The sequence below is a fragment of the Stenotrophomonas rhizophila genome (assembly GCF_003651185.1).
GTDB lineage: Bacteria > Pseudomonadota > Gammaproteobacteria > Xanthomonadales > Xanthomonadaceae > Stenotrophomonas > Stenotrophomonas maltophilia_Z.
Window position 1 is genome coordinate 1,368,999 of record NZ_RCDC01000004.1, and the last position, 57,135, is coordinate 1,426,133.

The 57,135-nt window shown below is 67.2% G+C and carries 51 protein-coding genes and 1 riboswitch (2 of these 52 running past the window's edge); of the genes, 19 read left to right on the plus strand and 32 right to left on the minus strand.

Features of this window, described 5'->3' with window-relative positions; translation table 11 throughout:
• From BCL79_RS06190 to BCL79_RS06210, 5 genes are all read right to left on the minus strand, one after another.
• Positions 1-263, minus strand: partial view of an S-methyl-5'-thioinosine phosphorylase gene (locus BCL79_RS06190; RefSeq protein WP_121038727.1) — the beginning only. Its footprint begins 484 nt before the window's first position; 263 of the gene's 747 nt are visible here — the first part of the coding sequence; the start codon lies at positions 261-263; its stop codon lies off the left edge, out of view.
• Positions 263-817: a hypoxanthine-guanine phosphoribosyltransferase gene (locus tag BCL79_RS06195; RefSeq protein WP_019183441.1), complete on the minus strand. Its 555-nt coding sequence runs from the start codon at positions 815-817 to the stop codon at positions 263-265. The genes BCL79_RS06190 and BCL79_RS06195 overlap by 1 nt, the downstream gene beginning before the upstream one ends.
• Positions 817-1,824: a beta-N-acetylhexosaminidase gene (nagZ, locus tag BCL79_RS06200; RefSeq protein WP_121038730.1), complete on the minus strand. Its 1,008-nt coding sequence runs from the start codon at positions 1,822-1,824 to the stop codon at positions 817-819. The genes BCL79_RS06195 and nagZ overlap by 1 nt, the downstream gene beginning before the upstream one ends.
• Positions 1,825-1,891: 67 nt before the next feature.
• A complete protein-coding gene (locus BCL79_RS06205) occupies positions 1,892-2,584 on the minus strand; it encodes a DsbA family oxidoreductase (RefSeq protein WP_121038733.1) in 693 nt (230 codons plus the stop codon).
• A 45-nt stretch (positions 2,585-2,629) separates the two neighbouring features.
• The gene (locus tag BCL79_RS06210; RefSeq protein WP_121038736.1) at positions 2,630-3,133 is read right to left on the minus strand and encodes a CYTH domain-containing protein; all 504 of its coding nucleotides are present in this window, start codon (positions 3,131-3,133) and stop codon (positions 2,630-2,632) included.
• A 78-nt stretch (positions 3,134-3,211) separates the two neighbouring features.
• Here BCL79_RS06210 and BCL79_RS06215 point away from each other — a divergent pair, with 78 nt between their 5' ends.
• Positions 3,212-3,823 (plus strand): hypothetical protein, encoded by a 612-nt coding sequence (locus BCL79_RS06215; protein WP_121038739.1) that lies wholly within the window; start codon positions 3,212-3,214, stop codon positions 3,821-3,823.
• A gap of 12 nt (positions 3,824-3,835) precedes the next feature.
• Here BCL79_RS06215 and rlmD read toward each other — a convergent pair whose 3' ends face one another.
• The gene (gene rlmD, locus BCL79_RS06220; protein WP_121038742.1) at positions 3,836-5,170 is read right to left on the minus strand and encodes a 23S rRNA (uracil(1939)-C(5))-methyltransferase RlmD; all 1,335 of its coding nucleotides are present in this window, start codon (positions 5,168-5,170) and stop codon (positions 3,836-3,838) included.
• Between the two features lie 137 nt (positions 5,171-5,307).
• Here rlmD and BCL79_RS06225 point away from each other — a divergent pair, with 137 nt between their 5' ends.
• Positions 5,308-6,042, plus strand: a complete 735-nt coding sequence (locus BCL79_RS06225; protein WP_121038745.1) for an Hpt domain-containing response regulator — start codon at positions 5,308-5,310, stop codon at positions 6,040-6,042.
• Between the two features lie 70 nt (positions 6,043-6,112).
• Here the strand turns inward: BCL79_RS06225 and recO are convergent, their stop codons facing one another.
• From recO to rpoE, 9 genes are all read right to left on the minus strand, one after another.
• Positions 6,113-6,838 (minus strand): DNA repair protein RecO, encoded by a 726-nt coding sequence (gene recO, locus BCL79_RS06230; RefSeq protein WP_121038748.1) that lies wholly within the window; start codon positions 6,836-6,838, stop codon positions 6,113-6,115.
• Positions 6,839-6,866: 28 nt separating this feature from the next.
• Positions 6,867-7,763, minus strand: a complete 897-nt coding sequence (gene era / locus BCL79_RS06235) for a GTPase Era (protein WP_121038751.1) — start codon at positions 7,761-7,763, stop codon at positions 6,867-6,869.
• Positions 7,760-8,440, minus strand: coding sequence for a ribonuclease III (gene rnc / locus BCL79_RS06240; RefSeq protein ID WP_121038754.1), 681 nt, complete (start codon positions 8,438-8,440; stop codon positions 7,760-7,762). The genes era and rnc overlap by 4 nt, the downstream gene beginning before the upstream one ends.
• Positions 8,430-8,813: a DUF4845 domain-containing protein gene (locus BCL79_RS06245; protein ID WP_088434521.1), complete on the minus strand. Its 384-nt coding sequence runs from the start codon at positions 8,811-8,813 to the stop codon at positions 8,430-8,432. The genes rnc and BCL79_RS06245 overlap by 11 nt, the downstream gene beginning before the upstream one ends.
• Positions 8,814-8,845: 32 nt before the next feature.
• Positions 8,846-9,640, minus strand: coding sequence for a signal peptidase I (lepB, locus tag BCL79_RS06250; RefSeq protein WP_121038757.1), 795 nt, complete (start codon positions 9,638-9,640; stop codon positions 8,846-8,848).
• Between the two features lie 100 nt (positions 9,641-9,740).
• Complete coding sequence (gene lepA / locus BCL79_RS06255) at positions 9,741-11,531, minus strand: translation elongation factor 4 (protein ID WP_183073750.1); 1,791 nt, start codon at positions 11,529-11,531, stop codon at positions 9,741-9,743.
• 168 nt (positions 11,532-11,699) lie between these two features.
• Positions 11,700-13,232 carry a DegQ family serine endoprotease gene (locus BCL79_RS06260; protein ID WP_121038763.1) on the minus strand — a complete coding sequence of 511 codons (1,533 nt, stop codon included), beginning with the start codon at positions 13,230-13,232 and terminating at the stop codon, positions 11,700-11,702.
• An 81-nt stretch (positions 13,233-13,313) separates the two neighbouring features.
• Complete coding sequence (locus BCL79_RS06265; protein WP_121038766.1) at positions 13,314-14,213, minus strand: sigma-E factor negative regulatory protein; 900 nt, start codon at positions 14,211-14,213, stop codon at positions 13,314-13,316.
• Entirely contained in the window at positions 14,210-14,830 is a 621-nt protein-coding gene (gene rpoE / locus BCL79_RS06270) for an RNA polymerase sigma factor RpoE (RefSeq protein ID WP_121038769.1), read from the minus strand. The genes BCL79_RS06265 and rpoE overlap by 4 nt, the downstream gene beginning before the upstream one ends.
• A gap of 238 nt (positions 14,831-15,068) precedes the next feature.
• Between rpoE and BCL79_RS06275 the strand changes: the two genes are divergently transcribed.
• The 4 genes from BCL79_RS06275 (at position 15,069) to BCL79_RS06290 (ending at position 19,672) form a co-directional block, all read left to right on the plus strand.
• On the plus strand, positions 15,069-17,132 hold the full coding sequence (locus tag BCL79_RS06275) for a 3-hydroxyacyl-CoA dehydrogenase NAD-binding domain-containing protein (protein ID WP_121038773.1): 2,064 nt from the start codon (positions 15,069-15,071) through the stop codon (positions 17,130-17,132).
• Between the two features lie 145 nt (positions 17,133-17,277).
• Positions 17,278-18,141, plus strand: coding sequence for a pirin family protein (locus BCL79_RS06280; RefSeq protein ID WP_121038776.1), 864 nt, complete (start codon positions 17,278-17,280; stop codon positions 18,139-18,141).
• A gap of 114 nt (positions 18,142-18,255) precedes the next feature.
• Complete coding sequence (gene aqpZ / locus BCL79_RS06285) at positions 18,256-18,978, plus strand: aquaporin Z (protein ID WP_121038778.1); 723 nt, start codon at positions 18,256-18,258, stop codon at positions 18,976-18,978.
• Positions 18,979-19,210: 232 nt separating this feature from the next.
• Positions 19,211-19,672: a hypothetical protein gene (locus tag BCL79_RS06290; protein WP_121038781.1), complete on the plus strand. Its 462-nt coding sequence runs from the start codon at positions 19,211-19,213 to the stop codon at positions 19,670-19,672.
• Between the two features lie 124 nt (positions 19,673-19,796).
• Here BCL79_RS06290 and BCL79_RS06295 read toward each other — a convergent pair whose 3' ends face one another.
• Positions 19,797-20,648: a pirin family protein gene (locus BCL79_RS06295; protein ID WP_121038784.1), complete on the minus strand. Its 852-nt coding sequence runs from the start codon at positions 20,646-20,648 to the stop codon at positions 19,797-19,799.
• Positions 20,649-20,875: 227 nt separating this feature from the next.
• Between BCL79_RS06295 and BCL79_RS06300 the strand changes: the two genes are divergently transcribed.
• On the plus strand, positions 20,876-22,957 hold the full coding sequence (locus tag BCL79_RS06300) for a carbon starvation CstA family protein (RefSeq protein WP_121038787.1): 2,082 nt from the start codon (positions 20,876-20,878) through the stop codon (positions 22,955-22,957).
• Entirely contained in the window at positions 22,957-23,181 is a 225-nt protein-coding gene (locus BCL79_RS06305) for a YbdD/YjiX family protein (RefSeq protein WP_019183464.1), read from the plus strand. Before BCL79_RS06300 ends, BCL79_RS06305 begins: the two co-directional genes overlap by 1 nt.
• Before the next feature lie 115 nt (positions 23,182-23,296).
• Here the strand turns inward: BCL79_RS06305 and BCL79_RS06310 are convergent, their stop codons facing one another.
• The 4 genes from BCL79_RS06310 to BCL79_RS06325 form a co-directional block, all read right to left on the minus strand.
• Complete coding sequence (locus tag BCL79_RS06310) at positions 23,297-24,433, minus strand: DUF3103 family protein (RefSeq protein ID WP_121038790.1); 1,137 nt, start codon at positions 24,431-24,433, stop codon at positions 23,297-23,299.
• Positions 24,434-24,697: 264 nt separating this feature from the next.
• On the minus strand, positions 24,698-25,948 hold the full coding sequence (locus tag BCL79_RS06315; protein WP_121038793.1) for a DUF819 domain-containing protein: 1,251 nt from the start codon (positions 25,946-25,948) through the stop codon (positions 24,698-24,700).
• Positions 25,949-26,062: 114 nt separating this feature from the next.
• Complete coding sequence (locus BCL79_RS06320; protein WP_121038796.1) at positions 26,063-27,394, minus strand: sensor histidine kinase; 1,332 nt, start codon at positions 27,392-27,394, stop codon at positions 26,063-26,065.
• Positions 27,381-28,082 (minus strand): response regulator transcription factor, encoded by a 702-nt coding sequence (locus BCL79_RS06325; RefSeq protein WP_121038799.1) that lies wholly within the window; start codon positions 28,080-28,082, stop codon positions 27,381-27,383. The genes BCL79_RS06320 and BCL79_RS06325 overlap by 14 nt, the downstream gene beginning before the upstream one ends.
• Before the next feature lie 125 nt (positions 28,083-28,207).
• Here BCL79_RS06325 and BCL79_RS06330 point away from each other — a divergent pair, with 125 nt between their 5' ends.
• The 4 genes from BCL79_RS06330 (at position 28,208) to BCL79_RS06345 (ending at position 34,725) form a co-directional block, all read left to right on the plus strand.
• Entirely contained in the window at positions 28,208-29,923 is a 1,716-nt protein-coding gene (locus BCL79_RS06330) for a glycosyltransferase family 39 protein (protein WP_428999445.1), read from the plus strand.
• A gap of 101 nt (positions 29,924-30,024) precedes the next feature.
• On the plus strand, positions 30,025-30,795 hold the full coding sequence (locus BCL79_RS06335; protein ID WP_121038802.1) for a phosphatase PAP2 family protein: 771 nt from the start codon (positions 30,025-30,027) through the stop codon (positions 30,793-30,795).
• On the plus strand, positions 30,792-32,444 hold the full coding sequence (locus BCL79_RS06340) for a phosphoethanolamine transferase (protein WP_121038805.1): 1,653 nt from the start codon (positions 30,792-30,794) through the stop codon (positions 32,442-32,444). The genes BCL79_RS06335 and BCL79_RS06340 overlap by 4 nt, the downstream gene beginning before the upstream one ends.
• 286 nt (positions 32,445-32,730) lie before the next feature.
• Positions 32,731-34,725 (plus strand): M2 family metallopeptidase, encoded by a 1,995-nt coding sequence (locus tag BCL79_RS06345; RefSeq protein ID WP_121038808.1) that lies wholly within the window; start codon positions 32,731-32,733, stop codon positions 34,723-34,725.
• A 96-nt stretch (positions 34,726-34,821) separates the two neighbouring features.
• Here the strand turns inward: BCL79_RS06345 and BCL79_RS06350 are convergent, their stop codons facing one another.
• The 3 genes from BCL79_RS06350 to BCL79_RS06360 form a co-directional block, all read right to left on the minus strand.
• Entirely contained in the window at positions 34,822-35,208 is a 387-nt protein-coding gene (locus tag BCL79_RS06350; RefSeq protein WP_121038811.1) for a hypothetical protein, read from the minus strand.
• Positions 35,209-35,288: 80 nt separating this feature from the next.
• Positions 35,289-36,182 carry a siderophore-interacting protein gene (locus tag BCL79_RS06355; protein WP_121038815.1) on the minus strand — a complete coding sequence of 298 codons (894 nt, stop codon included), beginning with the start codon at positions 36,180-36,182 and terminating at the stop codon, positions 35,289-35,291.
• A 157-nt stretch (positions 36,183-36,339) separates the two neighbouring features.
• A complete protein-coding gene (locus BCL79_RS06360) occupies positions 36,340-37,563 on the minus strand; it encodes a multidrug effflux MFS transporter (RefSeq protein WP_121038818.1) in 1,224 nt (407 codons plus the stop codon).
• A gap of 281 nt (positions 37,564-37,844) precedes the next feature.
• Positions 37,845-37,946, plus strand: a riboswitch (glycine riboswitch).
• An 88-nt stretch (positions 37,947-38,034) separates the two neighbouring features.
• Between BCL79_RS06360 and gcvP the strand changes: the two genes are divergently transcribed.
• Positions 38,035-40,914 (plus strand): aminomethyl-transferring glycine dehydrogenase, encoded by a 2,880-nt coding sequence (gcvP, locus tag BCL79_RS06365; protein WP_183073683.1) that lies wholly within the window; start codon positions 38,035-38,037, stop codon positions 40,912-40,914.
• A gap of 723 nt (positions 40,915-41,637) precedes the next feature.
• On the opposite strand, the gene BCL79_RS06370 is transcribed toward gcvP, so the two are convergent.
• On the minus strand, positions 41,638-43,029 hold the full coding sequence (locus tag BCL79_RS06370; RefSeq protein WP_121038824.1) for an amino acid permease: 1,392 nt from the start codon (positions 43,027-43,029) through the stop codon (positions 41,638-41,640).
• Positions 43,030-43,110: 81 nt separating this feature from the next.
• On the minus strand, positions 43,111-43,821 hold the full coding sequence (locus BCL79_RS06375) for an AraC family transcriptional regulator (RefSeq protein WP_121038827.1): 711 nt from the start codon (positions 43,819-43,821) through the stop codon (positions 43,111-43,113).
• 182 nt (positions 43,822-44,003) lie between these two features.
• Here BCL79_RS06375 and BCL79_RS06380 point away from each other — a divergent pair, with 182 nt between their 5' ends.
• Both BCL79_RS06380 and BCL79_RS20285 read left to right on the plus strand, forming a co-directional pair.
• Positions 44,004-46,094: a catalase gene (locus tag BCL79_RS06380; protein WP_121038830.1), complete on the plus strand. Its 2,091-nt coding sequence runs from the start codon at positions 44,004-44,006 to the stop codon at positions 46,092-46,094.
• A gap of 36 nt (positions 46,095-46,130) precedes the next feature.
• Entirely contained in the window at positions 46,131-46,619 is a 489-nt protein-coding gene (locus BCL79_RS20285; RefSeq protein WP_183073684.1) for a HupB, read from the plus strand.
• A gap of 74 nt (positions 46,620-46,693) precedes the next feature.
• Here BCL79_RS20285 and BCL79_RS06395 read toward each other — a convergent pair whose 3' ends face one another.
• The 4 genes from BCL79_RS06395 to BCL79_RS06410 all read right to left on the minus strand — a co-directional run bounded on the left by BCL79_RS06395 (position 46,694) and on the right by BCL79_RS06410 (position 50,670).
• Positions 46,694-47,482 (minus strand): hypothetical protein, encoded by a 789-nt coding sequence (locus BCL79_RS06395; protein ID WP_121038833.1) that lies wholly within the window; start codon positions 47,480-47,482, stop codon positions 46,694-46,696.
• Between the two features lie 104 nt (positions 47,483-47,586).
• On the minus strand, positions 47,587-48,852 hold the full coding sequence (locus tag BCL79_RS06400; protein WP_121038836.1) for a sensor histidine kinase: 1,266 nt from the start codon (positions 48,850-48,852) through the stop codon (positions 47,587-47,589).
• Positions 48,849-49,535, minus strand: coding sequence for a response regulator transcription factor (locus BCL79_RS06405; RefSeq protein WP_121038839.1), 687 nt, complete (start codon positions 49,533-49,535; stop codon positions 48,849-48,851). The genes BCL79_RS06400 and BCL79_RS06405 overlap by 4 nt, the downstream gene beginning before the upstream one ends.
• A gap of 4 nt (positions 49,536-49,539) precedes the next feature.
• On the minus strand, positions 49,540-50,670 hold the full coding sequence (locus BCL79_RS06410) for a type 1 glutamine amidotransferase domain-containing protein (protein WP_121038842.1): 1,131 nt from the start codon (positions 50,668-50,670) through the stop codon (positions 49,540-49,542).
• A 191-nt stretch (positions 50,671-50,861) separates the two neighbouring features.
• Here BCL79_RS06410 and BCL79_RS06415 point away from each other — a divergent pair, with 191 nt between their 5' ends.
• The gene (locus BCL79_RS06415; protein WP_121038845.1) at positions 50,862-51,722 is read left to right on the plus strand and encodes a PA4780 family RIO1-like protein kinase; all 861 of its coding nucleotides are present in this window, start codon (positions 50,862-50,864) and stop codon (positions 51,720-51,722) included.
• A gap of 94 nt (positions 51,723-51,816) precedes the next feature.
• Here BCL79_RS06415 and BCL79_RS06420 read toward each other — a convergent pair whose 3' ends face one another.
• Positions 51,817-53,949: a methyl-accepting chemotaxis protein gene (locus BCL79_RS06420; protein WP_121038848.1), complete on the minus strand. Its 2,133-nt coding sequence runs from the start codon at positions 53,947-53,949 to the stop codon at positions 51,817-51,819.
• Positions 53,950-54,152: 203 nt separating this feature from the next.
• Between BCL79_RS06420 and BCL79_RS06425 the strand changes: the two genes are divergently transcribed.
• Complete coding sequence (locus BCL79_RS06425) at positions 54,153-55,130, plus strand: L,D-transpeptidase family protein (protein ID WP_121038851.1); 978 nt, start codon at positions 54,153-54,155, stop codon at positions 55,128-55,130.
• Positions 55,131-55,133: 3 nt separating this feature from the next.
• Entirely contained in the window at positions 55,134-55,829 is a 696-nt protein-coding gene (locus BCL79_RS06430) for a M23 family metallopeptidase (RefSeq protein ID WP_121038854.1), read from the plus strand.
• Here BCL79_RS06430 and BCL79_RS06435 read toward each other — a convergent pair whose 3' ends face one another.
• Complete coding sequence (locus BCL79_RS06435) at positions 55,830-56,183, minus strand: DUF6966 domain-containing protein (protein ID WP_147433863.1); 354 nt, start codon at positions 56,181-56,183, stop codon at positions 55,830-55,832.
• A 207-nt stretch (positions 56,184-56,390) separates the two neighbouring features.
• On the opposite strand from BCL79_RS06435, the gene BCL79_RS06440 reads away from it, so the two are divergent.
• Positions 56,391-56,804 carry an EF-hand domain-containing protein gene (locus BCL79_RS06440; RefSeq protein WP_121038860.1) on the plus strand — a complete coding sequence of 138 codons (414 nt, stop codon included), beginning with the start codon at positions 56,391-56,393 and terminating at the stop codon, positions 56,802-56,804.
• A gap of 106 nt (positions 56,805-56,910) precedes the next feature.
• Here the strand turns inward: BCL79_RS06440 and BCL79_RS06445 are convergent, their stop codons facing one another.
• Positions 56,911-57,135: the final stretch of an adenylosuccinate synthase gene (locus BCL79_RS06445; RefSeq protein WP_038686937.1), read on the minus strand. Its footprint extends 1,068 nt past the window's final position; 225 of the gene's 1,293 nt are visible here — the last part of the coding sequence; its start codon lies off the right edge, out of view — the gene reads right to left on this strand; it ends in the stop codon at positions 56,911-56,913.

A 57,135-nucleotide genomic window follows, 5' to 3' on the forward strand; every position in this document is an offset into this window, starting at 1 on the left:
GTATTGAGCGCGAGCACGCGCTGCGCACCGATCTGCTGGAGCGCGGCGAGGTTGGCGCGGTAGTTGATCTTGTGCGGCGGCAGCGAGTGGCCTTCACCGTGGCGCGCCAGGAAGGCCACGCGCTGGCCCAGCAGCGTGCCGACGCGGATCGGACCGGACGGCGTGCCGTACCGGGTCTCGATCTGGTGGCTGCTCACGTCATCGAGCTGGGCCAGCGTGTAGACGCCGGTGCCGCCGATGACGGCAAGAGAAATGTGTTCCATCATTCCTTCATCGCGTAGATGGCCGGCACGCAGCGCAGCGTCTCGTTGACGTCCATGCCGAACCCGAACACATAGCGGTCCGGCAGGTCGATGCCGGCGTAGTCGGCCTTGACGTCCGGCAGCGCGCGGTCGTGCAGCTTGACCGTCAGCGCGGCGATGCGCACATCGGTGGCACCCTGCTCCAGGCACCAGGTGCGCACGCCCTGCAGCGTGTAGCCCTCATCGAGGATGTCATCGACCAGCAGCACGCGGCGCCCGAACAGCGCGGTGGCCGGCTTGTGCTTCCATACCAGATCGCCGCCGGTGGTTTCACCGCGGTAGCGGGTGGCGTGCAGATAATCGAACTGCACGTCCTGGCCGCGTGCGCCCAGTTCCAGCGCAAGCTGGCCGGCGAACGGCAGTGCGCCGTGCATGATCGACAGGAACAGCGGGACCTCGCCCTTGTAATCGCGCGCGATGGCGTCGGCGATGCCAGCGATGGCCTTGTCGATGGTGGGACGGTCGACCAGCAGGTCGGCCTGGGCCAGGGCCTGGGAAATGGTGAGGTTGGGCATCAGACGGTTCTTCCAAGGGTGTCAAGCAAACGGGATTGGGTGGTGCCATGGCGGGAATCGGCCAGCAGGCCGTCCCAGCCCAGCGCGCCGCGACCGATCAGGCCGAGCAGCGCAGCGGTGTTGAGGGTGCGGCCTTCGACCGCGCGCAGTGATTCTTCCACCAGTTCGGGGTGGCAGACCAGCACCACGTCGCAGCCGGCATCCAGATGCGCATCCACGCGCGCCTTGACGCCACCGGCCGAGAACGAGGCGGCCATGCCGATATCATCGGAGAAGACCACACCTCGGAAGCCCATCTCCTCGCGCAGGATCTGCTGGATCCAGCGTGGCGAGTAGCCGGCCGGTTCCGGCGCGACCTGCGGGTAGACCACGTGGGCCATCATCACCGCATCGGCGCCGGCAGTGATGCCGGCCGCGAACGGGATCAGGTCCAGTGCGCGTAGTTCATCGAGCGAACGCGGGTCGCTGGCATCGTGGAAATGGGTGTCTTCCAGCACGGTGCCGTGCCCGGGGAAATGCTTGAGCGTGGCCGCCATGCCGACGCTGTGCATGCCGCGCACATAGGCAGCGGTGAACGCAGCCACGACCTGTGGGTCCGCGCTGAACGCGCGATCGCCGATGGCCAGGTTGCCACGGCCCAGATCGACCACCGGGGCGAAGCTGAGATCCACGCCGCTGGCGCGCACTTCGCTGGCCATCAGCCAGGCATGCTGTTCGGCCAATGCCAGCGCAGCCTCGGGATCGGTGGCGTACAGGGCATCGAAACCCTGCAGCGGCGGCAGCGCGCTGTAACCGTCACGGAAGCGCTGCACGCGCCCGCCTTCCTGGTCCACGCAGATCAGCTGCGGGCGCGGCGCAGCGGCGCGGATGGCCGCCGACAACTCGGCCACCTGCTTGCGCGAGGCGAAATTGCGCTTGAACAGGATCACGCCGGCCACGGCGTCGTGCTGCAGCCACTCGCGTTCCTGGGCGGTGAGTTCGGTCCCGGCAACGCCGATCACGAGCATGGGGGGTCTCCAATACGGGGCGCCACCATGGCGCACTGCCGCATTGTCGCAGAACCCGCGCGCAGCGTCAGACCTCGCAGCCGTCCGGGCCGCAGCCAGCGCCCTGCCCGGCAGCCCCTGCCGGTGGGGTTTCCGCCGCGATCTGGCGCAGCGCCTGGGCGAAGGCCTCCGGCGGCTGGGCGCCCTGGATGGCGTACGTATCGTCGATCACAAAGGTGGGCACCGACTGAATGCCAAACCGCTGCGCCTGCGCCAGTTGGGCCTGGATCTCCGCCAGCCCTTCGTCGCCGGCCAGCAGTGTGGTGACCCGTTCGGCGCTGAGGCCACCGGCAGCGCCGGCATCGATCAGGGTCTGCGGCTCGGCCAGGTTGCGGCCCTGCGCAAAATGCGCGCGGAACAGCGCCTCGCCGACCGCCGCCTGGTCTCCTTCACGCTCGGCCAGCCACATCAGGCGATGCGCCGGCAGCGTGGTGACCCGGACCTGGCCCTGGTCGAAATCCATCGGCAGGCCTTCGGCGCGCGCCGCGGTCTGGGTCTGGGTCAGGATCTGCTCGGTGCGCTCGGCACTGCCGAACTTGGCCGCATATGCCTCGCGCAGCGGTACCGGGGTTGTGCCGGCGTCGGGATCCAGCAGGAAGGGGTGCCAGTGCACCTCCACCTCGGGGGCGTCATCACCCAACAGCGCCAGGCCCTGCTGGAACCGGTGCTTGCCGATCCAACACCAGGGGCACACCACATCCGACCAGATATCGATTTTCATCTCGCCAGATTGTGGGTGCTGCGGGGCGTTTACAAGGTCTGGCGGTCAGCCGCGTTCCGCGCTGGACCAGCGTGAAAACGGACGCGCGGCCAGCGCCAGATTGTAATAACGGACCTCGTCGGTGACTTCAGCGCCGGCCCAATCGGGCAGCGTGATCGCCTGATCGGCATGCTCGAGCTCGACTTCGGCCACCACCAGCCCGGCGTTCTCGCCGAGGAACTCGTCCACTTCCCAGAGCAGCCCCTGGTGCTCGACCAGATGCCGACGCTTGTCGATCAGCCCGCCGACACACAGCGCCAGCAGCGCGCGTGCATCGTCCACCGGGATCGGGTAATCGAACTCCTGCCGGGTGTGCCCGATCTCGCGTGACTTCATGTTGAGGAAGGCCTGCTCGCCCTGGATCCGCACGCGCACCGAAGCTTTCTGTGCGCCGCTGTCCAGTGCGGCGGTGTCGTTGAGATAGCCCTGCGCCATCGGGATCACCGCGTGCGCGGCCGTGCGCCAACCCTCACCGGTGACGCGGTATTTACGTTCGATTTCAATGCCCATGCGCACAGTATGCGGCGATCACGATCATGCGGCCACGGCCTGCTCCTATACTGGCTGGCTGCCCTGCAAGGACGCCCGATGAAGCCGCTCTTCCCCACCCTGTTGCTGACCCTGCTGCCACTGCCCGGGTTCGCCGCGACGCCGCCCACGCCTGCGCAGATCGACGCGGCGATCATGGCCATGATCGAGGCCGAGAAGAAGCCGGCCGCCTCCGCGCAGGATCTGCTGCTGCAGTCGATGTTCACCCCGCGCGGGTTCGAGCATGGCCCGTGCTTTGCCAGCACGACGGTCACCGGCGCCTACGAGTGCCTGATCGGCATGGAGATCGGGCTCAAGAACCGCTACCGGATGCTGCGCTTCGTTCCGCAGGGCATGGGCTGGGCGATGCAGCGGGCCGATGTCGATGCGCCGGTCCCCCCGCGCGAGCGGGTCCGCGAACTGCTCATCGAACAGCTCGATCATCGTGCCGCATCCATCGACGATGCCGCCGCCCGCGACGCACTGCGCGCCTTCCAGCAGCGCCTGCAGATTCTTGCGGTCGACGACTGCGAACTGCGCAGCACGCAGTCGCCCGAGATCCGCTGCGATGTCACCGCGGGGGACGACACCGAGCGCGGCACCGACCCGCAGACCTATGTGTTCGATGCACAAGGCCAGTGGCAGAACGCCGGGCCGGAGGACGCCCGCTGAGGGCGAACGCCGTCAGCGCTTTTCGAACACCGCGATGCTTTCCACGTGTGCGGTATGCGGGAACATGTCCATCGCGCCGGCCGAGACCAGAGTGAAGCCCTGCTCGTTGACCAGGTAGCCGGCGTCGCGCGCCAGCGAGCCGGGATGGCAGCTCACGTAGACGATCCGCTTGAACTGCTTGAGCGGCAGCTGCTGCAGCACTTCGATGGCGCCCGAGCGCGGCGGATCCAGCAGCAGCTTGTCGAAGCCCTGGCGCATCCACGGGGTCTGGCGCTGGTCCTGGGTCAGGTCCGCTGCGTAGAACTCGGCATTGTCCAGCCCGTTGCGCACGGCGTTCTCTTTCGCACGCGCCACCAGGCCGGCATCGCCTTCCACACCCACCACGTTGCGCACGGTGCGCGCCAGCGGCAGGGTGAAGTTGCCCAGCCCGCAGAACAGATCCAGCACGCGCTCGTCCGGGCCGGCATCGAGCAGCGCCAGTGCGTGGGCGATCATCTGCACGTTGAGCTTGGCGTTGACCTGGATGAAATCCAGCGGGCGGAACGCCAGTTCGACATCCCACGGTGCCAGCTTGAACGACAGCGGCACCTCGGCCGGCCACAGCGGGTGCACCGACTCCACGCCGCCGGGCTGCAGCGAGATCGCAAAACCATGTTCCTGCCCGAAAGCGGTCCATGCGGCGCGGTCAGCGTCGCTGAGCGGCTGCATATGGCGGATGGTCAGGACGATCGCGTCATCCCCGGCGATGAATTCGATCTGGGGGATATCGCGTTTGCCATCGAGCGTCTCGATGAACGCGGACAGCACGCCGACCTTCATGCCGATTTCCGGGATGACGGTCAGGCACTGGCTCAGGTCCGCGACGAAGCGCGGATCCAGCTCGCGGAAACCGACCAGGGTCTTGTCCTTCTTCTCCACGCGGCGCACCGAGAAGCGGCCCTTGCGGCGGTAACCCCAGCTGTCGCCGACCAGGGGCGGCAGCACAGTGCCCGGCGTGACGTGGCCGATCCGGGTCAGGTTGTCGATCAGCACGCGCTGCTTGGCCACGATCTGCTGCGACTCTTCCAGGTGCTGCAGCACACAGCCGGCGCAGACGCCGAAATGCGGGCAGCGCGGGGTCACCCGCTGCGGCGAGGCCTGTACGACCTCGATGGTCCGGGCTTCATCGAAATGGCGATTGCGCGCGGTCGGCTCGGCGGTCACCACCTCACCCGGCAGCGCGCCGGTGATGAAGGTGACCTTGCCACCCTCGCCGTCGCGGCGGGCAACGCCACGGCCGTCATGGCTGAGGTCGAGGATGTCGGTCTGGAAGGGGGTTCGGTCGAGGCGGGAGCGGGTTCGGGCCACGTGGCAACAGGCTGCGGGCAAAAAGGGTGCGTATTGTCGCAGATACCAACTGCAAGCTGAGCCGCTATGCAGCCGGGAGGCTTGCGGCGGGCCACTTCACGTTTAAGATGGGCGCAGCTGACATGGAGGCAGCCCAAATGCAGATGACCCCGAGGGATCCCATACCCCGATTCCTGCTCGTCGAGGATGACACCATCAGCCGCGGCTTCTTCAAGGCCGCGCTGGAAACCCTGCCGGCCCAGGTCGATACCGCCGATTCACTGGCCACGGCCATGGACCGCGCCCGCGGCAGCCAACACGATCTGTGGCTGATCGATGTGAACCTGCCCGACGGCAATGGCACCCAACTGCTGCAGGAGCTGCGCCGCTCGCGTCCGGATACCCCGGCACTGGCGCATACCGCCGACGGCGACACCTCGATCCACTCACGCCTGCGCGATGCCGGTTTCAGCGAGACCCTGGTCAAGCCGCTGAGCCGCGAGCACCTGCTCAAAGCCGTCCGCCGCGCCCTGGTGCATACCGCGGGCAGCCTGTCGGCGCCGCTCGGCCCGGAAGCGGACGACGCCGACGGCCTGCGCCAGGATTGGGACGAAACCACCGCCCTGGCCGCGCTGAATGGACAGCGCCACCACCTCATCGCCCTGCGCGAACTGTTCCTGGCCGAGTTGCCCGGCGTGCGCGATGCAGTGGCCCAGGCCCTGCGCGAGGACGACGTGCAGGCTCTGCGTGGGCAGCTGCACCGGTTGCAGGCCAGCTGTGGGTTCGTCGGCGCCGCACGCCTGGCGCGGGCAGTCCGGCAGTTGCACCAGGCGCCGGACTCGACCGGTGCGCAGAGCCGCTTCCGCGTGGCAGTGGACGCCCTGTTGCAGTGAACACGGGGCGGCAGCCGGGGCACCGGCGCCGCTTGAGTCACCCCGCAACGGTGCCGCGGCCCGCCAGCGCTTACGTGCGCCGCCGGGCCAGGTCCTCCAGCATTTCCCAGGATTTCAGCCCCCGCCCGCCCAGATGGTGCATCAGCACCGCGCGCATCGGTCGGCGCAGGCTGCCCAGATCCTCGGGCCCCGGCATGTCATCGGCGGCCAGCGCCAGCAGCGCGCTGCCGGTGGCGGTGCCCCGGCGTTGATCCACGCCACGGTCGCTGAGCAGGCGGCGCGGCCCCTCCTGGGGATCCAGCTCATAGCGTGCCGCCGGGTCGACCGGCTCCTCATCGCTGCCATGCAACAGATCGAAACCGAAGCCCAAGGCCTCCAGCAGGTCGCGCTCGAAACGTCGCAGGGTCCAGGCCAGCGGCTCGCCATCGCGCAGCCGCGCGCGCACCTGCGCGTAGTGGTCGTAGAGCTCCGGCAGCGGATCCTGGCGGGGCGCCAGCCGCATCATCAGTTCGTTGATATAGAAGCCGGCCAGCATCGCCTCACCGGTGAGCCGGGGCGCAGCGTCCAGGGCTTCTGCACCGCGCAGCTGGGCCAGTTCGCCCCGCTGCACGGCCGTGAGCCGGATCCATTGCAGCGGCTGCAGGGCCGCGCGCAACGCTTGGCTGCGCGGGCTGGACACGCCCCGCGCCAGCACCCCGATGCGGCCGTACTGCTCGGTCAGCACCTCGACCAGCAGACTGGTCTCCCGCCAGGCCCGGGCGTGCAATACGAAGGCCGGCTCATCCTCGATGCGCATCACTCAACCGCCCGGGGCCGTGGCCGGCTTATTCGTAGCCGAACGCCTTGAGCGCGGCTTCGTCGTCGGACCAGCCCTCGCGCACGCGCACCCAGGTCTCCAGGAAGACCTTGGCGCCGAACAGGCGCTCCATCTGCAGGCGCGACTTGGCGCCGATTTCCTTCAGGCGGGTGCCGGCCTTGCCGATCACGATCGCCTTCTGGCCTTCGCGTTCGACCCAGATCACCGCGCCGATGCGCAGCAGGTTGCCGTCTTCGACAAAGCGCTCGATCTCGACCGTGGTCGCGTACGGCAGTTCTTCACCCAGCTGGCGCATCAGCTGCTCGCGGACCAGTTCACCGGCGAGGAAGCGCTGGCTGCGGTCGGTGATCTCGTCTTCGCCGAACATCGGCGGGGCTTCCGGCAACAGCTTCATCAGGTCGCGGACCAGCGATTCCAGGCCGTTGCGCTTCTGCGCCGAGATCGGGTGCACCGCCGCGAACGTGCGGCCTTCGGTGACCTGCTGCAGGAACGGCAGCAGCGCGCCCTTGTCTTTCAGGCGATCGATCTTGTTGACCACCAGCACCACCGGGATGCCCGAGTCGCTGAGCACATTGAAGGCCAGGGTGTCTTCGTCATCCCAGCGGCCGGCCTCGATGACCAGCATGCCGGCGTCCACGCCCTCGAGCGAGCCGCGCGCGGCGCGGTTCATCACCCGGTTCATGGCGCGCTTCTGCGCACGGTGCAGGCCGGGGGTATCGACCAGCACGATCTGGCCTTCCGGGTAGCTGGCAATGCCCAGCAACCGGTGCCGCGTGGTCTGAGGGCGGTTGGAGACGATGCTGACCTTGGCGCCCACCAGGGCGTTGGTCAGGGTGGATTTGCCGACGTTGGGGCGACCGATGACGGCCACGCTGCCGGAACGATGGGGGGTTGCTTCGTTCACTTGGAATCCAGTTGCTCAAGGGCGGCGGCAGCCGCTTGTTGTTCGGCCAGCCGTCGCGAGGCACCTTCGCCTTCGGTGCTGACAGCGGGGTCGGTTACGCCGCAGCGTACCCGGAAGGTCTTGGCGTGATCGTCACCTGATTCTGACACCAGCTCGTACAGCGGCAGCGCCTTCTGCCGGGCCTGCAGCCATTCCTGCAGCCGGGTCTTGGGGTCCTTCTCGGGCTTGCCGGTGGCCGGCAGGGCCTGCATCGAGGCGTTGAACCAGGGCAGCACCACGGTCTGGCAGACGGCGAAGCCGGCATCGAGGTAGATCGCTGCGACCACGGCTTCCAGCGCATCGGCCAGGATGGAGTCGCGGCGGTGGCCGCCGGTCTTCATCTCGCCGGGCCCCAGGATCAGGCGCTCGCCCAGCTGCAGCTCGCGCGCGATCACCGCCAGCGCGCCTTCGCGCACCAGCTCGGCCCGGGCACGGGTCAGCGCGCCCTCGTCGGCTTTGGGCCAGCGTTCGTAGAGCGCCTGGGCCACCATCATGTTGACGATGCTGTCGCCGAGGAACTCCAGCCGCTCATTGTTGGGCGTACCGGCGCTGCGATGCGTCAGCGCCTGCTGGAGCAGGCCCGGATCGTTGAAGGCGTGACCGATCAGGTCACCGCGTTGGAAGGTCTTAGTCGGCACCGCTACGGGTCAATTCCTGGTTTGAATCAAATTTGCCCACCACGTCCAGATTGCCGATCATTTCACGGCGCACTTCGTAGTAGACCTTCATGTTCCAGCCGCCATCGATGCGATCGAACTTCACGTCGGCGGGTTTCACGTTTTCGGAGTAATTGATGTACAGGCGCTTGAAGAACATCTCCTGGATGCGGCGCGGCTCCATGTTGCCCACGCCCGGCTCCTTGGCCAGGCTCTTCATCGCCGAACGCACGGCGTAGTACTCCTGGTACATCGGGAACAGCTTCATCCCGATGTACAGGAAGAAGGCGACCACGATCAGCACCACCAGGAACGAGGTCAAGGTGATGCCGCGCTGCGATGTCATGTTCTTCATTGCGTTCTCCCCAGATACGCGTGTGCCATGAATCAATGGATGGCCGTGCCGATCCGCGACGGTTCGAAGCCGTCCTTGCAGAACCAGCCCGAGCAGTTCAGCCAGATCAGGAACGCCTTGCCACGGAGATTCTCCTCCGGCAGCAGGCCCCAGAAACGGCCGTCGTCACTGTTGTCGCGATTGTCGCCCATGACCAGGTACTTGCCGGCCGGGACGGTCCACTGCCCTTCGCCTCGGGCGTAGTCGGTCTCCAGCACGGTATGCGTGCGGCCCGGCAGGTGCTCGACCAGCAGCGAGCTGCCCTCGCCCTGGCCGTTGTGGCCTGCGTACAGACCCTTGTTGTCGTATTTGACCGGCTCGCCGTTGAGGATCAGGCCGTTGCCCTGGAACTCGATCTCGTCGCCCGGCACGCCGATCACGCGCTTGATGAAGTTCTCACCCTTGGCCGGATCGTTGTCCGAGTGGCCCGGGAAATGGAACACCACCACGTCGCCGCGCTTGGGCTCGCCGAACGGGATCACCTTGGCGTTGTTCAGTGGCAGGCGCAGGCCGTAGGAAAACTTGTTGACCAGGATGAAATCGCCGATCAGCAGGTTGGGCATCATCGAGCTGGACGGAATCTTGTACGGCTCGGCGATGAAGCTGCGCACCACCAGCACGATCGCCAGCACCGGGAAGAACGCCCGCGCGTAGTCGACCATCACCGGCTCGGTGTCCAGCAGGCCGGCGCGCTGGGCGCGGCGCTTGGCGAAGTACAGCTTTTCGGCCAGCAGGATCAGGCCCGAGGCCAACGTCAGTACGACCAGGAGGAGCTCAAACAATTTCATGCAGTGTCCTTGGGAACGATTGCAGCGGTGTGGTGTGCCCCTGCGCGTCCGGCGACACCGATCCGGTGCCGCCTGCCGCTGCCGGGAAAGCCATCCGGCCTTACTTGTCCATCTGCAGCACGGCCAGGAAGGCTTCCTGCGGGATTTCCACGCGGCCGACCTGCTTCATGCGCTTCTTGCCTTCCTTCTGTTTCTCGAGCAGCTTCTTCTTGCGCGAAACGTCGCCACCATAGCACTTGGCCAGCACGTTCTTGCGCATCGCCTTGACCGTGGTGCGCGAGATGATCTGCGAGCCGACGGCGGCCTGGATGGCCACGTCGAACTGCTGGCGCGGGATCAGTTCCTTCATCTTCTCGCACAGCTCGCGGCCACGGCGGTCGGCATGGCTGCGGTGCACGATCAGCGACAGCGCATCGACCTTGTCGCCGTTGATCAGCACGTCCACACGGACGAACGGACCGGCATCGAAACGCACGAAGTGATAGTCCAGCGAGGCATAGCCACGGCTGACCGACTTCAGCTTGTCAAAGAAGTCCAGCACCACCTCGGCCATCGGCAGCTCGTAGCTGATCTGCACCTGGCTGCCCAGGTAGTTGATGCCGATCTGGCTGCCGCGCTTTTCTTCGCACAGCTTGATGATGTTGCCGATGTACTCCTCGGGGGTGAGCACATTGGCGCGGATGATCGGCTCGCGGATCTCATCGACCATGTTCACCGGCGGCAGCTTGGCCGGGTTGTCCATGTTGATGATGGTGCCGTCGGTCTTGAGCACTTCATAGACCACGGTCGGCGCGGTGCTGATCAGGTCCAGGTTGTACTCGCGTTCCAGGCGCTCCTGCACGATTTCCATGTGCAGCATGCCCAGGAACCCGCAGCGGAAGCCGAAGCCCATCGCCTCGGAGCTTTCCGGCTCGAAGCGCAGCGCGGCATCGTTCAGGCGCAGCTTGTCCAGCGCTTCGCGCAGGTCCGGGTAATCCTCGGCATCGACCGGGAACAGGCCGGCGAACACGCGCGGCTGCATTTCCTGGAAGCCCGGCAGCGGCTTGGCGGCCGGATCGGCGGCCAGGGTCAGGGTGTCGCCGACCGGGGCACCGTGCACGTCCTTGATGCTGGCCGTCACCCAGCCCACCTCACCGGCGTTCAGTGTCGGCAGCACCTTGCGCTTGGGGGTGAACACGCCGACGTTGTCGACCTGGTGATTGCGGCCGGTGGACATCACCTGCAGCTTGTCGCCGGCCTTGATCTGGCCCTGCATCACGCGCACCAGCGAGACCACGCCGAGGTAATTATCGAACCACGAGTCGATGATCAGCGCCTGCAGCTTGTCGGTATCGCGCGGCACCGGCGGCGGGATGCGATGCACGATCGCCTCCAGCACGTCGCCCACGTTCAGGCCAGTCTTGGCACTGACCGCCACGGCGTCGGTGGCATCGATGCCGATCACGGCCTCGATCTCGGCCTTGGCACGGTCGATGTCGGCGGTGGGCAGGTCGATCTTGTTGATCACCGGCACCACTTCCAGCCCCTGCTCGACCGCCGTGTAGCAGTTGGCGACGGACTGTGCTTCCACGCCCTGGGCGGCATCGACCACCAGCAGCGCGCCTTCGCAGGCGGCCAGCGAGCGGCTGACTTCATAGGAGAAGTCGACATGCCCGGGGGTGTCGATGAAGTTCAGGTGGTAGGTGTGGCCGTCTTTGGCGACATACGGCAGCGAGACCGACTGGGCCTTGATGGTGATGCCACGCTCGCGCTCGATCGGGTTCGAGTCGAGCACCTGCGCCTCCATCTCACGGGCCTGGAGGCCGCCGCAAAGCTGGATGATGCGATCGGCCAGCGTGGACTTGCCGTGGTCGACGTGGGCGATGATGGAGAAGTTGCGGATGAACCGCATCGAATCAGAAGACATAGGTGGCGGCGGCGCGTCGCGTCGTCAGGATGACTGCGGATTATCGCATGGCCGGCCCGATCCCGCGTGGGCCCGGCAGCGATTGTCGCCAACGGCCCCCCAGAAACGACCGGGCCCGCCGAAGCGGGCCCGGAAACGCAGGCGGGGCGGGGCTTACTGCCCGGCCTTGACCGCCACGAAGGCGCTGTTGCCGTTGGCGCGGATCAGCAACATGACCACGTCACCCTTGCTGTATCCGGCCAGCGCCTTGTTCAGCGCGGCCACGCTGCCGACCGGGGTACGGCCGACCTGCAGCACCACCAGGCCCGGCGACAGGCCGGCGTCACGCGCGGACTGGCCGTTGACCCGGGTGATGCGCACGCCCTCGCCCGCCGACAGGCCCAGCTGCTGGCGCTGCGGGGCGGTCAAGTCGGCCACCTCCAGCCCCAGCAGGGCATTGGCGCCGGCCTCGGGCTTGGCCGCTTCCGCGGTCGGACGGGCGGCGCCACGCTCGGCGTCTTCGGCCAGTTCGGTCAGGGTGGCGGTGATCTCCCGCTCCTTGCCATCGCGCAGCACGCTCAGGCGGACCTTGCTGCCCGGCGGCAGCGCGCCGATGGCCGGCGGCAGATCGCTGAAGGTATTGATCGGGCTGCCATTGACCGAGCGGATCACATCGCCCGGCTCGATACCGGCCTTGAGCGCCGCGCTGCCCGCGACCACCTCGTTGACCAGCGCGCCACGGCTGTCCGGCAGGCCCAGCCCCTGGGCCTTGAGGCCATCGATCGGGCCGACCGCCGCGCCGAGCTGGCCACGGCTGACCCGGCCGGTCTTCTTGATCTGCTCCACCGCACCCATCGCAAGGTCGATCGGGATCGCGAAGCTGATCCCCATATAGCCACCGGAAGCGGAGAAGATCTGCGAGTTGATGCCGACCACTTCACCGCGGGTGTTGAGCAGCGGGCCACCGGAGTTGCCCTGGTTGATCGCCACGTCGGTCTGGATGAAGGGCACATAGCGCTGGTCCGGGCCGCCGGTGCTGCGGCCGACCGCGCTGACGACGCCGGCGGTGACGGAGTGGTCCAGCCCGAACGGCGAACCGATCGCGACCACCCATTGACCCGGCTTGAGGGTGTTGGAGTCGCCCACGCGCACGGTCGGCAGATTCTTTCCGTCGATCTTGAGCAGCGCCACGTCGTACTGCTGGTCGCTGCCGACCACCTTGGCAGTGAACTCACGGCGATCGCCAAGCTTGACCTTCACTTCGCTGGCATCAGCGACCACATGGTGATTGGTCAGCACGTAGCCGTCGGCGGAGATGATGAAACCCGAACCCATGCCGCGGCCGCGGATGCTCGGGGTGCCGTCATCGGGACCGTCGGCACCCTGCCCCGGCATCTGGAAATCCGGGCCGAAGAAGCGACGGAAGAATTCCGGCATGTCCTGGTCGGACGGCCCGGCCATGCGTGCCTGGCGGTTGCTGCGCACGATGGTGGTCTCGACATTGACCACGCCCGGCCCGACCTGTTCGACCAGATTGGTGAAGTCCGGCAGGCCACTGACCAGCTGCGGCGCCGGCGCGCGGGGTGCAGCGGCGGCCGCCGGCGCGGCAGCGGTGGCCGGCGATGGCGACGGCGACTGCGCGCAGGCCACCAGTGGGAGCGTCATGGCGATCAGCGCCAGGGCATGGGTACGGATACGGGCGGTCATCAGACACGAACCTCCGGGTCAGGGAACAAAGGGGGAACGCTCCGGCGCACAGGCCGGAGCGGAGCGTCAGCGCGACGATGCTCAGTCGCGGTGCCGGCGCGCAGGTTCGGCCGACTCGGCCGACTCCTGCAGGCGCGGCTCGAACGGATAGAACGCGGCCTGCGGCGCCTGTGTGGAGAAGCTCGCATTGAGCGCGCCGCCGGCGGCCGGGGCCAGGCTGGAGCGCGGCCAAGGCTTGGCCTGCAGCGTGCCGACCTCACCGAACGGGAACTGCCGCGCGGCGGCCGCCGGCATGGCCGGGGCCAATGGCGCCTGGCTGGCGATCGCCCGCTGCGGCTCGGCACTGCGCTCGGCGGCGCTGCGCGCGGCCTGCTGGGTACGCGTGGCACTGGCGCTGGCGCGGCGTGCCGTCGCCACGTCCTGGCGGCGGCTGGCGGCAGCCACCGCAGCAGCGGGCACCGCCGCCACGGCGAGCGCCTGTTCGGCGGCAGAGGCTTCGGTCACCGGTGCAGCAGGCAGCTCGGCCTGGCTGGCGATGATGGTGGTCGGCGCGTCCAGCGGGGCCGGGGCCGGCAGCTGCTCGCGGGTCATGAACATCGCCACGGCCGCGACGGAGGCGGCCAACGCCGCCCCCCCGCCCCAGCGTCGCCAGCCGCCACGCCGTTCCTGACGGTCATGGCTGCGCTCGACATTGGCCTGCATCGCGGGTGCCGGCTCAGCGGCCACGGAAATGCGCACCCGCTCGGCGAAATCGACCGGCGCCGGTGCGCAGGCCTGCCCGCGCAGCACATCGCCGAGCATCTGCCAGCGTTCGTTGCAGCTGGACAAGGCCTCATCGTGTTCCAGCCGGCGCAGCATGAAACGTGCTTCATCGGCTGACAGCTCGCCATCGATCAACGAGGACAGCTGCTGCCGGTAATGGGCGTCGAATTTATCGGGGGACGCGCCCCGGGAAGCATCATTGGACATATCGTGGCTCATGCGCGGCTCTTCTCGCGGGTGGCGCTGCCCACATCGAGCAGCGGCCGAAGTTCAGTGTCGATCGCCTCGCGGGCACGGAAGATCCGCGACCGCACGGTGCCGATCGGGCACCCCATCTTCTGCGCGATTTCGTCGTAACTCAGGCCGTCCACCTCGCGCATGGTGATGGCCGACCGCAGCTCTTCAGGCAGCGCCGACACCGCCTTCATCACCGTCTGTTCCAGCTCCTGGCGCATCAACTCGCGTTCGGGCGTGTCGGTGTCGCGCAGGCGGGTGCCGCTGTCGTACTGCTCGGCGTCCCCGATCTCGATGTCATCGGTGGGCGGGCGGCGGTTGTGGGCGGCGAGATGGTTCTTGGCAGTGTTCACGGCGATCCTGTGCAGCCAGGTATAGAACTGGGCGTCGCCCCGGAAACTGCCGATCGCGCGATACGCGCGGACGAAAGTGTCCTGGGCCACGTCCTGACATTCACTCCAGTCCGCGATGTAGCGCCCGATCAGCGCGATGACCCGATGCTGATACTTGCGTACCAGGACATCGAACGCCCCGCTCTCGCCACGCTGCACACGTCGGACCAGCTCCAGGTCCAGCTCCTGTGGTGTTTCAACCTCGGCCATGGGGGGCCGCACTCCTGTCAGCCCAACCGACGTCGGGCAATGAGACTGCCAATCCCGGGAAAAGTTCAGCGCTCGATCACACCGCGCCGCACCAGCTTTTAACCACCGTTCCGTTAAGGTTTCCGATCCAGGCAATGAATCGGCGGTATCTCTCCCCCAGCTATAGGGATTTGACGGGGAGGAAACAACCTCTGGATCATAGCCCCCTTCTCCATACACAACCGGATGGAACGTTCCCATGCTCTCAGGCTTCGATGGGCTCCGCTTCTCGCATTGGCACCCGCAGATCCGTGACGATGGCGTCGTCGTGCTCAGCCTCGACCGCCACGACAGCAGCGTCAATGCCATGTCGCAGGACGTGCTGCTCGAACTGGGCGACCTGATCGAGCGGATCGGGATGGACCCGCCCAAGGCGGTGGTGATCCAGTCGATCAAGGCGGCCGGCTTCATCGCCGGGGCGGACCTGAAGGAATTCCAGGAATTCGACCGCCGCGGCACCGTCAATGACGCGATCCGCCGTGGCCAGAGCACCTACCAGAAGCTGGCCGAACTGCCCTGCCCGACCGTCGCGGCGATCCACGGTCATTGCCTGGGCGGCGGCACCGAGCTGGCCCTGGCCTGCCGTTACCGCGTGGCCTCCAACGATGCCTCCACCCGCATCGGCCTGCCGGAAACCCAGCTGGGCATCTTCCCGGGCTGGGGCGGCAGCTCGCGCCTGCCGCAGCTGGTGGGCGCCCCGGCGGCGATGGACATGATGCTGACCGGCCGCAATCTGTCGGCCTCGGCCGCGCGCAACATCGGCCTGGTCGACAAGGTCGTCGCGCCGGCCGTGCTGCTCGATACCGCCGTATCGCTCGCGCTGAAGGGCACCACCCGGCCGTTCAAGCAGCGCGCGACCGCGTGGATCACCAACACCTGGCTGGCGCGCAAGCTGCTCGCACCGCAGATGGCCAAGCAGGTCGCCCGCAAGGCGCGCAAGGAGCATTACCCCGCTCCCTACGCACTGATCAACACCTGGGCACGCACCGGTGGCAGCCCGATCCAGACCCGTCTGGATGCCGAACGCCGCGCCGTGGTGAAGCTGGCCGGCACCCCGACCGCCCGCAACCTGATCCGTATCTTCTTCCTGACCGAACGCCTGAAGGCACTGGGCGGCAAGGACCACGGCATCCAGCACGTGCACGTGGTCGGCGCCGGCGTAATGGGCGGCGACATCGCGGCATGGTCGGCCTACAAGGGCTTCAACGTCACCCTGCAGGATCGCGAGCAGCGCTTCATCGACCCGGCCATGGAACGCGCGCAGGCGTTGTTCGCCAAGCGGGTGAAGGACGACAGCAAGCGCCCGGCCGTGGCCGCGCGCCTGAAAGCCGATCTCGCGGGCGAGGGCGTGGCCCAGGCCGATCTGGTGATCGAAGCCATCATCGAAAACCCGGAAGCCAAGCGCGAGCTGTACCAGTCGCTGGAGCCGAGGATGAAGGCCGATGCGCTGCTGACCACCAACACCTCCTCGATCCCGCTGGACGAACTGCGCGACCACATCCAGCGCCCGGCGCAGTTTGCCGGCCTGCATTACTTCAACCCGGTCGCGCAGATGCCGCTGGTGGAAATCATCCATCATGACGGCATGGCGCCGGAGACCGAGCGCCGCCTGGCCTCGTTCTGCAAGGCGCTGGGCAAGTTCCCGGTGCCGGTGGCCGGCACCCCTGGCTTCCTGGTCAACCGCGTGCTGTTCCCGTACATGCTTGAAGCTGCCACCGCGTATGCCGAAGGCGTGCCGGGCCCGGTGCTGGACAAGGCCGCGGTGAAGTTCGGCATGCCGATGGGCCCGATCGAACTGCTCGACACCGTTGGCCTGGATGTGGCCGCCGGCGTGGGCAAGGAACTGGCGCCCTTCCTTGGCCTGCAGGTACCGGCCGCCCTGGCGACCGTGGAACAGGGCAAGCGTGGCAAGAAGGACGGCCAGGGCCTGTACAAGTGGGAGAACGGACGCGCCCAGAAGCCGGACGTCCCCGCCAACGACGAGGTCCCGGCCGATCTGGAAGACCGCCTGATCCTGCCACTGCTCAACGAAGCGGTGGCCTGCCTGCACGACGGCGTCGTCGCCGACGCCGACCTGCTCGATGCCGGCGTGATCTTCGGCACCGGCTTCGCCCCGTTCCGCGGCGGCCCGATCCAGTACATCCGCGCCACCGGCGCCGATGCCCTGGTCGAACGCCTCAAGGTCCTGCAGCAGCGCTATGGCGATCGCTTCGCCCCGCGCCCGGGCTGGGAGTCGCCGGTACTGCGCGAACCGGTGATCTGAGGATCGCGAAAACGCCAGCGCACGCTGGCGTTTTTTGTGTGTGCTCGCGCGTGAAACCAGAACACCCTGTTACCGATACAGGCCTCCCACCTCCACACCCCGCATGCGATCCTCCCGCTCTGTCCCCGCCAGCGAGACCGCCCGCATGACGACCATCATCGCCCCCCGCATCCATGACATCGGTGGCCTGCAGGTGCGCCGCGCCGTGCCGACTCTGCAGGCGCGTAGCGTCGGTCCGTTCGTCTTCGTCGACCAGATGGGCCCGGCCGTCCTCTCTCCCGGCACCGGCATCGACGTCCGCCCGCATCCGCATATCGGCCTGGCCACCGTCACCTTCCTCTGGTCCGGCGCCATCGGTCACCGAGACACACTCGGCTCGGACCAGGTCATCCGCCCCGGCGACGTCAACTGGATGACCGCCGGCCGCGGCATCGCCCACTCCGAACGCACGCCTGCCATCGAGCGCGAACACGACCATCCGCTGCACGGCATGCAGACCTGGCTGGCGCTGCCGAAGAGTGCCGAAGAGACCGATCCCGCGTTCTATCACCATGCCGCCGCCACCCTGCCCCAGCAGCGCCGCAACGGTGCCTGGCTGCGCGTCATCGCCGGCCGCGCATACGGCGAAGAATCCCCGGTCAAGGTGTTCGCCGATACCCTCAACGTGGCCATCGATCTCGACGCCGATGCGGAAATCGACCTGGATACCGGCCACGCCGAACGTTCGCTCTACATCCTCGACGGCCAGGCCCAGCTCGACGGCGTGGACATTCCCGCCCAGCACCTGATCATTCCCGAGCCCGGTGCACGCGGCCGCCTGCGCGCCAAGACCCCGATCAAGGCAATGCTGATGGGGGGCGAACCGCTCGACGGGCCACGCCACCTCTGGTGGAACTTCGTCTCCAGCTCCAGCGAACGGATCGAGCAGGCCAAGCACGATTGGGAATCGGGCCGCTTCGGCACGATTCCGGGGGACGATAAAGAGTTCATTCCGCTGCCCGCGTACTGAGCCGATCCCCCGGCGGGCAACCGTTCGTCGGATGTTGACGCGGCCGTCACCCGGATGAACCCCGATTCAGCTACGTTGCGCCTGCCCACCCCGGGCATAACGTGGAGCACGTCGATGAGCATGGGCAAACGTCTGGCCGCCGAGTTCCTGGGCACGTTCTGGTTGGTGTTGGGCGGGTGTGGCAGCGCGGTGCTGGCGGCCAAGTTCGGTGGTGATGGCAATCCGCTGGGGATCGGTTTTGTGGGCGTGGCATTGGCCTTCGGCCTGACCGCGCTGACCGGCGCGTATGCGTTCGGGCATGTCTCCGGCGCGCACTTCAATCCGGCGGTCAGTGTCGGCCTGTGGGCCGGCGGCCGTTTCCCTGCCCGTGACCTGCTTCCCTACATCGTGGCGCAGGTGCTGGGTGGCGCGCTGGCCGGTTTCATTCTGCTGCAGATCGCCTCCGGTGCGCCGGGTTTCCAGATCGATGGCAGCCAGGCCGGCGCGTTCGCGAGCAATGGCTACGGCGCCCTTTCACCGGGCGGCTACAGTGTCGCCGCCGCCTTCCTGTGTGAAGTGGTCCTCACCGCGTTCTTCCTGATCGTGATCATGGGCGCGACCCACGGCAACGCGCCGGCCGGCTTCGCCCCGATCGCGATCGGCCTGGCGCTGACGTTGATCCATCTGATCAGCATTCCGGTCACCAATACCTCGGTCAATCCGGCGCGCTCCACCGCCGTGGCGCTGTTCGCCGGCAGCGGCGCGCTCAGCCAGCTGTGGCTGTTCTGGCTGGCACCGCTGCTGGGTGGCCTGATCGGCGGCATTGTCTACAAATGGATGGGAGCCGCGCCCCGCTGACGGGTGTGGCCGGGCGGCCCCCGGACCGCCCGGCGTCGGCGCAGAAAGGTTCACCTGAAACCGTTATTTGTACACTGAGTCACATTCCGTTAAGGTCCCGATCACTCGTCCGACACTGACGGCAGCGAGTGATCCGGTACGCGCGCGGGGAATGCGCCACCACGGCCTGGGTTGTCGACGGCCACCGGAATGCCTGTCAGCGACGGACGCGATCATCGACCTTGGGGGAACCATGAACGTCCTGCGCGCTGTCGTCTGTGTGTGTCTGCTGGTCACTGCCGGCGCCGTTGCGGCGCAATCGACCAGCGAATGTCCGTCCCTGCCCGCCAGCAGCGGCCTGCAATGGCAGGCGCTCGCCCAGCGCGACTTCATCCTGTGCAAGGCCACCGCCGCCGATGGGCGCGAAGTGCTCAGCCTGACGCTGAGCGCGCGCAATCCCGAGCTGCCGTTGAACCGCGCGCTGCGTCAGGAAAAAGGCAGCTTCGCCGGTGAAACGCTGTACTGGTACCAGCCCGACCTGGGCGGCCAGAAACCGCCGGGCTATGAGACGCGCCGGATCACGGTGGTGAAATTCGACAAGAACCGTTTCGCGCAGATTGCGCTGTACGCCGGCGACAACAGCGAACTGGGTTCGCTGCAATCGCTGGCGCAGGGGATGAACCTGACGCCCTCGGCTGTGGCCGCCGGGCGCTGAGGAAGAGGCCGGGACGGTGCACCGCACTCATCCCGTCATCCAAGGGAGCGCCGGCCACTGGCCGGCGCCTCCCGCACCGTCAGGTGTCATGCGCTGGCCGGCCAGCGGCCGGCGCCCACGTGCCTCAGAAGCGGCCTTCCTGGAAATCCACGAAGGCCTGCATCAGCTCCTGCTTGGTGTTCATCACGAACGGCCCATGCCGCATGACCGGCTCGCGCAGCGGGCGGCCGGCCACCAGGATCAGGCGCGCACCGGTGTCGCCCGCGCGCAGGGTCAGCTGCTCACCGCCGCCGAGCACCGCCATTTCCTGTCTGGCCACCGGGCGCGCATCGTCGCCCTCGCCGATCTCCAGCCCGCCTTCAAACACGTAGGCAAACGCGTTGTGGCCCTCCGGCAGCGTGTAGCGCCAGTCCGCACGCGCGTCCAGGGTGATGTCCAGGTACACCGGATCGGTGGCCGGCTGCACGATCGGCCCCACGGTGTCACCCACCTGGCCGGCGATCACCTTGACCTGCACGCCGTCGGCCGGCGCGGTGACCGGAATATGGTCCGGTGCGAACTCCTGGTACTTCGGGTCCGTCATCTTGTCGCGCGCTGGCAGGTTCACCCACAGCTGGAAGCCGCGCATCTGGCCCGATTCCTGTTCGGGCATTTCCGAGTGGATCAAGCCGCGGCCCGCCGTCATCCATTGCACGCTACCCGGCGTGAGCAGCCCTTCGTTGCCGTGGTTGTCCTTGTGCCGCATGCGGCCGTCGAGCATGTAGGTGACGGTTTCAAACCCGCGGTGCGGATGACTGGGGAAGCCGGCGATGTAGTCCTCGGCGCGGTCCGTGCCGAATTCATCCAGCAGCAGGAACGGGTCCAGGTCGGGCAGCGACGGCCCACCGATCACCCGCGTCAGGCGCACGCCGGCGCCATCGGAGGTGGCCATGCCACGGATGGTGCGCAGCACGCGCACCGGGGTTGGGCTGCTCATGGTGACTCCAGGGTCGGTGATCGATCAACAAGATGGCCTCGCCGGCCCCGCCGGCCAACCGTCATGCCCGCAACCGATTGTTCCAAGCGTGATGTTCCGATGGCGTGCACGGGCACACGCCCCCCCCACCCTACGACCAAAGTACTAGCGGCAAGCCCCCGCCATTGCATTGACCGCGTCGGTGCCAAGGCGGACTCTTACGACGATCTCCAGGGAGACGCAATCTCATGAAAGGTTTTTCGAAACTGGGTTGGGCAGTCATCGCACTGCTTGGCGCATTCTGTCTAGGCACCGTCGCACTGCGCCGCGGTGAACCCATCAATGCGCTGTGGATCGTCGTCGCTGCGGTCTCCATCTATCTCATCGCGTATCGCTTCTACAGCCTGTTCATCGCCGACAAGGTGATGCAGCTCGATCCGACCCGGGCCACGCCCGCGGTGATCAACAACGACGGCCTGGATTACGTCCCGACCAACAAACACGTGCTGTTCGGCCACCACTTCGCCGCCATCGCCGGTGCAGGCCCGCTGGTCGGCCCGGTGCTGGCCGCGCAGATGGGCTACCTGCCCGGCCTGCTCTGGCTGGTGGTGGGCGTGGTCGTGGCCGGCGCGGTGCAGGATTTCATGATCCTGTTCCTCTCCAGCCGCCGCAACGGCCGCTCGCTGGGTGACCTGGTGCGTGAGGAAATGGGGCCGGTACCCGGCACCATCGCCTTGTTCGGTGCCTTCCTGATCATGATCATCATCCTGGCGGTGCTGGCGATGGTGGTGGTCAAGGCGCTGGCCGAAAGCCCGTGGGGCATGTTCACGGTCATCGCGACCATGCCGATCGCGATCCTGATGGGCGTGTACATGCGCTACATCCGCCCGGGCAAGATCGGCGAGATCTCCGTGGTCGGGCTGATCCTGCTGCTGGCCGCGATCTGGTTCGGTGGCAAGGTCGCCGCCGATCCGGTCTGGGGCCCGGCCTTCACCTTCACCGGCATCCAGATCACCTGGATGCTGATCGGCTACGGCTTCGTGGCCTCGGTGCTGCCGGTGTGGCTGCTGCTGGCCCCGCGCGATTACCTGTCCACCTTCCTCAAGATCGGCACCATCGTGGCGCTGGCCATCGGCATCCTGATCGTGATGCCGGAACTGAAGATGCCGGCCCTGACCCAGTTCGCCGCCAGCGGCGACGGCCCGGTCTGGAAAGGCGGGATGTTCCCGTTCCTGTTCATCACCATCGCCTGTGGCGCGGTGTCCGGTTTCCATGCCCTGATCGCCTCGGGTACCACGCCCAAGCTGCTCGCCAATGAGCGACACATGCGCTACATCGGCTACGGCGGCATGCTGATGGAATCGTTCGTCGCGGTGATGGCACTGGTGGCCGCCTCGATCATCGACCCGGGCATCTACTTCGCCATGAACGCACCGGCGGCCGTGATCGGCCCGGATGCGGTCTCCGCTGCGGCCTACATCAGCAATACGTGGGGCTTCATCATCACCCCCGAGCAGCTGGAGGCCACGGCCGCGGCAATCGGCGAGCCGACCATCCTGCACCGCGCCGGTGGCGCACCGACGCTGGCGGTGGGCATCGCGCAGATCCTGCACGAGGCGATCCCGAGCGGCAGCAACGCGATGATGGCGTTCTGGTACCACTTCGCGATCCTGTTCGAAGCGCTGTTCATCCTCACCGCGGTCGATGCCGGTACCCGTGCCGGTCGCTTCATGCTGCAGGACCTGCTGGGCAACTTCATCCCGGCCCTGAAGAAGACCGAATCGTGGACCGCCAACATCATCGCCACCGCCGGTTGCGTGGCGCTGTGGGGCTACCTGCTCTACACCGGCGTGGTGGATCCCTTCGGTGGCATCCAGACGCTGTGGCCGCTGTTCGGCATCTCCAACCAGATGCTGGCCGGTATCGCGCTGATGCTCGGCACCGTGGTGCTGTTCAAGATGAAGCGTGACCGCTTCGCCTGGGTGACCGGCGTGCCGGCCGTGTGGCTGCTGATCTGCACCACGTATGCGGGCCTGATCAAGATCTTCGACAGCAACCCGGCCCAGGGCTTCCTGGCCCAGGCGCACAAGTACCAGGATGCGATCGCCAGCGGCACGCTGACCGCCCCGGCCAAGACCGTCGGCCAGATGCACCAGATCGTGGTCAACGCCTACGTCAACACCGGCCTGACCGTGCTGTTCCTGTTCGTGGTGTTCTCGATCCTGTTCTACGCGATCAAGACCATCTTCATGGCCCGCCGCACGCCGCAGCGCACCGACAAGGAAACCCCGTACGTGGCGCTCGAGCCGCACCAGATGGCGGACCTGTGATGAGTACCGAACTCGTCCCCGCCGGTCAGTACCAGGCCCACCGCCGCATCTGGCGGCGCCTGGTGCAGACCGCACGGCTGTGCTGCGGCATTCCCGACTACGACAACTACGTCCGGCATGTGCTGGAGAAGCATCCGGACCGCGTGCCGATGGACTACAAGACGTTCTTCCGCGAGCGCCAGGAGGCGCGTTACAGCGGCAAGAACGGGGGACGCTGCTGCTGACCTCCAGCAGCGGATGCACTCGAAAACGGCGGCGCGAAAGCGCCGCCGTTTTTTGTCGGGTCGCGTTCGCCACTGCCTGCGACAGGCCTCGAGGGGAGCCGGCCAGCGGCCGGCGCTACTGGAGCGTAAGGGGGCTCAACGTCACCTGTGCATTGTTCGCCGCCCCCATCCGTCCGGTATAGGTCTGGCCGCGTTGCAGCAGGTAGAAACTGTCCAGGTAGTCGGTATCGTTGGTGAACCAGCTGCTCGGCATGGCCTTGAGGATCGCGCCGCCGATATCGGCAATCACCGCGTACTCCGGGGCGAAGGCGCCCAGCGCAAGCTTCACGCCTTCGGTGAGGGCGATCAGCAGGTCTTTGTAGTTGGTGTCGCCATCGTCTTCGAACAGTTGCACGTTGGCGGTATCGAACCGGTAGTTGCCCCAGATCACCAAGGGTTGGCCCGGGGTGTAATCGGTCTTGTCATGGTCCAGGTACGGCAGTGACACCGTGGCCATCTCCGGCTCTGCCTTGTCTGTCTGCAGCCCGGACACCACGGCGAACACTTCCGCGCCGCCCAACGCCCACGGCTCGCCGTCATTGGCCAGGCGGATACGGTCAAGCCGGGTGACATCCAGGGAGGTCGCTCCATCGGCGGCCACCGTGAGCCGGTCGGCCGACTGCAGTCCCCTCGCCTGCAACCCGGCATTGATCAGGGCCATGCCTTCCTGGACTGCCTGCCCGGTATCGATGTCCACGATCAATACCGGGAAGGTCGGGGCTACCTGCGCGTCCAGCAGATGCTGACGCCCGTGCCGGTCGTAGGCCACCAGGGAGGTCCAGGTGCGGTCGTCTCCCTTGGGCAACACTGCCACCCAGAGATCGGCAGGCGCCACTGCGCTCAGCGTCTGCCCGGCAGGCACGAAGCTGCGGACCTGCAGCAAACCGCGATCTGCGGCTGGCAGGCCCTTGTATCGGCGGACCAGAGCATCGCGTTCGGACAGCATCCGCGACGCCAGGCTGTTCCCACCCGGATCGCTCTCGGCCAGGACCGCGGTCAACGGCAGCCCGCGCTCGGGGTGGGCCGCCAGCGCAGCGACGAGGGCGCCGGCCCGTGCCGGCTGCCCGAGCCACGCAGCCACATCGCGTGCACTTGCATCGGCCACGGCGTGCACATGCCCTCGCTCGCCCGGGGCGGCCTTTACGGACACTACAGAAGCGAACATCAGTACGCCGGCGGTGATCACCGACATCAACACGTCTTTCGTCTTCATCGTGCTTCCTGATAGGTGTCGACTGCCGTCGACAAAAGATCCATGCCATGCGCGTTCGGCGCACAGCACAGTGCATGCCGACGGACCTTACGCGGCGGTGCCAGCACGATTCCGTACGCCCTTCACAGTTCGTGTCGCATGCAGCCATTTCTGACACCGGCGCGTGACCTGGGTCCCAGACGCATGACGTTCAGCGGGTCATCGCCGCCCAAAAAAAGAGGCGGCCATCAAGGCCGCCCCGGGAGTCGACAACGTGGCGCGCGCTTACGCGCCCGCCATCCATTTCAGGATCAGCCCGGTCACATACGCCAGGCCGGTACCGGTGGCATAGCCCACGGTGCCCAACAGCACGCCGACCGGCGCCAGCGACGGATGGAACGCGGCAGCGACCACGGGTGCCGATGCCGCTGCACCGATGTTGCCCTGCGAACCGATCGCGAAGAAGAACAGCGGCGCGCGCAGCAGCTTGGCGGCGATCCACAGCACCAGGATGTGGGTCAGCATCCAGATCGCGCCGAGCGCGAACAGCCACGGCCGGTCGAGCAGCGAGAGCAGGTCCATCTGCATGCCGATGCAGGCGATCAGGAAATACAGGAACAGGGTGCCAAGACGCGAGGCACCGGCCGATTCCAGGCGCCGCGCGCGGGTGAAGCTCAGGCCCAGGCCGAGCGCCGTGGACAGCAGCACCACCCAGACGAACGCGCTGTCCAGGCTGAACTGGCTGGCCCAGCTCACATTGGCCTTGAACCAGCTGCTCAGCGGCGCAGCGATGGCATGCGCCAGGCCGACGCCGCCCAGCCCCACACCGACGATCACCATCAGGTCGGTCAGGCTGGGAATGCGGGCATTCTGTGCTTCGTATGCCGAGATGCGCTCCTTCATCTCATCAATGGCGCGGGTATCGGCCCCGCTGCGGGCATCGATCTGCTTGGCGCGGTTGGCCAGGAACAGCAGGACCGCCATCCACAGGCTCGCGCAGGCCACATCGACCACGGCGAACTGGCCGAACGTCGTCGCATCGGTGCCGAACACTTCACGCATCGCCACCATGTTGGCGCCGCCGCCGATCCAGCTGCCGGCCAGCGCCGCCATGCCCTTCCAGGTGTCACCGGCCACGGTGGCCGGGTGGATCCAGGACATCGCCTGGAACGACACGATGGCGCCGAGGATGATGCCCAGCGTGCCGGCGCAGAACATCACCAGCAGCTTCGGGCCCAGCTTCATGATGCCCTTGAGGTCGATCGACAGGGTCAGCAGCACCAGCGCGGCGGGCAGCAGCACGTCGCGGGCGATCGGGTTGTAGAGCGAGGTGTTGTGGCCATCGATGAGGCCGGCGGTGTTGTAGATGGCCGGGATGAAGTAGCACAGCAGCAGGGCCGGTACCCACGCGAAAATCTTCTTGAGGAGCGGGGTCGGGCCGCTGGCGGCCCAGAAGATCACCGCCAGGGTGGCGGCGATCAGGCCGAGGCCGACGATGTCATTGGTGATCAGGGCAGTACTGGGTTCGGTCGGCATCAAGCCATCCTCTGTCGATCGAAGGGATAAAAAAAAGCGCCGCATAGAGCGGCGCCTCCGGAGCTTAACATTGTCTTCACGACGCCACACTTTGCGGCGCAGCGAGCAGGACGATTACGACGCAGGCAGCGATGGACGTTCACTGCGCCCGGGCAGCGAGGCCCCCAGATCGAGGATCACGCAGGTGCCCCGGGGAACGCAGGGCTCGATCTGCAGCGCCCAGCCCAGATGTTCACAGAGCCGGGCGATCAGCTCCAGGCCGATCCCGCTCTGCTCGTTGCGGTCGCCCCGCGCCATGCGCGCATGTACCGCCGCGATCTCTTCCGGACTCATGCCGAGCCCGGGATCCTGCAGGGTCACCACCGCCTGGCCGGAGACCTGGATGTGGATGGTGCCGCGGCCGCTGTTCTCGATCGCGTTGCGCAGCAGATTGCCGATCGCCGCCTGGACCACGCCCAGTGGCGCGACGATATCCACCCGTGCCAGGCCGTCGATCTCGATGCGCAGGTCCTTGTCGCCCATCAGGTGACGATGGTCTTCAATGATGTCCGGCACCAGCAGATCCAGCGGGATACGCTCGCCCAGTGCAGCCAGCCGCGCCGGGTCGCGCGCCAGCACCAGCAGCAGCTGGATCAACTGCTCCACGCCCTGCGCGGTGCGGTGCACCCGCTGCATCTGCTGGCGGGCGCGGTCGGGAATCTCCGGCTGGCCGAGTGCCAGTTCCGAGGCGCCGGTGATCACCGCGATCGGCGTGCGCAGTTCATGGCTGGCCGTGCTGATGAAGATCCGCTCGCGTTCAACGAACTGTTCGTTGCGCGCCAGGTAGTCGTTGAGCGCGTTGGCGATCACGTACAGCTCGGAGCTGGCCCGTGGGTCCACGTCCACCCGTTGCCCGGGAACACCCGGCCGCAGCTCGTCGATGCGCCGGGCCAGCGAGCTCAGCGGCCGTACCAGGCGACCGACGCCGAAGGACGCCATCACCACGGTGACGATGATCATCAGCACACCGGCCAGCAGCACCCAGCGCGTGGCGAACTGCTCCAGCTCATGGAAGTCATTGATGTCCAGCACCAGTGCCAGCCGCCCCAGCTGCGTGGTTTCGCGGACCATCACCGCGCTGGCGCGTCCGTTGACCTCCACACCGTCGTGCAGCCCCGGATGCAGCGTGCGCAGGCTCTCCGGCACCGTCGGGCTGCCGTTGATGTAGAACAGCCGCAGGGTGTCCGAATCCTGCCAGCGGTAGTGCGGCTCGTGTTCGATGTGGTTGACGATGCTGTCCAGCTCGGAGTTGAGCAGCGCGCGCCATGCCGAGTGCTCGGCGTGTTCGTGCACGTAGTTGCCCACGCTGAATACCGCCAGCGAGATCAGCGCGAGGTAGCCCAGCAGCCACCACACCATGCGCCGGTGCATCGGCGCTGGATTGGGCGGGCGCTTATGCCACTTCATCGGCACTGTCCGCAGCCGACACGCCGAGGCGGTAGCCGACCCGCGGCAAGGTGTGGATCAATTTCTGCTGGAACGGGCCATCGACGCTGCGGCGCAGTTCGTAGACATGCGAGCGCAGCAGATCGCCATCGGGCAGTTCATCCCCCCAGAGCGCAAATTCAAGCTGCTGGCGCGTGACTGCGCCGGGGCTGGCGCGCATCAGCACTTCCAGCAGCTTCCGGCAGGCCGGATACAGATGCAGCGGCTTGCCGTCGCGCTGCGCTTCCAGCGTAGAAAGATCCAGCTTGAGGTCGGACACCTCCAGCACCTTGCGCGGGTTACGCCCTTTGGCACGCACCATCAGCGCTTCCAGGCGCACTTCCAGCTCGGGCAGCGCGAACGGCTTGGTCAGGTAATCGTCGGCGCCGGCACGGAAGCCAGCGATCTTGTCTGGCAGCTCATCGCGCGCGGTGAGCATGATCACCGGCACTTCCGAGCCGTGGTCAGCACGCAACCGGCGCAGCACCTCCGGGCCTTCCATGCGCGGCAGCATCCAATCCAGGATCAGCGCGTCATAGGGCTGCGACACGGCCAGGTGCAGGCCGGTGACGCCATCGGGCGCGACATCGAGCACATGGCCCCGCGACTCGAAATAATCGAATAGATTGGCAACCAGCTGACGGTTGTCTTCAATGACCAGCAGCCGCATGGGAGACTCTCTTGACCGGTTGAAGGCATGGTAGCGGGAACCGTGTCGGAATCCGGTCGCAATGGGTGGTTTTACGACGCTTTTCCTACGCTGTCGGGGAGACAGTGGCTGTTTTGCCGACGAGCCTGGGCGTGACCGAATCCTTCTTCCTGCGGCGCTGGCCGCGTGTGCTGGTCTGCCTTGCCTTGCTGCTGGCACTGGCCGCCGGCATCGGCCTGCGCCAGCCCTCCCCGCCCGATGAACCGCGTTTCGTGCTCGCAGCGCGTGCCATGGTCGAGTCCGGCCAGTGGCTGCTGCCCCACCGCGGCAGCGAACTGTATGCGGAAAAACCGCCGGTCTTCATGTGGATGCAGGCCGCCAGCCACCAGCTGTTCGGCGGCTGGGCGCTCGCCTTTCTGGTGCCTTCGCTGCTGGCTGCGCTGCTCACGCTGTGGCTGACCTGGGACCTGGGCCGGCGCCTGTGGAACCGCCGGGTCGGGTGGTGGGCCCTGCTCGCGTTGTTCAGCTGCCTGCAGTTCGGCCTGATGGCCAAACGGGCCCAGATCGACATGGTGCTGGTAGCGATGACCACCCTGTCGCTGTGGGGGCTGCTGCGCCACCTGCTGGAGGGCCGCAACCGCCCGGCGCTGTGGTTGGCCGGCTTTGCTGCCGGGGTGGGCACGGTGACCAAGGGCGTCGGCTTCCTGCCGTTGCTGGTGCTGGTGCCGTTTGCCCTGTGGCGCTGGCGCGCCCGTGGCACGGCGTTGCCGCCGGGCACCGCGCGCGATCTGTGGTGGCTGCTGCCGGCCTTCCTGCTCGGCACGGCGGTCTGGCTGGCACCGTTGGGCATCGCCCTGCTCAACGCGTCCGATCCGGCACTGCACGCGTATGCGCGCGAACTGCTGTTCAAACAGACCGGCACCCGCTACGCCAACGCCTGGCACCACGTGAAGCCCGTCTGGTACTACCTGCAGGTGATGGTCACCTTGTGGTTGCCGGGCAGCCTGTTGCTGCCGGCGCTGATCCCCGCGTGGTGGCGCCGCCTCAACCGCCTGGACGGGCGCTGGTGGCTGCTGCTGGGGTGGGCGCTGCTGGTACTCGTCTTCTTCAGCGCCAGCCCGGGCAAGCGCGAGGTGTACATCTTCCCGATGCTGCCCGCGCTGTGCCTGGCCGCCGCACCGCTGCTGCCCGGGCTGCTGCGCCGGGCCGGGCTGCGCTGGCTGCTGTGGGCGTATGTCGCGGTGCTGGGCACGGCGGCGCTGTACATCGGCACACAGCTCTGGAGCGGTAGCGCGTGGGCGCACCTCCAGCTGGCCCGACGTGCCATGCCCGATGCCCTGCTGCCCGTATTGGGCGGCTGGCTGATCGCCTTCGGCGTGGTGCTGCTGGCCTTGGCACTGTGGTGGCGCCAACGGCGCGCGGGCGCACTGGTGGTGGCGACCGCCTTCCTGCTCTGGAATCTGTACGGCTGGGTGTTGATGCCGACGCTGGATCCGTACAGCTCCGCGTCCGCCGTGATGCAGCGGGTGGGCACGCGGATCGGGCCGGAGGCCGAGCTGGGCGTGGTGGCCTGGCGCGAGCAGAACCTGCTGCAGGCCGACCGCCCGGTGACCGATTTCGGCTTCAAAACGCCGTGGGAGCAGCAATGGCAGGCCGCAGGCCCGTGGTTGGCGCAGGCCCCGCAGCGCCGCTGGCTGCTGGTGCTTGATGAGGCGATCAGCCCCTGCGTGGACCCGTCGGCGGTGATCGAGATCGGCAGCGCCAATCGGAACCGCTGGCTGCTGTTCCCGGGCACCGCCTGGCAGGCGGACTGCCATGCCGCCGTGACGGCGACCGACACCGCGCAGGATGAGGAAGACTGAACGGAAGGTCGCGCTTAACCGGCGGCCAACATCGCTCCGACCCCTCTCCGACAACCCGCTGACGACCATGGCGCCGGAATCTCCCGCCGGCCCCATTGTCCATGTTCCCAGCGTCCACCGTTGCTCTCTCCTCCGCGCCGGCTGCGTCGGCCACGCCGCGCTTCCTCCGCGATCACCTCTGGGCTCCGCTGGCGTTGACCGCGCTCGCCAGCGCCGCGCTGATGGGCGCCGGGGGCGACCAGTGGCTGGCCGACCAGTGGTATCGCCTGGAAGGGCAGCAGTGGGCGCTGCAGAACGCGTGGGTCACCACTCACCTGATCCATCAGGCCGGCAAATGGGCCAGCAGTGCAGCTGCGCTGGTGGCGATCGTGCTGTGCTTCCACGCGTGGCGCAGCGAACGTGCGGCCGGGTGGCGCTGGCCCTTGCTGTACCTGGTGCTGGCGGTCGCACTGGGCACCGGCCTGGTCTCGCTGCTCAAGGCATTGACCAATATGGACTGCCCGTGGGATCTCACCCGCTACGGCGGCACCCGCGAGTTCATCGGCCTGTTCGCCACACGCCCACCGGGCATGCCGCGCGGGGTGTGCTTCCCGGGTGGGCACTCCAGCGCTGGCTTTGCGTGGATCAGCCTGTACTTCGTCGCCTTGATGGTGCGCCCCGCCTGGCGCTGGCGCGGCCTGGCGGTCGGCCTGCTGGCCGGCGGCGTGTTCGGGTTCTCGCAGCAACTGCGTGGCGCGCATTTCCTGTCGCATGATCTGTGGACACTGGCCACCTGCTGGGCGGTGTCGCTGGGCCTGTACCTGCTGGTTGAACGCATCCGGCTGCACGAACGCAGCACGGTGCCGGTCAGTGGGCAGGGAGACGCGGCATGAGCGCCACCCTCCCGCGTACTACACGCTTCCCGGCGCTGGCTGCCTTGCGCGCCTGGCGCCCGCAGTGCACCACCGAGACCTTGATCCTGCTCACCAGCGTGTTCTTCGCGGTCGCCTGCAACGGCTTGTTCTGGCACAGCGCAATGGCGACCCACCCGGGCAGCATGGGTTTCGCCCTCTCGCTGTTCCTGTTCCTGGTCGGCGCGCACAGCCTGCTGATGGGGCTGCTGGTCTGGCGCTGGAATGCCAAGGTGGTGCTGAGCGTGCTGCTGATCGGCACCGCGCTGGCTGCGCACTACATGAGCAGTTACCACATCTATCTGGATGCGGACATGCTGCGCAACGTACTGGCCACCGACCACAAGGAAAGCCGCGAACTGATCACGCCGAGCCTGATCCTGCCGCTGCTGCTGTTGGCCTTCGTACCGATGCTGCTGCTCTCGCGCGTGCAGCTCCGCCGCCGCACGCTGGGCAGGGTCCTTCTGTGGCGTATCGGTTTTCTGCTGCTGTCGGCACTGATCGCCTTCGGCGGGGCGATGCTCTCCTTCCAGGAGATGTCCTCGCTGATGCGCAACCAGCGCGAAGTGCGTTACCTGGCCACGCCCGGGAACTTCCTGCTCGGCCTGCCCAAGGCGCTGCGCGGTGACAATCCGATCCAGCGTGCGCCCAAGCTGCCGATCGGCATGGATGCCAACGTGACCCCGCGTGCCGCGGGCAGCCGCCCGCGCCTGCTGGTGATCGTGATGGGCGAGACCGCACGCGCACAGAACTGGGGCCTCAACGGCTATGCCAAGCAGACCACGCCGGAACTGGCCCAGGCCGGGGTGATCAATTTCCCCGACATGCATTCGTGCGGCACCAGTACCGAAGTCTCCCTGCCCTGCCTGTTCTCGCCCTATGGACGGCATGACTACGACGAAAAAAAGATCCGCGCGCACCAGTCGCTGCTGCACGTGCTGGATCACGCCGGCATTGCCACGCTGTGGCGTGACAACCAATCCGGTTGCAAGGGCGTGTGCGAGGGCCTGGAAATGCAGGCACTGGACGATGCCAAGCACCCGACCCTGTGCGCCAACGGGCGCTGCATGGACGAGATCCTGATCGACGATCTGGCCACCCAGGTGCGCGCCAGGCCCGGTGACCGCGTGGTGGTCCTGCACCAGCTGGGCAACCACGGGCCGAGTTACTTCGAACGCTATCCGCCGCGCTTCCGCCGCTTCACCCCGACCTGCGATACGCCGGACCTGGGCAAGTGCAGCCGCGAGCAGATCACCAACAGTTACGACAACGCGCTGTTGTACACCGATCACCTGCTCTCGCGCACGATCGGCACACTGAAGGGCATGGACGACTACGACACGGCGATGATCTACCTCTCCGATCATGGTGAATCGCTGGGCGAGAAGGGCCTGTATCTGCACGGTGTGCCGTATGCGATCGCCCCGCAGGAGCAGACCCGCGTACCGATGACGATGTGGTTCTCGCCGTCCTTCGCCGCCAACCGCGGGCTCAACCTGGCCTGCGTGCGGGAGCGCGCAGGCAAGTACACCGACCACGACAATCTGTTCCCGTCGGTGCTGGGGCTGATGCAGGTCAAGACGTCGATGTATGAGCGTGACCGCGATCTGTTTGCGTCGTGCGAGGTTTGAAGCGGAACGACCACTGCTGTCAGCTATTCGCTCTTCCGTTTTGGTCGAGGCAGGCCAGACCGTGGCGGGACCGTCGGGCGCCATGGATGGCGCATATCGAGCCCCCATGGACGGGTTCACGGGGGGTCCCGACAACCCGCCCGCACCGACCCAAACCACGATGCAATGACGCCACGCCGTTGACGTTGGCGCTACGATCCCACCCGAACCCTGCTGCCCTGCCCCTTGCGGTGCGCCCGGCGCTTCACTAGCCTTCGCCGGTCTGTCACCACCCAAGGATGTGCCCGTGAACCACCGCCCGCTCCTGCTGGCCCTGGCTGTCAGTGCTGCCGCACTGACGCTGGCGGCCTGCCAGAAGGAACCGTCCCCCGCCGATGCACCGGCCACGGGCACCACCCAGTCCAAGGAAACCGCGGACCAGTTCATCGCCCGCGTCAACGCCGAGTACAAAGCCATGTACCCGGAAATGACCTCGGCCCAGTGGCTGTCTTCGACCTACATCAATGACGATTCCGAGCGCGTCGCGGCCAAGGCCAACGAACGCTGGCTCACCGTGCTCAACGGCTGGATCGCCCAGGCCGGCCAGTACGACGGCCAGCCGATGAGCGAAGACACCAAGCGCCAGATCCACCTGCTCAAGCTGATGACCTCCATGCCCGCCCCGCGCGACCCGGCCAAGCTCTCCGAGCTGACCCGCATCGCCAGCCGCATGGAAGGCGCTTATGGCTCCGGCAAATACTGCACCGATGAAGCCAACCCCCAGACCTGCCGCCAGCTCGGCGATCTGGAACAGGTCCTCGCCCGCAGCCGCGACTACGACGCGCAGCTGGACGCCTGGCAGGGCTGGCATGGAACCACCAAGCCGATGCGCGCTGATTACGAGCGTTTCGTCAGCCTGGTCAATGAAGGTGCCAAAGAAATGGGCTTCGCCGACGCCGGGCAGATGTGGCGCAGCGGCTACGACATGCCGGCCGACCAGATCGGCCCGGAAACCGACCGGCTGTGGGACCAGGTCAAGCCGATGTACGAGCAGCTGCACTGCTATGCCCGTACCAAGCTCGATGCCACGTACGGCAAGGACAAGGCCGAGGTCAACGGCGGCCTGATCGCCGCGCACCTGACCGGCAACATGTGGCAGCAGGACTGGTCCAACCTGTGGGACCAGCTGGAACCGTATCCCGGTGCCGGCAACCTGGACATCACCGCCGCACTGGAAAAGCAGTACCAGACCAACCTCAGTGGCGCACTGGCCAAGGCCGGCAGCGGCGCGAACGTGGAAGCGCTGTACAAGGCGCAGCGTGAGGCCGAACTGCGTACCGCCAAGCAGATGACCGAGCGCGCGCAGGACTTCTATGTCTCGCTCGGCATGCCGGCACTGCCGAAGTCGTACTGGGACAAGACCCAGTTCATCAAGCCGCTGGACCGTGACGTGGTCTGCCACGCCAGCGCGTGGGACATGAACATGGAAGGCGACGTGCGCACCAAGATGTGCATCAAGCCGAACGAAGAGAATTTCACCACGATCTACCACGAGCTGGGTCATATCTATTACGACCTGGCCTACAACCCGCTGCCGCCGTTGTTCCAGGGCGGTGCCAACGACGGCTTCCATGAAGCGATCGGCGACACCATCGTGCTGGCGATGACGCCGCAGTACCTCAACTCGATCGGCCTGGTCGACGCCCCGCAGGAAAGCCGCGAGGCGACCATCAACGCGCAGATGCGCATGGCCCTGAGCGGCGTGTCGTTCCTGCCGTTCGGCCTGATGATCGACCGCTGGCGCTGGGGCGTGTTCGATGGCTCGATCACCCCGGACCATTACAACCAGGCGTGGTGGGACCTGAAGGCCAAGTACCAGGGCGTGGCCCCGGCCAGCGCGCGCGGTGAGGAATTCTTCGATGCGGGCGCCAAGTACCACGTGCCGGGCAACACCCCGTACACCCGCTACTTCCTGGCGCGCATCCTGCAGTTCCAGTTCTACAAGGGCCTGTGCGATGCCTCCGGTTACAAGGGTCCGCTGCATCAGTGCAGCTTCTACGGCAACAAGGAAGCCGGCCAGAAGTTCTGGGCCATGCTGAGCAAGGGCGCCAGCCAGCCGTGGCAGGCCACGCTGAAGGAAATCACCGGCGGCGACAAACTCGATGCCGGCCCGATGATCGAGTACTTCACCCCGGTCAACGAATGGCTCAAGCAGCAGAACCAGGGCCAGATGTGCGGTTGGCAGGTGCCGGCGGCCACCGCTGCGGCCCCGGCCGCACCGACGGCGCGCGCGGCACCGTAACCCGTGGGTTGGGCCGGGCCCGCCCGGCCGCAGCCCGCAACGAAAAAACCGGCCGAAAGGCCGGTTTTTTCATGCGCTTCCACGCAGGGCGTGGCGCTACGACGTGGGTTTCAGGGCGGCCGCCAGCTCGGTCTTGAACTGCTCGAAGTCCATGCCGTCGGCCTTGGCCTCGGCGTGCGCGGCATCCTTCAACGCATCCGAGTACACCAACCGGACCGGCGTGCCCTGCCGCTCGTGCAGTTCGGCGGCCTGCATGATCAAGGCCAGCACGCGTGCCGCGCTGGTGGTCTGCCCCGCGATGCGTCCGTCCATGCCCAGCACCCACTCACCCTCGCGGCGCACCACACCGGCCAGCAGCGTGCGTTGCTGGTCGCGCAGTTCGGCATGCGGCTCGACCGGCGGGGTGGCGGCCTGCTCGCGGTTGGCGGCCTGGGTTTCGCGGCGCCGGCGGATGTCGCGGCGCAGTTTGGAGGTGGTCGACATGGGGAAATCCGGACTGCGGCAAAGCGCCAAGGATACCGCACGGACCCTGGCGAGCCCGTATCGCAGCACGGGCGGCCCTCTCAATCCAGGACCTTGCCGTGCCGCCAATAGCCCATGAAGGTGATGGCCTGGCGGTCGATACCACAGGTTTTGACCAGGTGCCGGCGGACCGCCATCACCGCGCCGGCCTCGCCGGCGACCCAGGCATACAGCCCGCCGCCCGGCGCACTGGCCTGCTCCCACAGGATGTCCTGATCGATGTCGATCTCGGCCAGTTCCTGCTCACCATGGCGCGTACCGGAGGGACCGACCCGGGCCCGTACCGCGTCCTGCAGCCGCTGACCATGCGCGGCGCCCTCGCGGGCCAGCCAGAACAGCTGCGCACCGGGCGGTGCCTGCAGCGGCATTACATCCGCCTCGTGCTCCACCTCCAGGAAGGCCTGCACGTCCGGCGGCTGCGGCCACTGCGCCAAGTCTTCCAGAATGCCGGCCACGGCTGGCAGCGCAGTGTCATCGGCCACCAACAGCACGCGCTTCACCTGCGCCGGCGGCTTCCACTCGTAGCCCTCGCTGCTGGCCTCGACCCGCGCATCGGGCGCCAGCAGTCCGACCCGATCGCCGACACGTGCCTGCATGGCCCAACGCGAGGCGGGGCCGGTCTCGCCGTGCAGCACGAAATCGACATCAACTTCGCCCACTTCAGGGCGCAGCGCACGGATGGTGTAGGTGCGCATCGGCGCACGCTCGGTGTCGGGCAGCGCGCGATAACGCGCGTACCAGTCCTCGCCCTGCGGCACCTCGGGGGCTGGCTGGCCGGGTAGCGGGAAGAACACCTTGATACGCTGATCCGGCCCGTCGGTCTTCATGTTGGCCACATCGGGCGCAGCGAAGACCATGCGGGTAAGCGACGGAGAGAGAACGGTGCGCTGCTTGAGCGCGACATCGAACAGGCGGTAGGTCTGATGGGCAGCCATGCAATCACCCTGAGTTGCGGCGGACGCGGCGTCCGCAGGGGAGCGTATTGGCTGTCGTGGAGCACGAACTGGCTGGCGAAGGCACAGGATACGCCGCAGTCGCGCAATGGCAATGCCGCCACGCCTGCGTTGTGTGCAGGCGTGGCATGCATGCGGCTCACTCGATGGGCGTGAGCAGGTCGCGGCGGCGTTCGCAGCGCCGCTCCCAGTACCAGAAGACGGCACCGATGGCGAAGAAGCCCGCGTAGCCCAAGGCCAGGTGCATCGGGCTGCTGCTGAGCATCGGCGAGACCACGCCGGCCACCACCGTGTTGATCATCAGCTGGATGAACATCTGCATCGAGGAGGCCAGGCCGCGCTGATGCGGGTACATGTCCAGCACGGCCAGCGCCAGGATCGGGAAGATCAAGGCCATGCCGACGCCGCCCAGGAAGATCGGCATCACCGCCCACGGCAGCGCGATCTGCGGTACCGATGCCACGTAGCCGAAGTTCAACAGCGCCGAGACCGCGCACAACGCAAACCCGATCGCGATCTGTCGCTGCGGCACGATCCGCCCGGCCATGCGCCCGGACAGGAACGAGCCCACGGTCATGCCGCCGATGGTGGGAATGAACAACCAGGCAAATCCGCCTTCGCCGAGCTTCAGGTGCTGCATCACGAACACCGGCGCCGAGGCGATATACAGGAAGATGCCGGAGAAATTGAACGCACCGGCTGCAGCAAGACGCAGCAGGCGCGCATTGGAACCCATCCGCGCATAGCTGCGCAGCAGTTCCCGCATCGACAGTGGCGTGCGCGCCTCGACCGGATGGGTTTCGGGCAGCCACTTGCCGGTGGCCAGCAGCAACACCACGCCGAACAGCACCAGGAACCAGAAGATCAACGGCCAGTCGCCGCCGCCGAGCAGGATCCAGCCACCGATGATCGGGGCGATCGCCGGGGCGACGCCGAAGATCATCGAGACCTGGCTCATCAAGCGCTGCGCGTCGGCACCGTGGTACAGATCGCGGATCACGGCGCGGCCGACGATCACACCCACACCGGCCGTCACGCCCTGCAGCGCGCGGAACACCAGCAACGTGGTCATGTCCCGCGACAGCGCACAGCCGATCGAGGCGCCGATGAACAGCACCAGCCCACCGATGATCACCCGCTTGCGGCCGAACGCATCCGAGAGCGGGCCGTGGGCCAGGCTCATCAGCCCATAGAACAGCAGGTACACGCTGATGGTCTGCTGCACCGCGACCTGGTCCACCTGCATGCGGTCGCCCAGCAGCAGGAAGGCGGGAAAGATGGTGTCGATCGAGAACGGACCGAACATCGCCAGGCCTGCGAGCAGCAGGGCCAAGCGGCGGGTCGAGGGTGAGGCGGGCGTCATGCGGGCTTCCGTCAGCGGCCATGCGCACTGCACGGCGGGCGCCTGGCCCGGAACGGGCGGCGCCAGATGAATACGAGGATCCAGTGATCATAGGCCTTTGCCGCCCCCGGCACCATGCCCGGGCCGGGTTTCCGGGGTCCTGCGCGGCTGCGTATTCATGTGCCGGAAAGGCCCAGTGCCCGAAACGGCTGGGCTATAATCGCCGCGCTACATGGTGGGAGAAGCGGACACCCGCTGCCGAAGGCGCAACGCCCGTAATCGCTCAGGCCCGATACCACCCGTACCAAAACTCTGGAGAGACCGGCGAATGCCGGCGCCGAAGGGGCACGAAGCACGCCGATGCGCGCTTTTAAACTCTCAGGCAAAAGGACAGAGGGGCACCCAGGAAGACCGCAAGGTCCGGTGGATCGCTGTCGCCCGCGACGCGCCCTGGCCCGGCCGCCTTCCGAACGTGCGTGCCCACTCTCCGAGATGCCAGCCATGTCCCAGAACACCCCCTCCCTGCGCGAGCTTGAACACAGCCACGCGTTCGTCGAACGCCATATCGGCCCCAACGACGCCGAAATCGCGCAGATGCTCGATGTGGTCGGCCACGCCTCGCTGGACGCACTGACCGATGCGATCGTCCCGGCCGGGATCAAATCGCCGGCACCGCTGGACCTGCCCGAGTCGCTGACCGAAGTGCAGGCACTGGCCAAGATCCGCGCCATCGCCGACAAGAACCAGGTGTTCCGCACCTTCATCGGCCAGGGCTACTACGGCACGCTCACCCCGAACGTCATCCTGCGCAACGTGCTGGAAAACCCGGCGTGGTACACCGCCTACACCCCGTACCAGGCCGAGATTTCGCAGGGCCGCATGGAAGCGCTGATCAACTTCCAGACGCTGTGCGCCGACCTCACGGGCATGGAGATCGCCAACGCCTCGCTGCTGGATGAGGCCACCGCCGCCGCCGAAGCGATGACCCTGGCCAAGCGTTCGGCCAAGTCGAAGTCCGATACGTTCTTCGTGCACGACGCCGTGCACCCGCAGACGCTGGAACTGCTGCGCACCCGCGCCGAGCCGATGGGCATCGTTCTGCGCGTGGGCACCCCGGCCGAGGCGATGGAAGCCGAAGCCTACGGCGTGCTGCTGCAGTACCCGGATACCTTCGGCCATATCGGCGATTACAAGGCGCTGGCCGATGCCGTGCACGCGCGCGGTGGCCTGGTCGCCGTGGCCACCGACCTGCTGGCACTGACCCTGATCGCCGCGCCCGGCGAATGGGGTGCGGACATCGTGGTCGGCAACTCGCAGCGCTTCGGCGTGCCGTTCGGCTTCGGCGGCCCGCATGCCGCTTTCATGGCCTGCCGCGACGCCTACAAGCGCTCGATGCCGGGCCGCCTGATCGGTGTCTCGGTCGATGCGCAGGGCAACGCCGCGTACCGCCTGACCCTGCAGACCCGCGAGCAGCACATCCGCCGCGAGAAGGCGACCTCCAACATCTGCACCGCGCAGGTGCTGCTGGCGGTGATGGCCTCGATGTACGCCGTGTACCACGGCCCGGAAGGCCTGACCCGCATCGCCCGTCGCACCCACCGTCTGGCCAGCATCCTGGCCGCCGCGCTGCGCGGCGCCGGCGTCAACGTGGGCGAGCATTTCTTCGACACCCTGCACGTCAAGGATGTGGACGCCAAGGCGATCCACGACAAGGCTGCGGCGGCGCGCATCAACCTGCGTGCGATCGACAGCGATGCGGTCGGCATCAGCCTGGATGAAACCGCCACCCGCGCCGACATCATCGCGCTGGGCCAGCTGTTCGGTGCGACCGTCGACGTGGACGCGCTCGATGCGGCCACCGCCGATGCGTTGCCGGCCGATCTGGTGCGCACCAGCGCCTTCCTGACCCACCCGGTGTTCAACACCCACCACAGCGAACACGAACTGCTGCGTTACCTGCGTTCGCTGGCGGACAAGGACCTGGCGATGGATCGCACCATGATCCCGCTGGGCAGCTGCACCATGAAGCTCAACGCCACCGCCGAGATGATCCCGGTGACCTGGCCGGAGTTCGCCAACATCCATCCGCTGGCCCCGGCCGACCAGGCTACCGGCTACAAGGAACTGATCGACGGCCTGGAAGCGATGCTGGTCGAGTGCACCGGTTACGACGCGGTGAGCCTGCAGCCGAACTCCGGCGCGCAGGGCGAGTACGCCGGCCTGCTGGCGATCCGCGCCTACCACCGCTCGCGCGGCGAGGGCCATCGCGACGTCTGCCTGATCCCGGATTCGGCGCACGGCACCAACCCGGCCTCGGCGCAGATGTGCGGCATGAAGGTCGTGGTGACCAAGACCGATGCCAACGGCAACGTCGACCTGGAGGACATCCGGGTCAACGCGGAGAAGTACAGCGACCGCCTGGCCGCGCTGATGATCACCTACCCGTCCACGCATGGCGTGTTCGAGGAAGAGGTGGTGGATATCTGCGAGATCGTGCACAAGCACGGCGGCCAGGTGTACACCGACGGCGCCAACATGAACGCCCTGGTCGGCGTGGCCAAGCCCGGCAAGTGGGGCTCGGACGTCTCGCACCTGAACCTGCACAAGACCTTCTGCATCCCGCACGGCGGCGGTGGCCCGGGCGTCGGCCCGTGTGCGGTCAAGTCGCACCTCGCCCCGTTCCTGCCGAAGGTGCTGGGCGGCGAAGGCGATGTCGGCATGGTCAGCGCGGCCAGCTTCGGCAGCGCCTCGATCCTGCCGATCAGCTGGATGTACATCACGCTGATGGGCACCGCCGGCCTGCGCAAGGCAACCCAGGTGGCCCTGCTCAACGCCAACTACATCGCCAAGCGCCTGGCCCCGCACTTCAAGACCCTGTACACCGGCCGCAACGGCCTGGTGGCGCACGAGTGCATCCTGGACGTGCGACCGCTGGAGAAGACCTCCGGCATCGGCGCCGAGGACGTGGCCAAGCGCCTGATCGATTTCGGCTTCCACGCCCCGACCCTGAGCTTCCCGGTCGCCGGCACGCTGATGGTGGAACCGACCGAGAGCGAATCGCTGCACGAGCTGGATCGCTTCATCAACGCGATGATCCAGATCCGTGAGGAAATCGCCGCGATCGAAGACGGCCGTCTGGACCGCGAGGACAACCCGCTCAAGCACGCCCCGCACACCGCCACGGCGGTCTCGGCCAGCGAGTGGGCCCACGCCTACCCGCGCGAGCTGGCGGCGTTCCCGCTGGCCAGCCTGCGCCAGCAGAAGTACTGGCCGCCGGTGGCACGCGTGGACAACGTCTACGGCGACAAGAACGTGATGTGCGCCTGCATCCCGGTCGATGCGTACAAGGAAGACGAGGGCGTGGAGGTCTGAGCCTCCCTGCCCTGACGCAACAGCAGACGGCCCGCGCAAGCGGGCCGTTTTTGTTATGGGCTGCTGCCGACTCCCCGTCTCCCGGCTCCTGCGCGCCGTGGAGGAGAGCCGCCTTTGGATTCTGCAGGCTGGGCGGGGGTGTGTGGGTTCGCGGGACACGCCGTGAATCCGTCCATGGAGGCTCATGTCGCGCCATCCATGGCGCTCATGGTCCCGCCAACCCACACACCCCCGCCCTCGACAGCCTGTCGGCCGCCCATGAAGAAACAAACGCAGATGCCCTGCGGCGGAGATGAGCGTCAGTAGGTCATGCCGTCGTCGCGTCACGTTGCAGTCAATCACCCAGGCATCAGCATCAGCATCGGCGTTGGCGTTGGCGTTGGCATTGGCGTTGAACATCGAGCACTGTGCATCGAGCATCGAGCATCGAGCACTGAGTACTTGGCACTGAGCACTGAGAATTGAGATGAACGCCGAGTATCCAGATTCGAGAAGCGAGCAGCGCAGCACCAGCTCGGCTGCTTTCTGCTTTGGACTTTCTGCTTTGGACTTTCCATCGCCCACCAGCCCCCTGTCAAAGGGTGGGCACGGGTGGGTTGGCGGGACCGTGTGTTGCCATGGATGGCAACACACGAGCCTACAGGGACGTACTTGCGGCGGGTCCCGACAACCCACCCGTGCCCGCCCCAACCAGCGGACCCCAAAACCTGCGGCTGTTAGCTGTTAGCTGTTAGCTGTAGCACGCACCCGACGCGCGATCTCACTGCTCGCCGCAATCACCACCGTCAGCGCCGCCATCGACAGGAACTGCACCCGCGTGTGCGCTTCGGATAGCAACAGACCGAAGATCAGCGCCAGCACCCCCAACCCGATCACCGTCAGATACGGATACCCCGCCATCCGGAACGGCAACCGCGTCCCATCCCGGTTCGCACGATGGCGCAGAATCAACTGCGACAGCAACGAAATCGTCCACACCAACAGACACGTCGAGCCCACGATGTTGAGCAGCACCGGCAACACCTTGTCCGGGAACACCAGCTCCATCACCGTCGCCGCAAAACCGAACAGCACACTGGCCAGCACCGCGATGATCGGCACCTGGCGCGGATCGGTCCAGCCCAGCACCGCCGGCGCCTCGCGGCGCTGCGCCAGCGAATACATCATCCGCGACGCACCGTAGAGATTGGCGTTCAACGCCGACAGCAGCGCGATCACCGCGATCAGCGTGATCGCCGTCGCCGCGCCCGGAATCTTGGCCGCTTCCAGCACCGCCGCGAACGGCGACCTGAGTGCCTCGCTGGTCCACGGGACCACCGCGATGATCACGCTCAGCGAGCCGATGTAGAACACCAGGATGCGCCAGGCCACGGTGCGGATCGCACGGGCGATGCTGCGCTCGGGATCTTCGGTTTCGGCCGCGGCCACCGCCACGATCTCGGTGCCGCCAAAGGCGAATATCACCACCAGCAGCGCCGCGCCGATCCCGGCCAGGCCCTTGGGCATGAAGCCACCGTGCTCGGTGAAGTTGCGCAGGCCCGGCGAGGCCACGTCCGGCAGCCAGCCCATCAGCAACGCCACGCCGATCAGGATGAAGCCGACGATCGCGGCCACTTTCAGGATCGCGAACCAGAATTCGAACTCGCCGAAGTTCTTCACCCCGAGCAGATTGATGGCGGTGAAGAACAGCATGAAGGCCAGCGCCGCCATCGGCACCGGAATCGCCGGCCAGACCGTGGCGAGCAGGCCGGCCGCACCGACCGCTTCAGCGGCGATCACGATCACCAGCTGCACCCACCACAGCCAGCCCACCGTGGCGCCGGCGGTGGCGCCCATGGCGTCGGCGGCGTACACCGAGAACGCGCCGCTGGTCGGCTTGGCCGCGGCCATTTCGCCGAGCGCGTTCATCACGATGATCACCAGCGCGCCGGCGACCAGATACGACAGCAGGACCGCCGGGCCGGCGGCCTGGACGCCCACCCCGGAACCGAGGAACAGGCCGGCGCCGATCGCGCTGCCCAGGCCCATCATGATCAGCTGGCGGGGCTTGAGCGCGTGTCCCAGGCGGGTATCGGCGGGCGGAGTGGCAGGAGCCGGAGTCTGGGATGCGGGCATCGGAATCGATTGGCGGGCAACAAGTGCGACACCATACCCTGTCGGCCGCGCGACGGCATAGGCCGGAAGCCCCACCCCGCCTCAGGCAGCGGCGCGCTCGCCGATCTGGGCACGGTAGGCCCGCGGCGACAGCCCGACCTCGGCCTTGAACTTGCGGGTGAAGGCGCTCTGGTCGGTGAAGCCGCAGGCCTGGCCGATGCTGGCGATGCTGTCCGGGCCATGCAGCAGGTGCACCGCCATCTGGATGCGCAAGCGGGTCAACACCTGTTGCGGGGTCATCTGGAACACCTTGCGGAAGGTGCGCTCCAGCTTGGACAGCGAGAACCCGGTGATGTCCAGCAGGGTCTGCATGCGCACGTTCTCGGCGTAATGCGCATTCAGATGGGCAAGGGCCAGGCGCAGCTGTTCGTACTGGGTGCCCAGGCTGTCCTTCTGGCCCAGGTCGCGCGAGATCCCGATCAGCCCGCGGATCTGCCCCTCCACCAGCAGCGGCCGCTTGCAGGTCAGGCACCAGCCCGGCTCGCGGTTGGCGAACAGATGCAGTTCCATCAGGTTTTCGATGACCTTGCCAGCCAGCACCTGCTCATCCTGGGTGGCGTAGTCCGCGCCCAGCCCGGTCGGATAGATCTCCGCCGCGGTGCGTCCGATCACGTCCTTGCGCGACTTCAGGCCCAGCCGGCGCAGCATGGTCTGGTTGATATGCGTGTAGCGCCCGTCGCAGTCCTTCATGAAGAACAGGACGTCGGGGATCGCATCAAACAGGGCTTCGATGTCGGCGGGTTCAACGCGCATGCGGTTGGGGAGAACAGGGGAAGACGCGCCCAAGGATACCTGCCCGCACGCGCGCCACCCAGCGCCGGGGCACCGCATGTGAAGCGCGGGTGCAAGCAGCGCCCGGTTTTCGCACCCTCGATTAACGCCCCGGCCGCCAGTGTGAAGCGATCCCCCTTCCCGCCAGCTCCCGGAGTCGCCTCATGGCCGCCAGCAAGAAAAGCACGAAGAACGCCCCTGCACCCGCCACCGATGTCCGCGGCGAGGGGGATGAACTGCACCAGCGTGCGGGCAACGGCCACCCGGTGCTGACCACCAACCAGGGCATCCCGATCGGTGACAACCAGAACTCGCTGCGGGCCACCCCGCGCGGGCCGACCCTGCTGGAAGACTTCATCCTGCGCGAGAAGATCACCCACTTCGACCATGAGCGCATCCCGGAGCGCATCGTGCATGCGCGCGGCAGCGCAGCGCACGGTTACTTCGAGCTGACCCGCTCGCTGGGTGAGTACACCCGCGCCCGGATCCTGAGCGAAGTGGGCGTGCGCACCCCGCTGTTCACCCGCTTCTCCACCGTGGCCGGCGGCGCCGGTTCGGTCGATACCCCGCGCGATGTGCGCGGCTTCGCGGTGAAGTTCTACACCAAGGAAGGCAACTGGGACCTGGTCGGCAACAACATCCCGGTGTTCTTCATCCAGGACGCGATCAAGTTCCCTGACCTGATCCATGCAGTGAAGATGGAGCCGGACCGTGCCTTCCCGCAGGCGGCCAGCGCACACGATACTTTCTGGGACTTCGTGTCGCTGATGCCCGAATCGATGCACATGATCATGTGGGCGATGAGCGACCGCACGATCCCGCGCTCGCTGCGCACCATCGAAGGCTTCGGCATCCACAGCTTCCGGCTGATCAACGATGCCGGCGAGTCGACCTTCGTCAAATTCCACTGGCGGCCGAAGCTGGGTATCCAGTCCACCGTGTGGGATGAGGCGGTCAAGCTGCAGAGCGCGGACAACGACTTCCACCGCCGCGACCTGTTCGAGGCGATCACCGCCGGCGATTTCCCCGAGTGGGAGCTGGCGGTGCAGCTGTTCACCGAGGAACAGGCCGAGGCCTTCCCGTTCGACCACCTGGATTCGACCAAGATCATTCCCGAGTCGCTGGTGCCGCTGACCGTGATCGGACGCATGGTGCTGGACCGCTGGCCGGACAACTTCTTCGCCGAGACCGAGCAGGTCGCCTATTGCCCGGCCAACGTCCCGCCGGGCATCGACTTCAGCAACGATCCGCTGCTGCAGGGCCGCCTGTTCTCCTATCTGGATACCCAGCTCAGCCGCCTGGGTGGGCCCAACTTCCACCAGATCCCGGTCAACGCGCCCAAGTGCCCGTTCGCCAACCACCAGCGCGACGGCCACATGCAGATGAACATCCCGAAGGGCCGGGTCGCTTACGATCCCAGCTCGCTGCAGGGCGACAGCCCGCGTGAGACCGCCGATGGCTTCCCCAGCCATGCCACCGCGCCGGATGACGGCCGCAAGGGCCGCGTGCGCGCGGAGAGCTTTGCCGATCACTACAGCCAGGCCCGGATGTTCTTCCGCAGCCTGGAAGCCCCGGAGCAGGCGCACCTCGCCTCCGCACTGGTGTTCGAGCTGTCCAAGGTGGAAACGGTCAAGGTGCGCGAGCGCACCGTGAGTCACCTGCGCAACATCGACGATGCACTCGCCAAGCGCGTGGCCGATGGCCTGGCGATGCCTGCGCTGCCCGAGCCGGCCGCCACGCAGACCCCGGCGCAGGATTTCCCGAAGGCGCCCGAGGTACGGATCATCGGCCGCACCAAGGACCTGCTCACCGGCCGCTGCATCGGCATCCTGTTCGACGAAGGCTCCGATGCGGCCCTGATCGCCAACCTGCGCAAGGCCGCCGACAAGGCCGGGGCCAGCGTGAAGCTGGTCGCACCGAAGATCGGTGGCGCCAGGCTCAGCGATGGCAAGACGCTCGCCGCGGACGGCCAGTTGGCCGGCACGCCGTCGGTGGTCTTCGATGCGGTCGCCGTGGTGCTCAGCAGTGATGCCGCCAAGAAACTGAGCAAGGAATCGGCCGCGATCGATTTCGTCAGTGATGCCTGGGCCCACCTCAAGGCGATCGCCGCCGACGACGGCGCACAGGCGCTGTTGAAGGTCGCCCGGGTCGGCAACGATGCCGGGGTGGTCGAGGCCGAGGACGCAAAGGCCTTCCTTGCTGCCGCCGCTACGCGGCAGTGGGCCCGCGAACCGAAGGTGCGCGCGCTCGCCTGAGCGGCGCCACCTTCGTCACCAGACAGGAGCACGACCATGCCACGCGGTGATAAATCCAGCTATACCGACAAGCAGAAGCGCACAGCCGAGCACATCGAGGAAAGCGAGAAAGCGCGGGGCCGCAGCGAGGCCACCGCCGAACGCATCGCCTGGGCCACGGTCAACAAGCAGGATGGTGGCGGGAAGAAGCGCGGCAGTGCGAACAACACGGCCGCCAAGACCGCGAAGACCTCGCCGACGAAGAAGGCAGCGGTAAAGAAAACCGCTGCCAAGAAGGCCGCTCCGAAAGCAGCCGCCGGGAAGGCCACCAAGAAGACCGTAACGAAAACGGCGAAGGAGGCCGCTGAAAAAGCGACAGCGAAAACCGCGGTCAAAAAGACGACAAAAAGAGCGGCGAAGAAGACCGTCGCGAAGCAGGCCACCCGGAAATCCGCATCAACTACCGCCGCCCGGACGCCTGCGAAAAAGACGGCAACAAAAACGACAACGACCGGCGCCCGAAAGCGAGCGGCCGGCAAGGCCTGACCTGCGCACAGGGCCCGCCGTGCATCTACCGCGTGCTGCCTGGAGCAGCACGCGGCAGAGCGCAGGCGCAGCGCTTACCGCGGCGCTGGCACGGTGGACGGCTTCGATGGCGTGACCGTTCTAGGTGCTACCGGTTTCACCGGCAGCGGCATCGACTGCAGCCGGCGGATCGAGCCGATCGGCACGGCTTCGGCACGCCGTTGTTCCGGCCACCACAGGAACACGAACGCACTGCTGGAACCCAGCAGTTTCGCAGTGCCGGGCAGCGCGACCGCGTCACCCCCGAGCACGACCTGCACCGACGTACCGCCCCTGCCATCGCGGATCTTCTCGGCCGAGCTGAGGGCATACAGCGCCGCGCCGAATGCCATGAAGCAGACCACCGCAATGCACATGCCGGTCAGCGGGCGCAGCCCGGAGAATTCCCAGTTCATCCACGGCGACTCCGAGAACAGCATCCGCCATCCCCAGTGCCTCGCGCGCAGGCGTGCCACCTTGGCAGGATTGCGCCGCCGCAGCGTCTCCGGCCAGCCCAGCACCACGGCAAGCAGGGCCCCCAGCAACAGGATCAACAGGTAGGCCGGATCGCGCAGCCCGGCGACCAGGAAGTCACTGACCTGCAGGTAGTCCAGGATCGACAGCCGGAATTTGAAGTAGAAAAAGTAGCTCGACCACAGCCCCAGCACGGAGAGGAACACATATCCCGCGCTCACCATCAGCGCCGGCTCCTGCCGCAGCAGGCGCCAGATCACGGCCACCATCGAATCTTCGTTGCCATGCGTGATCGGCAGCAACGACCAATCGGTCGGCGTCTGCTCCGCCGGGACATCCCCGTGACTGCTGCCCTCGTCCCTGTTGCCCATGCGCCCCTCCCCCGTTCGGCAGAGCATCGCGCACTTTGGCGATGGACGGAAGCGGGCCCGCCCCGGATGGCACCCGGTCGCCGCGGCCGCCATGCCGGATCGCCTCACTGCACGCTGAAACTGGCCACCGTGGCGTGCTCGCTCCCTTCGATGCGCAGGTCGATGGCGAAGCGGGCGCACAATCGCTGCACGATCGCCAGGCCGAGCCCGAACCCGGCACTGCCCTCGCCCCTGGTGAACGGCCGCATGATCGCCTCGGCATCGCCCGCCAGGGCGGTGTTGCGGATCCGAAGCCGCCCGCTCGCCACCTCGATGTGCACCTCACCCGAACGGGTATGCGCGAATGCATTGCCGACCAGATTGGCCAGCAGCATGTGCAGCACCGGCCCGGGCACCGGCAGGCGCACGTCGGCCGGCACGTCGACCCGCACTTCCACCGGCTTGCCCTCCAGCAGCGCGGCCTGCTCGATCACCACCTGTTCCAGTACCGGCAGCACCGCCAGTGGTGTCGCGTCCTGTTCCACGTTCTCTTCGCGGGCCAGCGTGAGCAGGGTGATGACGGTCTGTTCGAGCTGCCGCGCCGAGTGCTGCACATGCTCAAGCTGCTGCCGCCCACGCTCGGACAGGCCCGGTTCGCTGGCCAGCTGTTCGGTAGCGCTGCGGATCACTGCCAATGGCGTGCGCAGCTCATGGCTGGCATCACGGGTGAAGGCATGCTCGCGCGCAATGAAGGCACGCACGCGCCCGCTCAGATTGTCCAGGCCGCGGGCGAGCACGCCGACCTCGTCATCGGGGAAGCCCCCGGCGAACCCCACCGGCAGCCTGTCCGGCACCATCTCATCGACCAGCGCTGCCAGCTTCGACAAGGGCCGCGTGGTACGTCGAGCCAGCCATGCGCCGGCCAGGATGGCGACCACCACCACGGCCAGTCCGGACCAGGCCAGCAGCGCCAGGATCTGGCTGCGCATCGGCCGCACCACCAGCTGCTGGCTGACCTCGGCGACCAGCCACCCTGGCGTGGCGGCTCCTTCCGGCTGCACCGGCCGCAGGTGATAGTGCCGCCCCTGCGTACCGGCGATCTCGCGGCGCCAGGGCTCGGCATCGAAGGTGGCCTTGAGATCGGACGGGAACGTGGCAGGGCTGTCGTGGATCGTCGTGAACGCATTGCGCGGCGGCGACCACGTCCCACGGGTGGCCCGCTGATCCAGCTGCTGCTGCGCTTCCTGCTCAAGCATCGCATCGAAGAAGCGATCCTCCACGCTGTACACGAATACCGCCACGTACAGGCCGAACAGGCCGGCCACCACCAATGCGAACACCGCGAAAGCCAGCATCAACCGGTTGCGCAGGCAATGCACCCGTGCCGTCATGCGTCGGCCTCCAGCTTGAAGCCGACATCGTGCACGGTCTTGAGCATCGGCCGCTCGAACGGTTTGTCCAACGCCTGGCGCAGCAGGTACAGATGCGAGCGCAGCGGATCCGACGGCGGCGCCTCATCGCCCCAGAGACGGCGGATCAACTCGCTGCGGGTCACCGTGCGCGGCCAGGCTTCGGCGAGCAGCACCAGCAGCCGATAAGCGGTCTGCGGCAACTCGATCGCCTGCTCACCGCGGCACACGGCGCCGCTACGGCGGTCGATGCCGAGCGATCCGATACGCAGCATGTGCCCGCCGCGTCGGCCGTGTCGGTGCGCCAGGGCCAGGCATCGCGCCAGCAGTTCCTCACCTGCGAACGGTTTGACCAGGTAGTCATCGGCACCGGCCTGGAAGCCGACCAGCTTGTCGGCCAGCGTGTCGCGCGCGGTCAGCATCAGGATCGGGATGTGGCGGTCGGCCTGTTCACGCAGATGGCTGCACACGCGCAGGCCATCCATGCCCGGGAGGGTGAGGTCCAGCACCAGCACCTCCGGCGGCTCTTCCAGCGCCATCTGCAGGCCGCTGCGGCCATCGGCGGCGAAGGCCACGCGATGGCCGCGGGCCTCCAGCAGCGTGGCCATGCCGGCGCGCAGCGCCGGGTTGTCCTCGATCACCAGGATGTGCAGGCCGTCGTCCATGGTGTCAGCCTTCGATCGTGTCCTTGAGCTGCTTAGCTTCGGCCATGTCCGGGTGGGTTTCCAGCAGTTTGCCGAGCACCGTGCGCGCCTGTGCCACCTCGCCCAGCCGCCAATGCGCCTGGGCGATGCCCAGCGGCAGCTGCGGTTCGCTCATGTACGGCGCGGCCAGCTGCATGATCGCCAGCGCGTCACGTACGGCAGCATCGTCCTGCGCGGCCTGCAGCTGGTAGTAGCCGAGCACGCCGATCAGTTGGTCGTGATAGCCCGTACGGTTGCTGGCCAGCTCGTGCTTGACCGCCTCCCCCTCACCGGCCAGCAGGCGCTGCACCAGCGCCATGCTGGCCTCATCGCGCCAGGGCGTGCGCGTGACCGGGGTGCGACCGGTGGCGCGCACGATCGCCTCGGCGACGGCCGGTGTCGAATACGGGTTCTGCCCGGTGATCAGGCGACCGTCCACCACCAGTCTGGGCATCATCAGCGGCGCCTGTTCCCAGCGCGCGCCGCGCTCGCGCAGCGCCGTTTCCAGCAGGAACGGGAATTCCTTCGCCCAGCGCTTGCCGAACACGCCCTCCTCTGCATTGGTGAAGCCGGTCACGCGCCGCCCGGCCACCAGCAGCGATCCGTCCGCCAGCCGCACGTCCACCAGCGCAGCCGGGCCGTGACAGACCGCCGCGACCACCGCGCCGCGATCGTGCATCGCGCCCAGCAGACCGCGCAGTGCGGCATCGGCGGGCAGATCGAACATCGCCCCCTTGCCCCCGACCACGTAGACGGCCGCATAGTCGGCCGCCCGGAGGGTGGCGGTGGCGCGGGTATCGGCCAGCAACGCGGCCGCGGCCGGATCGGCGAGGACGCGTGCATTGAAGGGCTCCTTGGCATCGAACTTGTCGGCCTCCACCGGCCCGCCGCGTGGGCTGGCCACCTGCACGGCCAGGCCGTTGTCGCGGAAGATCAGGTAAGCCTGGGCGAATTCGTCCATCTCGAACCCGGGGCGGGTCTTGCCCTGGTCACGGCCCTCGCCGCTGACCACGATGAGCACCGTATCGCCCGCCGAAGAAGGGCGGGCATGGAGCAAGGGAACGGCCAGCAACAAGGCCAGCACGGCACCGGTATGGCGCAACAGGGACAGCATCATGGGCGGCACTCCTTGGGAAAGTGACGTCAGCCTGCAGGCCGGATGTGAATCAGAGTTCAAGCCCGCGTGGACGTGCACGCAGCTGAACAACCGGGCCGCCGAGCGCCGTGTCGATGGCTCCATCGGCCCGAAGATGCGAAAATCCCTCCCCCTCCAGGGCAGGCCCCGCGCCAGCCGATTCCCGAGATACCGTGAAGACCCCCCAAGGCTTGCAGGCGCTGATCGACGACGGCGTGATCGATGAAGTGCTCCGCCCGCTCAAGAGCGGCAAGGAAGCAGCGGTATACGTGGTCCGCAGCGGCGACGATGTGCGCTGCGCGAAGGTCTACAAAGACATGGCGCAGCGCAGCTTCCAGCAGCGCGTGCAGTACCAGGAAGGCCGCAAGGTCCGTGGCAGCCGCGAAGCGCGCGCCGTGGGCAAGGCCAGCAATTACGGCCGCAAGCAGCAGGAAGCGGCCTGGAAGAACACCGAAGTGGAGGCGCTGTACCAGCTGCGCGATGCCGGCGTGCGCGTACCCGAGCCGTACGGCTACTTCCACGGCGTGCTGGTGATGGAGCTGGTGACCGATGCCGAGGGGTATTCCGCCGCGCGCCTGGGCGAGGTCGAACTCAGTCCGGAACAGGCCCGCGAGTTCCACCAGATCCTGGTCCGCCAGGTCGTGCGGATGCTGTGCTGCGGCCTGATCCACGGCGATCTGTCGCCGTACAACGTGCTGGTCGGCCCGGAAGGCCCGGTGGTGATCGATTTCCCCCAGGTGGTCAGTGCGGCGGGCAACAATGCCGCGCGCACGATGCTGCTGCGCGACGTCAACAACCTCACCGCGTACCTGGGCCGCTGGGCGCCGGAGCTGCTGGAGACCTGGTACGGCGAGGAGATGTGGGCGCTGTTCGAGGCCGGCGATCTGCTCCCGGACAGCGTGCTGACGGGCGAGTTCGAACAGGATGAAAGCAGCATCGATCTGGATGGCGTGCGCCATGCGATCAACGATGCGCGCGAAGAAGCGCTGATCCGCCAGCAGGGTCGCGAAGCAGCGGAAGAGAACGAGGACTGAGCCGGGCGCGCCGCTGCGCCGGGCGGCTGGATCGGCATGAAAAAAAGCCCCGCCGATGCGGGGCTTTTCCGTCCAACTCAGCGCGCGGGTGCCGTCACGCGGCCTGCAGTGACGCCGGGCGGCGCAGGCCTGCAGAGGGGTCCTCCAGCGTGAACACCGCCACCGATTCGGTCAGTGCGTGCGCCTGCTGCTCCAGCGCGCGGCTGGCGGCGGTGGCTTCTTCCACCAGCGCCGCGTTCTGCTGGGTCACCTGGTCCATCTGCACGACCACCTGGTTGACCTGCTCGATGCCGGCGGCCTGTTCCTTGGTCGCGGCGGCAATGTCGCTCATCAGCTGATTGGTGCGCGAGCTGGCCTGGGTCAGGCGGGCGATCGCCGCTTCGGACTGCACGGTGACGCTCAGCCCGGTCTTGACCTTGCTGCTGGACTCATCGATCAGGTCCTTGATCTCCTTGGCCGCCGTGCCGGCGCGCTGCGCCAACGTGCGTACCTCGGTGGCCACCACCGCGAAGCCGCGTCCGTTCTCACCGGCACGGGCCGCTTCGACGGCCGCGTTCAGGGCGAGGATGTTGGTCTGGAAGGCGATGCCGTCGATCACCGAGGAAATCTCGGAGATACGCGCCGAGGACTGGTCGATCTCGCTCATCACCGCGGCCATCTGCGCGATCGCCTGCTCGGTCGCCTTGACCGCCGCACCCGCCGCATGGGCTTCATGGTCGGCCTGGTTGGCCAGCTCGGCGTTCTGCCGGACCGTGGAGGTCAGCTCCTCCATCGAGGCCGCCGCTTCTTCCAGGTTGGCTGCCTGCTGCTCAGTACGGCGCGACAGGTCATTGTGGCCGGCCGCCAGTTCCTGCGCGGCATCGTTGATGCTGCCGGCCGCGCCCTGGATCTGCTGCACGATGCCGGTCAGCTGCACCGCGGTGGCGTTGGCATCGTCGCGCATCTGCGCAAAGACACCTTCGTACCGGCCGTCCATGCGCGAGGTCAGGTCGCCGGTGGAAATCGCGCGCAGTACCTGCGACAGGTCGGCGATGCTGGCCTGCGAGCTGGCCATCATCCCGTTGAGCTGGGCGACCATCGCGCGGAACTGGAACTGGAACGCCGGCTCGTCGCCGCGCACGGAGAAGTCGCCGGCACGTGCGGCCGAGGCCAGTGTCTCGATCTGCTGGTTGATCGCCATCAGGCTGGCCTTGACGGTGGCCATGGTGGTGGTCAGCACGGCCTTCTCGCCCGGGTAGCTGTCCAGATCACGGCTCAGGTCGCCGATGGCGTAGCGCTGCATCACCTCGACCATGTGGAACTCGACGGCCACGTGCGAACCGACCAATTCGTTGGTGGCCCGGATCATCCGGCCGAAATCGCCCGGGAAGGCCGTTTCGTCCATGCGATGGCTGATGGCACCGGCCTCATGCTGGCGGGCCATGTCCAACTGCGCGGTGATCGCGCCCTGGACGCCCTGGCGGACCGTGGCCATGGCGTTGCCGAGCTGGGTGATCTCATCGCGACCGCCCAGATGGACGTCATGGGCCAGATCACCCTTGGCCATCCGGGTGGCCAGGCCGACGGCGCGGGCCAGCGGACCGGTCAGGCTGCGGCCGATCAGCACGGAGGCGGCGATGCCGACCACCAGCGCGATCGCGCCCAGCACCAGCAGCTGCAGCAGGGTCCGCTCGCCCAGCCGGATCGCTTCGGCAGCGGCCTCGCGGCTTTCCTTTTCCTCGTAGACCACGCCATCGCTGAGCGCCTGGTTCCAGCCATTGGCAGCGGCCTGCACGGCGCCCAGGGTGAGGGCCGTGGCAGCGGCAAAATCGCCCTGCTGCAGCTGTTCGCTCATCTGCTTGTTGAGCGGACGCGCCACCGCGCGGGCGGCCGCGATGGCGTCTCCGACGGCCTTGTCTTCCGGCTGTGCGGGCAAGGCCTGGTAGCCGGCCCAGCTGGCTTCATAGCGCGCGACCAGCGCGGCGATGCGCGCCTCATCCTCGGCCAGACCGTCGCCCTGGCGGATCAGCATCTCCCGGCGCACGACCATCATCTGGTTGTTGGCATCGAGCATGTCCGAGAGCAGCCGCACCTTGGCCACGTTGACCTCGACCACCTGCTGCATCGCGCGCTTCTGTACCGCACTCCCGGTGGCGCCGGTGGCGACGACGGCCGCGACCAGCAGCAACAACAGGCCAAAGCCCATGCCTAGACGCCAGACAACGCTGACGTTCCGCAAAAATTCCATGAGACATCCGAAAAACGTGGGGGGGTGGGCTGGTATCGGCGCCAGACGCAGCGCCTTGACCGACGGCCGTGAGCCCGCTGTGAATGGATTCACATAACCCCGGCGTTGCCCCCGCATCGCCGCTCAGCCCTCCGTCAGGCTTTTCACGGCAAGTGCGCACGCCCGGCAGGCATGGTGGAAACACGTTCCCGCTGGAGTTGCCGATGTCCCTTCGCCTGCACCGTTTCGCCCGCCTCACCGCGCTCTCCCTCGCCCTGGGGGCCTCCTCCGGTTGGGCGGTCGCACAGACGGCACCCGCGCCCGCCGCGATCCCGGACGCCGACGCGACGCCGCTGGCGACCGGGCCACGCTCGGATCTGCATGCGCAGGTGCTGCTGGACCGCGCGCACTTCTCCCCCGGCCAGATCGATGGGGAGCGCGGCTCCAACCAGAAGCGCGCCGTGTCCGGCTTCCAGGCCGCACGCGGGCTGAAGGTCAGCGGCGAACTGGACGATGCCACCTGGCAGGCGCTGCAGCCGGATGCCGCCCCGCCGCTGGTGCGCTACACGCTCACCGCGGAAGACGTGGCCGGTCCGTTCCAGCCGGTGCCCAAGGGTCCGGCCGCGCAGGCCAAGCTGAAAACCCTGGGCTTCGGTTCGATCGAAGAAGCGCTGGGCGAGCGCTTCCACGCCTCCCCCGAGCTGTTGAAGACGCTCAATCCGGGCGTGGACCTGGGCAAGGCCGGCAGCGTGATCCAGGTGCCGAACATCGCGGCCGCCCCGCTGCCGAAGGCCAGCAAGCTGGTGATCGACAAATCCGACTCCACGCTGCGGCTGTTCGATGCGGACGGCAAGGTCTACGCGCAGTTTCCGGTGTCCTCGGGCAGCAAGCATGACCCGCTGCCGATCGGGAAATGGAAGATCCTGGGCATCTCCCGCGATCCCACCTTCCACTACAACCCCAAGCTGTTCTGGGATGCCAAGGCGGGCGACAGCAAGGCGGTCCTGCCGCCGGGCCCGAACAATCCGGTCGGCGTGGTCTGGATCGACATCTCCAAGCCCCACTACGGCCTGCACGGCACGCCCGAACCCGGCCATGTCGGCAAGACCGAATCGCACGGCTGTGTGCGCATGACCAACTGGGATGCGCTGCAGGTCGCCGCTGCGGTCGATACCTCGGTGCCGGTCGTGATGCAGGAGTAAGCCATGAAGACCTTTCGACTGCTGGCAGTAGGACTGGTGATCGGCGTGGTCGGCTACTGGCTGCTGGGGCCCGGCCCCTCCGCCCGGCTCGGCGCCGCCGAACCGGCCAAGGTGGGATCGGCCACCAGTTCGGCCCGCGCAGCGCTTGATGCCCCGCCGCCGACGACGCCGGCCACGAACCCGGTGCCTGCCGACACGTCAGCCACACCGCCCGCGCCGGACGCGGGCGGTTCGACACCCGCACCGACAAGCGGCGCGGCGGGCGCGCTGCTGCTGCCCGTGCAGGGCATCGGGGCCGATCAGCTGCAGGACACCTTCACCGATGCGCGCAGCGAAGGCCGCGTGCATGATGCGATCGACATCCTGGCGCCGAACGGGACGCCGGTGCTGGCCGTCGCGGACGGGACGGTGGAGAAACTGTTCGACAGTGTGCGCGGCGGACTGACGGTGTACCAGTTCGAGCCAAGCGGTCGCTACTGCTACTACTACGCGCATCTGGACCGCTACGCCGATGGGCTGGCCGAGAAGAAGACGATCAAGCGCGGTGAGGTGATCGGCTATGTCGGCAGCACCGGCAACGCCAGTCCCGAGGCGCCCCACCTGCATTTCGAGATCCATGTACTGGGTCCGGAAAAGCAGTGGTGGAAAGGCGAATCGATCAATCCTTATCCGGTGTTGAAGGGGCAGCAGGCCCTTTGATCAACGCGTACCGGGGGGGGCGTCCCGGATCGCCCGCGCCAGTTGCCAGGCGCGACCGCGCAGTGCATCCAGGCGCTCATTGAGTTCACCCGCGTCTGCGCGCCACTGGAAGTGGCCGTTGCTGTAATCCAGGCCCAACGCAACATCATTGAACGACCCCATGCCGCCATAGGCGCGCAGCACGCTCTCCGGCGCGCCTGGATCGCCCTGCTCAAGCTGGGTGATGACCCGCTGCATCCAGTCGGCCCAGTGGGTTTCCCCGTCGCTGCGCAGCAACGCTTCAAGCTCGGACACCACCGCATGCAACGCGCGGTCCGCGCTGCTCATGCCGGTGGCCACGTGATCTTCAGACACCCTGTCGCCCCTGCTGATTGGTGAGGCTGCACAGCATGCCATGGGCCCGCGCTGGCGGACGTGGTCACGCCGGTCCGATGGGCACGGGCAACCAGTAAAACTACTGTCGCGAATGCGGGAAATTGCCGTTGCCCCGGGCATCGACGCGGCGGACACTGCGTGCTGAAGGCATGCCCCCCTCCCCCTGCGGTCTTGGAGACAGCTGTGATGATGCTCGCGCACCGCGTTGCCCTGCTCCTTCTCTGCGGCGCTGTCGCCGCAAGCGCCGCCGCGGCGCAGGACCTGCCTGCCACCGCGCCGGATCGTTTCGCGATGCTGGACCGCAATGGCGACGGCAAGGTCAGTCGCGATGAGTACGACGGAGATGCTTTTTTCCGCCTGGTCGATGCGGATCACAATTACCGGGTGAGCGTGGATGAAGTGCAGGCGGTGCTCGGCCCACAACGCGATGGCGAGTTCTCGGCGGCGGAATGGGTACGCATCGCCGACCTCAACGGCGATGGCGAATTGAGTGCCGAGGAGATGCGTCGCTCCTCGCAGATGCGCTTCCAGAGCCTGGATGCCAACCACGATGAGAACCTTGAACTGTCGGAACTGCAGATGGGCGTCGGCCGGCGCTGAAGGGGGCGAGGCAACGAAAAAGCCCCGCTTGCGCGGGGCTTCGTTTCACACCTTGCACCTTACACAGTCACGCAATGCCGGGCATGGCCCGGCACTACGCGCCTGATCAGGCGAACGGATCCTGCAGGACCATGGTGTGGTCGCGGTCCGGGCCGGTCGAGACGATGCTCACCGGGCAGCCGGCCAGCTCTTCCAGCGCGCGCAGGTAAGCGCGGGCGGCCGGCGGCAGGTCATCCCAGTTGGTGATGCCGTGGGTGTTCTCGGTCCAGCCCGGGAACTCCAGGTACACCGGCGTGCATTCTTCCCAGCCCTGCGCGTCCAGCGGGGCGTA

Excerpts from the sequence above, each read along its gene's own strand:
- BCL79_RS06195 (WP_019183441.1), bottom strand. The coding sequence starts at position 817 with ATGCCCAACCTCACCATTTCCCAGGCCCTGGCCCAGGCCGACCTGCTG.
- nagZ (WP_121038730.1), bottom strand. The coding sequence starts at position 1,824 with ATGCTCGTGATCGGCGTTGCCGGGACCGAACTCACCGCCCAGGAACGC.
- BCL79_RS06205 (WP_121038733.1), bottom strand. The coding sequence starts at position 2,584 with ATGAAAATCGATATCTGGTCGGATGTGGTGTGCCCCTGGTGTTGGATC.
- BCL79_RS06210 (WP_121038736.1), bottom strand. The coding sequence starts at position 3,133 with ATGGGCATTGAAATCGAACGTAAATACCGCGTCACCGGTGAGGGTTGG.
- BCL79_RS06215 (WP_121038739.1), top strand. The coding sequence starts at position 3,212 with ATGAAGCCGCTCTTCCCCACCCTGTTGCTGACCCTGCTGCCACTGCCC.
- BCL79_RS06225 (WP_121038745.1), top strand. The coding sequence starts at position 5,308 with ATGCAGATGACCCCGAGGGATCCCATACCCCGATTCCTGCTCGTCGAG.
- recO (WP_121038748.1), bottom strand. The coding sequence starts at position 6,838 with ATGCGCATCGAGGATGAGCCGGCCTTCGTATTGCACGCCCGGGCCTGG.
- BCL79_RS06245 (WP_088434521.1), bottom strand. The coding sequence starts at position 8,813 with ATGAAGAACATGACATCGCAGCGCGGCATCACCTTGACCTCGTTCCTG.
- lepB (WP_121038757.1), bottom strand. The coding sequence starts at position 9,640 with ATGAAATTGTTTGAGCTCCTCCTGGTCGTACTGACGTTGGCCTCGGGC.
- lepA (WP_183073750.1), bottom strand. The coding sequence starts at position 11,531 with ATGCGGTTCATCCGCAACTTCTCCATCATCGCCCACGTCGACCACGGC.
- BCL79_RS06260 (WP_121038763.1), bottom strand. The coding sequence starts at position 13,232 with ATGACCGCCCGTATCCGTACCCATGCCCTGGCGCTGATCGCCATGACG.
- BCL79_RS06265 (WP_121038766.1), bottom strand. The coding sequence starts at position 14,213 with ATGAGCCACGATATGTCCAATGATGCTTCCCGGGGCGCGTCCCCCGAT.
- rpoE (WP_121038769.1), bottom strand. The coding sequence starts at position 14,830 with ATGGCCGAGGTTGAAACACCACAGGAGCTGGACCTGGAGCTGGTCCGA.
- BCL79_RS06275 (WP_121038773.1), top strand. The coding sequence starts at position 15,069 with ATGCTCTCAGGCTTCGATGGGCTCCGCTTCTCGCATTGGCACCCGCAG.
- BCL79_RS06280 (WP_121038776.1), top strand. The coding sequence starts at position 17,278 with ATGACGACCATCATCGCCCCCCGCATCCATGACATCGGTGGCCTGCAG.
- aqpZ (WP_121038778.1), top strand. The coding sequence starts at position 18,256 with ATGAGCATGGGCAAACGTCTGGCCGCCGAGTTCCTGGGCACGTTCTGG.
- BCL79_RS06290 (WP_121038781.1), top strand. The coding sequence starts at position 19,211 with ATGAACGTCCTGCGCGCTGTCGTCTGTGTGTGTCTGCTGGTCACTGCC.
- BCL79_RS06295 (WP_121038784.1), bottom strand. The coding sequence starts at position 20,648 with ATGAGCAGCCCAACCCCGGTGCGCGTGCTGCGCACCATCCGTGGCATG.
- BCL79_RS06300 (WP_121038787.1), top strand. The coding sequence starts at position 20,876 with ATGAAAGGTTTTTCGAAACTGGGTTGGGCAGTCATCGCACTGCTTGGC.
- BCL79_RS06305 (WP_019183464.1), top strand. The coding sequence starts at position 22,957 with ATGAGTACCGAACTCGTCCCCGCCGGTCAGTACCAGGCCCACCGCCGC.
- BCL79_RS06310 (WP_121038790.1), bottom strand. The coding sequence starts at position 24,433 with ATGAAGACGAAAGACGTGTTGATGTCGGTGATCACCGCCGGCGTACTG.
- BCL79_RS06315 (WP_121038793.1), bottom strand. The coding sequence starts at position 25,948 with ATGCCGACCGAACCCAGTACTGCCCTGATCACCAATGACATCGTCGGC.
- BCL79_RS06320 (WP_121038796.1), bottom strand. The coding sequence starts at position 27,394 with ATGAAGTGGCATAAGCGCCCGCCCAATCCAGCGCCGATGCACCGGCGC.
- BCL79_RS06325 (WP_121038799.1), bottom strand. The coding sequence starts at position 28,082 with ATGCGGCTGCTGGTCATTGAAGACAACCGTCAGCTGGTTGCCAATCTA.
- BCL79_RS06335 (WP_121038802.1), top strand. The coding sequence starts at position 30,025 with ATGTTCCCAGCGTCCACCGTTGCTCTCTCCTCCGCGCCGGCTGCGTCG.
- BCL79_RS06340 (WP_121038805.1), top strand. The coding sequence starts at position 30,792 with ATGAGCGCCACCCTCCCGCGTACTACACGCTTCCCGGCGCTGGCTGCC.
- BCL79_RS06350 (WP_121038811.1), bottom strand. The coding sequence starts at position 35,208 with ATGTCGACCACCTCCAAACTGCGCCGCGACATCCGCCGGCGCCGCGAA.
- BCL79_RS06355 (WP_121038815.1), bottom strand. The coding sequence starts at position 36,182 with ATGGCTGCCCATCAGACCTACCGCCTGTTCGATGTCGCGCTCAAGCAG.
- BCL79_RS06360 (WP_121038818.1), bottom strand. The coding sequence starts at position 37,563 with ATGACGCCCGCCTCACCCTCGACCCGCCGCTTGGCCCTGCTGCTCGCA.
- gcvP (WP_183073683.1), top strand. The coding sequence starts at position 38,035 with ATGCCAGCCATGTCCCAGAACACCCCCTCCCTGCGCGAGCTTGAACAC.
- BCL79_RS06370 (WP_121038824.1), bottom strand. The coding sequence starts at position 43,029 with ATGCCCGCATCCCAGACTCCGGCTCCTGCCACTCCGCCCGCCGATACC.
- BCL79_RS06375 (WP_121038827.1), bottom strand. The coding sequence starts at position 43,821 with ATGCGCGTTGAACCCGCCGACATCGAAGCCCTGTTTGATGCGATCCCC.
- BCL79_RS06380 (WP_121038830.1), top strand. The coding sequence starts at position 44,004 with ATGGCCGCCAGCAAGAAAAGCACGAAGAACGCCCCTGCACCCGCCACC.
- BCL79_RS20285 (WP_183073684.1), top strand. The coding sequence starts at position 46,131 with ATGCCACGCGGTGATAAATCCAGCTATACCGACAAGCAGAAGCGCACA.
- BCL79_RS06395 (WP_121038833.1), bottom strand. The coding sequence starts at position 47,482 with ATGGGCAACAGGGACGAGGGCAGCAGTCACGGGGATGTCCCGGCGGAG.
- BCL79_RS06400 (WP_121038836.1), bottom strand. The coding sequence starts at position 48,852 with ATGACGGCACGGGTGCATTGCCTGCGCAACCGGTTGATGCTGGCTTTC.
- BCL79_RS06405 (WP_121038839.1), bottom strand. The coding sequence starts at position 49,535 with ATGGACGACGGCCTGCACATCCTGGTGATCGAGGACAACCCGGCGCTG.
- BCL79_RS06410 (WP_121038842.1), bottom strand. The coding sequence starts at position 50,670 with ATGATGCTGTCCCTGTTGCGCCATACCGGTGCCGTGCTGGCCTTGTTG.
- BCL79_RS06420 (WP_121038848.1), bottom strand. The coding sequence starts at position 53,949 with ATGGAATTTTTGCGGAACGTCAGCGTTGTCTGGCGTCTAGGCATGGGC.
- BCL79_RS06425 (WP_121038851.1), top strand. The coding sequence starts at position 54,153 with ATGTCCCTTCGCCTGCACCGTTTCGCCCGCCTCACCGCGCTCTCCCTC.
- BCL79_RS06430 (WP_121038854.1), top strand. The coding sequence starts at position 55,134 with ATGAAGACCTTTCGACTGCTGGCAGTAGGACTGGTGATCGGCGTGGTC.
- BCL79_RS06440 (WP_121038860.1), top strand. The coding sequence starts at position 56,391 with ATGATGCTCGCGCACCGCGTTGCCCTGCTCCTTCTCTGCGGCGCTGTC.